This window comes from Halomonas salsilacus (genome assembly GCF_051216275.1).
Classification (GTDB): Bacteria; Pseudomonadota; Gammaproteobacteria; order Pseudomonadales; family Halomonadaceae; genus Halomonas.
The window spans coordinates 1-57,671 of record NZ_JBPKAQ010000003.1 but is presented as its reverse complement, the minus strand read 5'-3'; the positions used below and the strand labels follow the sequence as shown (position 1 = coordinate 57,671).

Annotated in this window: 51 protein-coding genes and 1 pseudogene (1 of these 52 running past the window's edge); 44 read left to right on the top strand and 8 right to left on the bottom strand. The window is 60.7% G+C overall.

Features of this window, described 5'->3' with window-relative positions:
- Window positions 1-2,125, bottom strand: the 5' portion of a protein-coding gene (gene mfd, locus ACR80S_RS05790) for a transcription-repair coupling factor (protein WP_435402796.1). It extends 1,325 nt beyond the left edge of the window; only the first 2,125 of its 3,450 coding nucleotides appear in the window; it begins with the start codon at window positions 2,123-2,125; the stop codon falls past the left edge of the window.
- Between the two features lie 183 nt (window positions 2,126-2,308).
- Between mfd and ACR80S_RS05785 the strand changes: the two genes are divergently transcribed.
- The 13 genes from ACR80S_RS05785 (at window position 2,309) to ACR80S_RS05725 (ending at window position 18,823) form a co-directional block, all read left to right on the top strand.
- Window positions 2,309-3,772: a glyceraldehyde-3-phosphate dehydrogenase gene (locus ACR80S_RS05785; protein WP_435402795.1), complete on the top strand. Its 1,464-nt coding sequence runs from the start codon at window positions 2,309-2,311 to the stop codon at window positions 3,770-3,772.
- Window positions 3,773-4,066: 294 nt separating this feature from the next.
- Window positions 4,067-5,416: a Na(+)-translocating NADH-quinone reductase subunit A gene (locus ACR80S_RS05780; RefSeq protein ID WP_435402794.1), complete on the top strand. Its 1,350-nt coding sequence runs from the start codon at window positions 4,067-4,069 to the stop codon at window positions 5,414-5,416.
- 2 nt (window positions 5,417-5,418) lie between these two features.
- Window positions 5,419-6,642, top strand: a complete 1,224-nt coding sequence (locus ACR80S_RS05775; RefSeq protein ID WP_435400306.1) for an NADH:ubiquinone reductase (Na(+)-transporting) subunit B — start codon at window positions 5,419-5,421, stop codon at window positions 6,640-6,642.
- Window positions 6,642-7,457, top strand: coding sequence for a Na(+)-translocating NADH-quinone reductase subunit C (locus ACR80S_RS05770; RefSeq protein ID WP_435400305.1), 816 nt, complete (start codon window positions 6,642-6,644; stop codon window positions 7,455-7,457). The genes ACR80S_RS05775 and ACR80S_RS05770 overlap by 1 nt, the downstream gene beginning before the upstream one ends.
- 2 nt (window positions 7,458-7,459) lie before the next feature.
- Window positions 7,460-8,128 carry an NADH:ubiquinone reductase (Na(+)-transporting) subunit D gene (locus ACR80S_RS05765; RefSeq protein ID WP_435400304.1) on the top strand — a complete coding sequence of 223 codons (669 nt, stop codon included), beginning with the start codon at window positions 7,460-7,462 and terminating at the stop codon, window positions 8,126-8,128.
- Between the two features lies 1 nt (window position 8,129).
- On the top strand, window positions 8,130-8,747 hold the full coding sequence (gene nqrE, locus ACR80S_RS05760) for an NADH:ubiquinone reductase (Na(+)-transporting) subunit E (protein ID WP_435400303.1): 618 nt from the start codon (window positions 8,130-8,132) through the stop codon (window positions 8,745-8,747).
- Between the two features lie 72 nt (window positions 8,748-8,819).
- Window positions 8,820-10,052: an NADH:ubiquinone reductase (Na(+)-transporting) subunit F gene (gene nqrF / locus ACR80S_RS05755; protein WP_435402793.1), complete on the top strand. Its 1,233-nt coding sequence runs from the start codon at window positions 8,820-8,822 to the stop codon at window positions 10,050-10,052.
- Between the two features lie 35 nt (window positions 10,053-10,087).
- Window positions 10,088-10,807: an FAD:protein FMN transferase gene (locus ACR80S_RS05750; protein WP_435402792.1), complete on the top strand. Its 720-nt coding sequence runs from the start codon at window positions 10,088-10,090 to the stop codon at window positions 10,805-10,807.
- 27 nt (window positions 10,808-10,834) lie between these two features.
- Window positions 10,835-11,089, top strand: coding sequence for a (Na+)-NQR maturation NqrM (gene nqrM, locus ACR80S_RS05745; protein WP_435400300.1), 255 nt, complete (start codon window positions 10,835-10,837; stop codon window positions 11,087-11,089).
- A 125-nt stretch (window positions 11,090-11,214) separates the two neighbouring features.
- Entirely contained in the window at window positions 11,215-12,606 is a 1,392-nt protein-coding gene (sthA, locus tag ACR80S_RS05740) for a Si-specific NAD(P)(+) transhydrogenase (protein ID WP_435400299.1), read from the top strand.
- 270 nt (window positions 12,607-12,876) lie between these two features.
- A complete protein-coding gene (locus tag ACR80S_RS05735; protein ID WP_435402791.1) occupies window positions 12,877-16,332 on the top strand; it encodes a bifunctional diguanylate cyclase/phosphodiesterase in 3,456 nt (1,151 codons plus the stop codon).
- A gap of 167 nt (window positions 16,333-16,499) precedes the next feature.
- The gene (locus ACR80S_RS05730; RefSeq protein WP_435400297.1) at window positions 16,500-17,498 is read left to right on the top strand and encodes a hypothetical protein; all 999 of its coding nucleotides are present in this window, start codon (window positions 16,500-16,502) and stop codon (window positions 17,496-17,498) included.
- 104 nt (window positions 17,499-17,602) lie between these two features.
- A complete protein-coding gene (locus tag ACR80S_RS05725; protein ID WP_435402790.1) occupies window positions 17,603-18,823 on the top strand; it encodes an ATP-binding protein in 1,221 nt (406 codons plus the stop codon).
- A 153-nt stretch (window positions 18,824-18,976) separates the two neighbouring features.
- On the opposite strand, the gene ACR80S_RS05720 is transcribed toward ACR80S_RS05725, so the two are convergent.
- The 6 genes from ACR80S_RS05720 to ACR80S_RS05695 all read right to left on the bottom strand — a co-directional run bounded on the left by ACR80S_RS05720 (window position 18,977) and on the right by ACR80S_RS05695 (window position 27,084).
- Window positions 18,977-20,212, bottom strand: coding sequence for an ATP-grasp domain-containing protein (locus ACR80S_RS05720; RefSeq protein WP_435400295.1), 1,236 nt, complete (start codon window positions 20,210-20,212; stop codon window positions 18,977-18,979).
- Between the two features lie 106 nt (window positions 20,213-20,318).
- Window positions 20,319-22,415 (bottom strand): polysaccharide biosynthesis protein, encoded by a 2,097-nt coding sequence (locus ACR80S_RS05715; protein WP_435402789.1) that lies wholly within the window; start codon window positions 22,413-22,415, stop codon window positions 20,319-20,321.
- Window positions 22,416-23,028: 613 nt separating this feature from the next.
- Complete coding sequence (locus ACR80S_RS05710; protein WP_435402788.1) at window positions 23,029-25,212, bottom strand: YjbH domain-containing protein; 2,184 nt, start codon at window positions 25,210-25,212, stop codon at window positions 23,029-23,031.
- Window positions 25,212-26,003, bottom strand: coding sequence for a capsule biosynthesis GfcC family protein (locus tag ACR80S_RS05705; protein WP_435402787.1), 792 nt, complete (start codon window positions 26,001-26,003; stop codon window positions 25,212-25,214). Before ACR80S_RS05705 ends, ACR80S_RS05710 begins: the two co-directional genes overlap by 1 nt.
- A gap of 85 nt (window positions 26,004-26,088) precedes the next feature.
- Window positions 26,089-26,775 (bottom strand): hypothetical protein, encoded by a 687-nt coding sequence (locus tag ACR80S_RS05700; RefSeq protein ID WP_435402786.1) that lies wholly within the window; start codon window positions 26,773-26,775, stop codon window positions 26,089-26,091.
- A gap of 168 nt (window positions 26,776-26,943) precedes the next feature.
- Window positions 26,944-27,084, bottom strand: coding sequence for a hypothetical protein (locus tag ACR80S_RS05695; protein ID WP_435402785.1), 141 nt, complete (start codon window positions 27,082-27,084; stop codon window positions 26,944-26,946).
- 880 nt (window positions 27,085-27,964) lie between these two features.
- Between ACR80S_RS05695 and ACR80S_RS05690 the strand changes: the two genes are divergently transcribed.
- The 10 genes from ACR80S_RS05690 (at window position 27,965) to ACR80S_RS05645 (ending at window position 37,299) form a co-directional block, all read left to right on the top strand.
- Window positions 27,965-29,077 carry a polysaccharide export protein gene (locus ACR80S_RS05690; protein WP_435402784.1) on the top strand — a complete coding sequence of 371 codons (1,113 nt, stop codon included), beginning with the start codon at window positions 27,965-27,967 and terminating at the stop codon, window positions 29,075-29,077.
- A 3-nt stretch (window positions 29,078-29,080) separates the two neighbouring features.
- On the top strand, window positions 29,081-29,518 hold the full coding sequence (locus tag ACR80S_RS05685) for a low molecular weight protein-tyrosine-phosphatase (RefSeq protein ID WP_435400288.1): 438 nt from the start codon (window positions 29,081-29,083) through the stop codon (window positions 29,516-29,518).
- Between the two features lie 222 nt (window positions 29,519-29,740).
- On the top strand, window positions 29,741-31,969 hold the full coding sequence (locus ACR80S_RS05680; RefSeq protein WP_435402783.1) for a polysaccharide biosynthesis tyrosine autokinase: 2,229 nt from the start codon (window positions 29,741-29,743) through the stop codon (window positions 31,967-31,969).
- Window positions 31,970-32,060: 91 nt separating this feature from the next.
- Window positions 32,061-32,318 (top strand): type II toxin-antitoxin system RelB/DinJ family antitoxin, encoded by a 258-nt coding sequence (locus ACR80S_RS05675; RefSeq protein ID WP_435400286.1) that lies wholly within the window; start codon window positions 32,061-32,063, stop codon window positions 32,316-32,318.
- A complete protein-coding gene (locus ACR80S_RS05670; RefSeq protein WP_435400285.1) occupies window positions 32,318-32,590 on the top strand; it encodes a type II toxin-antitoxin system YafQ family toxin in 273 nt (90 codons plus the stop codon). Before ACR80S_RS05675 ends, ACR80S_RS05670 begins: the two co-directional genes overlap by 1 nt.
- A gap of 182 nt (window positions 32,591-32,772) precedes the next feature.
- Window positions 32,773-34,206: an MBL fold metallo-hydrolase RNA specificity domain-containing protein gene (locus ACR80S_RS05665; RefSeq protein ID WP_435400284.1), complete on the top strand. Its 1,434-nt coding sequence runs from the start codon at window positions 32,773-32,775 to the stop codon at window positions 34,204-34,206.
- Between the two features lie 71 nt (window positions 34,207-34,277).
- Window positions 34,278-34,514, top strand: a complete 237-nt coding sequence (locus ACR80S_RS05660) for a DUF4160 domain-containing protein (protein ID WP_435400283.1) — start codon at window positions 34,278-34,280, stop codon at window positions 34,512-34,514.
- Window positions 34,495-34,770 (top strand): DUF2442 domain-containing protein, encoded by a 276-nt coding sequence (locus ACR80S_RS05655; RefSeq protein WP_435400282.1) that lies wholly within the window; start codon window positions 34,495-34,497, stop codon window positions 34,768-34,770. The genes ACR80S_RS05660 and ACR80S_RS05655 overlap by 20 nt, the downstream gene beginning before the upstream one ends.
- A gap of 181 nt (window positions 34,771-34,951) precedes the next feature.
- Window positions 34,952-36,280, top strand: a complete 1,329-nt coding sequence (locus ACR80S_RS05650) for a UDP-glucose dehydrogenase family protein (protein WP_435402782.1) — start codon at window positions 34,952-34,954, stop codon at window positions 36,278-36,280.
- Window positions 36,277-37,299: an NAD-dependent epimerase gene (locus tag ACR80S_RS05645; protein ID WP_435402781.1), complete on the top strand. Its 1,023-nt coding sequence runs from the start codon at window positions 36,277-36,279 to the stop codon at window positions 37,297-37,299. The genes ACR80S_RS05650 and ACR80S_RS05645 overlap by 4 nt, the downstream gene beginning before the upstream one ends.
- A gap of 55 nt (window positions 37,300-37,354) precedes the next feature.
- Here ACR80S_RS05645 and ACR80S_RS05640 read toward each other — a convergent pair whose 3' ends face one another.
- Window positions 37,355-38,380, bottom strand: coding sequence for a site-specific integrase (locus ACR80S_RS05640; protein WP_435400279.1), 1,026 nt, complete (start codon window positions 38,378-38,380; stop codon window positions 37,355-37,357).
- A 72-nt stretch (window positions 38,381-38,452) separates the two neighbouring features.
- Here ACR80S_RS05640 and ACR80S_RS05635 point away from each other — a divergent pair, with 72 nt between their 5' ends.
- From ACR80S_RS05635 to ACR80S_RS05535, 21 genes and pseudogenes are all read left to right on the top strand, one after another.
- A complete protein-coding gene (locus tag ACR80S_RS05635) occupies window positions 38,453-39,460 on the top strand; it encodes an Rpn family recombination-promoting nuclease/putative transposase (protein ID WP_435402780.1) in 1,008 nt (335 codons plus the stop codon).
- 60 nt (window positions 39,461-39,520) lie between these two features.
- Window positions 39,521-40,189 (top strand): hypothetical protein, encoded by a 669-nt coding sequence (locus ACR80S_RS05630; RefSeq protein WP_435402779.1) that lies wholly within the window; start codon window positions 39,521-39,523, stop codon window positions 40,187-40,189.
- 3 nt (window positions 40,190-40,192) lie between these two features.
- Entirely contained in the window at window positions 40,193-40,492 is a 300-nt protein-coding gene (locus tag ACR80S_RS05625) for a nucleotidyltransferase domain-containing protein (RefSeq protein WP_435400276.1), read from the top strand.
- 6 nt (window positions 40,493-40,498) lie between these two features.
- The gene (locus ACR80S_RS05620) at window positions 40,499-40,810 is read left to right on the top strand and encodes a nucleotidyltransferase domain-containing protein (protein ID WP_435400275.1); all 312 of its coding nucleotides are present in this window, start codon (window positions 40,499-40,501) and stop codon (window positions 40,808-40,810) included.
- Window positions 40,800-41,273 (top strand): hypothetical protein, encoded by a 474-nt coding sequence (locus tag ACR80S_RS05615; RefSeq protein WP_435400274.1) that lies wholly within the window; start codon window positions 40,800-40,802, stop codon window positions 41,271-41,273. The genes ACR80S_RS05620 and ACR80S_RS05615 overlap by 11 nt, the downstream gene beginning before the upstream one ends.
- Before the next feature lie 169 nt (window positions 41,274-41,442).
- Window positions 41,443-41,855, top strand: a pseudogene (locus tag ACR80S_RS05610) (UDP binding domain-containing protein); the annotation flags it as partial.
- 197 nt (window positions 41,856-42,052) lie between these two features.
- Window positions 42,053-42,472, top strand: coding sequence for a DUF2384 domain-containing protein (locus tag ACR80S_RS05605; protein WP_435402778.1), 420 nt, complete (start codon window positions 42,053-42,055; stop codon window positions 42,470-42,472).
- On the top strand, window positions 42,469-42,987 hold the full coding sequence (locus ACR80S_RS05600; protein ID WP_435402777.1) for an RES family NAD+ phosphorylase: 519 nt from the start codon (window positions 42,469-42,471) through the stop codon (window positions 42,985-42,987). Before ACR80S_RS05605 ends, ACR80S_RS05600 begins: the two co-directional genes overlap by 4 nt.
- 74 nt (window positions 42,988-43,061) lie before the next feature.
- Window positions 43,062-44,084, top strand: coding sequence for an NAD-dependent epimerase (locus tag ACR80S_RS05595; protein ID WP_435402776.1), 1,023 nt, complete (start codon window positions 43,062-43,064; stop codon window positions 44,082-44,084).
- Window positions 44,085-44,333: 249 nt separating this feature from the next.
- Window positions 44,334-44,510, top strand: coding sequence for a hypothetical protein (locus tag ACR80S_RS05590; RefSeq protein WP_435402775.1), 177 nt, complete (start codon window positions 44,334-44,336; stop codon window positions 44,508-44,510).
- An 84-nt stretch (window positions 44,511-44,594) separates the two neighbouring features.
- Window positions 44,595-45,713, top strand: coding sequence for an ISAs1 family transposase (locus tag ACR80S_RS05585; RefSeq protein ID WP_435402774.1), 1,119 nt, complete (start codon window positions 44,595-44,597; stop codon window positions 45,711-45,713).
- A gap of 379 nt (window positions 45,714-46,092) precedes the next feature.
- On the top strand, window positions 46,093-47,382 hold the full coding sequence (locus tag ACR80S_RS05580) for an oligosaccharide flippase family protein (RefSeq protein WP_435402773.1): 1,290 nt from the start codon (window positions 46,093-46,095) through the stop codon (window positions 47,380-47,382).
- Window positions 47,379-47,927, top strand: a complete 549-nt coding sequence (locus tag ACR80S_RS05575; protein WP_435402772.1) for an acyltransferase — start codon at window positions 47,379-47,381, stop codon at window positions 47,925-47,927. Before ACR80S_RS05580 ends, ACR80S_RS05575 begins: the two co-directional genes overlap by 4 nt.
- A 241-nt stretch (window positions 47,928-48,168) precedes the next feature.
- Window positions 48,169-49,209 carry a hypothetical protein gene (locus tag ACR80S_RS05570; protein ID WP_435402771.1) on the top strand — a complete coding sequence of 347 codons (1,041 nt, stop codon included), beginning with the start codon at window positions 48,169-48,171 and terminating at the stop codon, window positions 49,207-49,209.
- Between the two features lie 141 nt (window positions 49,210-49,350).
- A complete protein-coding gene (gene tviB, locus ACR80S_RS05565; protein WP_435402770.1) occupies window positions 49,351-50,628 on the top strand; it encodes a Vi polysaccharide biosynthesis UDP-N-acetylglucosamine C-6 dehydrogenase TviB in 1,278 nt (425 codons plus the stop codon).
- 78 nt (window positions 50,629-50,706) lie between these two features.
- Window positions 50,707-51,933 carry a glycosyltransferase family 4 protein gene (locus ACR80S_RS05560; protein ID WP_435402769.1) on the top strand — a complete coding sequence of 409 codons (1,227 nt, stop codon included), beginning with the start codon at window positions 50,707-50,709 and terminating at the stop codon, window positions 51,931-51,933.
- A 54-nt stretch (window positions 51,934-51,987) separates the two neighbouring features.
- Window positions 51,988-52,596: a sugar transferase gene (locus ACR80S_RS05555; RefSeq protein ID WP_435402768.1), complete on the top strand. Its 609-nt coding sequence runs from the start codon at window positions 51,988-51,990 to the stop codon at window positions 52,594-52,596.
- The gene (locus ACR80S_RS05550) at window positions 52,580-53,227 is read left to right on the top strand and encodes an acetyltransferase (protein ID WP_435402767.1); all 648 of its coding nucleotides are present in this window, start codon (window positions 52,580-52,582) and stop codon (window positions 53,225-53,227) included. Before ACR80S_RS05555 ends, ACR80S_RS05550 begins: the two co-directional genes overlap by 17 nt.
- Complete coding sequence (locus tag ACR80S_RS05545) at window positions 53,227-54,540, top strand: DegT/DnrJ/EryC1/StrS family aminotransferase (protein WP_435402766.1); 1,314 nt, start codon at window positions 53,227-53,229, stop codon at window positions 54,538-54,540. Before ACR80S_RS05550 ends, ACR80S_RS05545 begins: the two co-directional genes overlap by 1 nt.
- Window positions 54,541-54,569: 29 nt before the next feature.
- The gene (locus ACR80S_RS05540; RefSeq protein WP_435402765.1) at window positions 54,570-55,334 is read left to right on the top strand and encodes an ElyC/SanA/YdcF family protein; all 765 of its coding nucleotides are present in this window, start codon (window positions 54,570-54,572) and stop codon (window positions 55,332-55,334) included.
- 195 nt (window positions 55,335-55,529) lie between these two features.
- Window positions 55,530-57,548, top strand: coding sequence for a polysaccharide biosynthesis protein (locus ACR80S_RS05535; protein ID WP_435402764.1), 2,019 nt, complete (start codon window positions 55,530-55,532; stop codon window positions 57,546-57,548).
- Window positions 57,549-57,671: the final 123 nt, after the last annotated feature.

Genomic DNA, 57,671 nt, shown 5'->3' with positions numbered 1-57,671 from the left:
CGATGACGATGTCCGCCTGGCCCGCCTCGATGCGGCCCATGGCGGCGGCCTGGCCCTTGCCCGCGGTGAAGCGAGAAACCAGCTCGATGGCCACCGCGGTATCGGCGAAGCGGTCGCGGAAGTTCTCGAAGTGCTGGCGGGCGAGCAGGGTGGTGGGCACCAGCACCACCACCTGGCGGCCGGAGTGCACCGCCAGGAAGGCGGCGCGCATCGCCACCTCGGTCTTGCCGAAGCCCACGTCGCCACACACTACCCGGTCCATGGGCCTGGGGGCGGTCATGTCCTCGATCACGGCATGGATGGCGGCGCGCTGGTCCGGGGTCTCCTCGAAGGGAAAGCCCGCGGCGAAGCGGGCGTACTCGGCGTCGGGAGGGGCGCAGGCGAAGCCCTCCCGGGCCTCGCGGCGGGCGTAGATGTCGAGCAGCTCGGCAGCGGTGTCGCGGATCTTCTCGGCGGCCTTCCGGCGGGCCTTCTCCCACTGGTCGGAACCGAGTCGATGCAGCGGGGCGAGTTCGTCATCGGCGCCGGCATAGCGCGATATCAGGTGCAGGCTCTCCACCGGCACGTAGAGTCGGGCGCCCTCGGCGTACTCCAGGGTCACGAACTCGGCGGCCTGGCCGCCGGCTTCCAGGGTCTCGAGCCCCGTGTAGCGGCCCACGCCGTGGCTCTGGTGGACCACGGGAGAGCCGGGGCGCAGCTCGGAGAGGTGGCGAATGGCCAGCTCGTCGGCGTCGGTGGCCTTCTCGCGGCGGCGGGTCTGACGCACCACCTCGCCGTAGAGCTCCGACTCGCTGATCACGGCGAGGTCGGGGTCGGTCAGCCACAGGCCGGCCTCGAGTTCGCCCTCGGTGATCGCCATGGTGCTGTCGACGGCGAGGAAGTCGGCGAAGTCCGCCACGTGGGGCAGGCTGAGACGCAGCGGCCCCAGGACCTCCTCCAGGGCCTCGCGGCGCCCGCGGGATTCTGCCACGAAGAGCACCCGGGAACGGGCGTGATCGGCAAGAAAGGCCGACAGCGCCGCCAGGGGCTCCTTGCTTCGGGCGTTGATGCCGACCTCGGGGGGCGCCTGGCTGGCGGGGGCGAGGGCGTGGCGATGCTCCACGTCCTCGGTCAATTCCACCCGGGGGTGGCGCCTGATGGCCCCGAACACCTCGGCCACCGGCACGAAGGCCCGGTGGGGGGGCAGGAGCGGTCGAGTGGGGTCGACGCCGAGGTTCCCGAAGCGACTCTCGATGGCCGCCCAGTGGTGCTCCGCGGCGCCGTGGACCTCGGGCAGCAGGGCGACCCGGGTGCCTTCTGCCAGGTGTTCGAAGAGTGTCGCGGTCTCCTCGAAGAACAGCGGCAGGTACTGTTCCAGGCCAGGCGAGGGGATGCCCTTGAGGGCATCCACGTAGAGCGGGCACTGGCGAGGGTCGACGTCGAACAGGGTCTCGAAGCCCTCGCGGAAGCAGGCGATGGCGCTGCGCGACAGCGAGTATTCGTGGGCCGGCAGCAGGTCGACGCGTTCGACCTTCTCCTGGCTGCGCTGGGTGTCCGGGTCGAAGCGGCGCAGGGTGTCGATCTCGTCGTCGAACAGGTCGATGCGCAGCGGCGCCTCCGTGCCCATGGGGAAGAGATCGATGATGGCGCCACGCAGGGCGTACTCGCCGGGTTCGAAGACGGTCTCCACCGCCCGGTAGCCGGCCCGGGAGAGCGCTTCGCGGAAGCGTTCACGATCGAGCCGCTGGCCCACCTCCAGGGTGAGCACTCGTCCGGCGATGTACGCCACCGGCGGCAGGCGCTGCATCAGGGTGTTGATGGGCACCAGTACGATGCCATGCTCGCCGTCCTGCAGACGGCGCAGGGTGCGCAGCCGCGCCGAGACGATGTCCTGGTGGGGGGAGAAGCTGTCGTAGGGCAGGGTTTCCCAGTCGGGGAAGGGGAGCACCGGCACCCGGCTGTAGAAGGCGAGTTCGCTCTCCAGGCGCAGCGCCTGGGCGGTGTCGGCGGTGATCACCAGCAGCGGGGCATCCTCGGCCAGGCGCGCCAGGGCCAGGGCGGCGGCGCTGCCATGGGGGGCCTGCCAGTAGAGGGTGTCGCGTACGCCTTCGGGGCGGGGCGGGTCCAGCGGCGAGAAATTGGGCATGGTCACGTCGGTCGGCTATCTTCCGAAACGCACATGATAGCAGATCCCGGCCGACCGCCGATTTGTCGTCACTCGGGCCTTTGTGTAATGCCGCTACAGGGGCTGCGACCATCCTGCGATTGACCCCGGGAGCGGGCTCCGGATAATGGCCGCGACCCTTCAACCCCACCAGTGAGGCCGCACGTGACTCAGCAACCCTCCGATACCGTCTTTCAGGAATGGCACGACAACCAGGCGCTTGCCGAGCAGTTGATCCCGATGATCGGTAGGCTCTACCGTCATAACAACGTGGTCACCACCCTCTACGGGCGGTCGCTCTTCAACCGCAGTGTGATCCGTATCTTGAAGGACCACCGCTACGTGCGGAAGGTCGAGGGAACCGAGCTCTCCGTGCAGGACACCTTCCCGCTGGTCCAGGCCATGGGCGAGCTCAACCTGGGCCCGGCCCATGTCGACGTGGGCAAGCTCGGCGTGGCCTTCAAGAAGCAGGGCGGCGGCGACGCCGTGGCCTTCCTGCGCGAGGAGCTGGCCGAGATCGTCGACAAGCACGACGCCAGCGGTAACAACGGCGAACCCAAGGACGTGGTGCTCTACGGCTTCGGGCGTATCGGCCGCATCCTGGCCCGGGTGCTGGTGGAGAAGGCCGGCGGCGGCAACCTGCTGCGCCTGAGTGCCATCGTCGTGCGCGGTCGCGGCGATATCGCCAAGGACCTCGAGAAGCGGGCCAGCCTGCTGCGCCGAGACTCCGTCCACGGTCCCTTCAACGGCACCATCAGCATCGACGTGGAAGCCCGCACCATCACCGCCAACGGTAACGTCATCCAGGTCATCTACGCCGATTCGCCCACCGAGGTTGACTACACCGCGTACGGCATCGACAACGCCGTGGTGGTGGACAATACCGGCATCTGGCGCGACGAGGCGGGCCTCGGCCAGCACCTGGCGTGCAAGGGTGTGGCCAAGGCGCTGCTCACCGCGCCGGGCAAGGGCGACATCAAGAACATCGTCTTCGGCATCAACCACGACGCCATCACCGAGGAAGACCGCATCCTCTCCGCGGCCTCGTGCACCACCAACGCCATCGTGCCGGTGCTCAAGGTGCTCAACGACGAGTTCGGCGTCGAGCATGGCCACGTGGAGACCGTACACAGCTACACCAACGATCAGAACCTGATCGACAACTACCACAAGGGTGACCGTCGCGGCCGCAGCGCACCGCTCAATATGGTGCTCACCGAGACCGGGGCCGCCAAGGCGGTGGCCAAGGCGCTGCCGGAGTTCGCCGGCAAGCTCACTGGCAACGCCATCCGCGTGCCGACCCCCAACGTCTCCATGGCGATCTTGAACCTGCGCCTGGAGAAGGATACCGACGCCGAGGCCCTCAACGACTTCCTGCGCCGCATGTCCCTGGACTCCCCGTTTCAGAAGCAGATCGACTACGTCGACTCCCCCGAGGTGGTCTCCACCGACTTCGTCGGCAACCGTCACGCCGGCATCGTCGACGCCAAGGCGACCATCGCCAACGGAAAGAACGCGGTCCTCTACGTTTGGTATGACAACGAGTTCGGCTACAGCTGCCAGGTGGTGCGCATCCTGCAGCACATGTCCAACGTGCACTTCCTCAAGCTGCCCCGCGCCAGCGCCTGAGGCGAGCCCACTGCCTGACCGAAACCCCCGCCGGAACCGCTCCGGCGGGGGTTTCTGCGTATGGTGGGGGTGGTGGCCGGCGGGCCTGCGACATTTTTTCCCTTGCCACAGGTCAGCTCCTGCGACCTTCGCTCAGGTAGTCATTGCTTCGCCTAGTCTTTATAATGCGAGAGATTTTTCGGGGTGGTTCGAGCCTGGCTCGGACCGGACTGGTAAACGTACCGACACGACAAGAATTCGAATCCATTCGAACCCCTTTCCTTCATCTATCCGATCCATCAACTGGGCGAGACTATGATCGAAGTCAAGAAAGGCCTGGATCTCCCCATCACGGGGGCGCCCGAGCAGCGCATCGAGGATGCGCGCCCGGTGCGTCACGTGGCGGTCCTGGGAACCGACTACGTCGGCATGAAGCCGACCATGGAGGTCAAGGAGGGAGACAAGGTAAAGCTGGGCCAGCTGCTCTTTACCGACAAGAAGATCGATGGCGTGCGCTTCACCGCGCCGGCCGCCGGCGAGGTGGTCGCCATCAACCGTGGCGAGAAGCGTCGCCTGCTCTCGGTGGTGATCAAGGTCGACGAGACTGAGGAAGCCGTCGAGTTCAAGGCCCACGGCCGTGACAAGCTCGAGGGGCTGGAGCGTCAGGTGGTGGTCGACCAGCTGGTCGACTCCGGCCTGTGGACCGCGCTGCGCACCCGACCCTACTCGCGCACCCCGGCCATCGACGGCAAGCCGGTCGATATCTTCGTCACCGCGGTGGATACCCATCCGCTGTGCCCGGATCCTGCCGAGATCATCAACGAACAGCCCGATGCCTTCGAGGATGGACTCAAGGTGCTGGCTCGCCTGACCGAGGGCAAGGTCTACCTGTGCACGGCACCGGCCGCCCGCATCCCCGGCGGTGACGTCAAGGGCGTTCAGGTCGAGGAGTTCGGTGGCCCGCACCCGGCCGGCCTCGTCGGCACCCACATCCACTTCCTGTCGCCCGTGGCCCTGCACAAGCGCGTGTGGCACATCGGCTACCAGGATGTCATCGCCTTCGGCAAGCTCTTCGCCGAGGGCAAGCTTGCGACGAGCCGCGTGGTGGCCGTGGGCGGTCCGCGCGTCGAGAAGCCGCGGCTACTGCGCACCCGCCTCGGTGCCAGTACCGAGGAACTGCTGGCCGGCGAGGTGGTCGACCCGGAGGGCACCCGCGTGATCTCCGGGTCGGTGTTCTCTGGTTCCGCCTGTGAAGGCAGCCTGCGCTACCTGGGTCGCTTCCATAACCAGGTCAGTCTGCTCGAGGAGGGCAACAAGCGATTCTTCCTGGGTTGGCTGTCGCCGGGCAAGGATCGTCACTCGGTGATGGGTATCTACCTGTCCGGGATCACCGGCCTCAAGGACTATGCGCCGACGACCTCCACCAACGGCTCTGAACGCGCCATGGTGCCGGTGGGTGCCTACGAGAATGTGATGCCGCTGGACATCCTGCCCACGCAGCTGTTGCGCTCGCTCATCGTGGGTGACATCGAGTCTGCCATGCAGCTCGGGTGTCTGGAACTGGATGAAGAGGACCTGGCCTTGTGCACCTACGCGTGCCCCGGCAAGTACGAATATGGCCCCATCCTGCGTGATAACCTCACCCTGATCGAGAAAGAGGCCTGATCATGCCAATTCGACAAACGCTCGATAGTCTCGAGCCACACTTCCACAAGGGTGGCAAGTTCGAGAAGTTCTACCCGCTCTATGAGGCGATAGATACCGTCTTTTACACGCCGCCCAGCGTGGCCAAGACCACCGCCCACGTGCGTGATGGGGTGGATCTCAAGCGCATCATGATCACCGTCTGGATGTGTACCTTCCCGGCGATGCTCTTCGGCATGTGGAATGCCGGCTGGCAGACCAATACCGCCATCGCCGACGGCTATGCCTCCATGGCCGGCTGGCGCGAGGCGATCATGATGACCCTGGCGGCGGGGCATGATCCTGGCAGCTTCTGGGCCAACTTCGTGCTCGGCGCGACCTACTTCCTGCCGATCTACCTGGTGACCTTCGTGGTCGGTGGCTTCTGGGAGGTGCTGTTCGCCATCAAGCGCGGCCACGAGGTCAACGAAGGCTTCTTCGTTACCTCTGTGCTCTATGCGCTGATTCTCCCGGCCACCATTCCGCTGTGGCAGGTGGCGCTGGGCATCACCTTCGGCATCGTGATTGGCAAGGAGATCTTCGGCGGTACCGGCAAGAACTTCCTCAACCCGGCACTGACCGGTCGTGCCTTCCTCTACTTCGCCTACCCGGCGCAGATTTCCGGCGACGCGGTGTGGGTGGCGGCCGACGGTTACTCCGGCGCGACCGCGCTCTCCATCGCCTTCCAGGACGGCATGGCCGCCCTGACCACCACCTTCAGCTGGTGGGACGCCTTCCTTGGCTTCATCCCCGGCTCCGTGGGTGAGACCTCGACCCTGGCGATCTTCATCGGCGCCGCGGTGTTGCTCTGGACGCGCATCGCCTCGTGGCGAATCATGCTCGGGGTGTTCCTCGGCATGGTGGCCACCAGCGCACTGTTCAACCTGATCGGCTCCGACACCAACCCGATGTTCGCCATGCCCTGGTACTGGCACCTGGTCGTCGGCGGCTTCGCCTTCGGCATGGTGTTCATGGCCACCGACCCGGTGTCTGCCTCCATGACCAACCAGGGTCGCCTGCTGTTTGGCGTACTGATCGGCATCATGACTGTGCTGATTCGCGTGGTGAACCCGGCCTTCCCCGAGGGGATCATGCTGGCGATCCTGTTCGCCAACCTGTTTGCGCCGCTCATCGACCACTTCTTTGTGCAGGCCAACATCAAGCGCCGGAAACAGCGCACCGGTGCACCGGCCGAGGAGACTGCCTGATGGCACAGAGCAACAACTCCATCAAGAAGATTCTGGGGGTGGCGTTCGCACTTTGCATCGTGTGTTCGGTCATCGTCTCCACCGCCGCGGTGGCGCTGCGTCCCATGCAGCAGCTCAACCAGGAACTCGACCGCAAGACCAACGTCCTGCGCGTCGCCAACCTCTACGAGAGCGGCATGGATGTCGAAGCGGCCTTCGGTGAGGTCACCGCGCGGGTGGTGGACATGCGTACCGGGGAGTACACCGACCAGTTTGATCCGGAGACCTTCGACCATTTCGAGGCACGGCGCGACCCCGCTACCGGGCGAGCTCTTTCCGGTGATCGCGATATCGCCGGCCTCTCTCGGGTCGAGAACTTTGTCACCGTATATCTCGTCGGTGATCCCGACGACCCCGAGCAAATCATCCTGCCCATTCGTGGCCAGGGCCTGTGGGGGCTGATGCGCGGCTACCTCGCTGTCGAGGGCGACGGCAACACCATCGTGGGCATCACCTACTACGAGCACAACGAGACCCCGGGCCTGGGTGCCGAGGTGAATAATCCGCGCTGGCAGGCCCAGTGGGAGGGCAAGGAAATTTTTGATGAGGAAGGTGACCTGACCCCGGCCATTCGTGTGGTCAAGGGCACAGGCAGCGGTGAGCATGAAATCGATGGCCTCTCCGGCGCGACCCTGACCAGCAACGGCGTCACCAATATGCTGCAGTTCTGGCTGAGCCCGGAAGGCTTCGGCGAGTACCTAGCCGAGTTCCGCAGCGGCGTCGATCAGGATGACGCCGTGGACACCGACGTCGAATTCGAAGCGGAAGGAGCCTGATCATGGCGGATGCAACTCCGAAAGGCGTCCTTACGGCGCCATTGTTCAAGAACAACCCCATCGCGCTGCAGGTGCTCGGCATCTGCTCCGCCCTGGCGGTAACGACCAGCATGAGCGTGTCGCTGGTCATGACTCTGGCGGTTATCGCCGTCTGTGCCTTCGCGAACCTGTTCGTGTCGCTGATCCGACACCACATCCCCTCGTCGATACGCATCATCGTACAGGTCACCATTATCGCCTCGCTGGTGATCGTGGTGGATCAGGTGCTCAAGGCGTTCGCCTACGAGATGTCCAAGCAGCTCTCGGTGTTCGTCGGCCTGATCATCACCAACTGCATCATCCTGGGGCGTGCCGAAGGCTTTGCCATGCAGAACGGGCCCAAGCTCGCCTTTCTGGACGGCATCGGCAACGGCATTGGCTACGGTTTCATATTGCTGACCGTGGGCTTCTTCCGTGAACTACTCGGCTCCGGCAGCGTCTTCGGCTTCACCGTGTTCGAGACCGTGCAGAACGGTGGCTGGTACGTACCTAACGGTCTGCTGCTGCTGCCGCCTTCCGCGTTCTTCATCATCGGCCTGATCATCTGGGTGCTGCGTGCCGTCAACCCGGAGCAGATCGAGGAGAACGAGTTCAAGATGAAGCACAACACCGAACCGAAGGAGGCGGTGTAACATGGAACACTATCTGAGCCTATTCGTTGCCTCGGTCTTCGTCGAGAACATGGCCCTGGCGTTCTTCCTGGGCATGTGTACTTTCCTGGCGCTCTCCAAGAAGGTTTCCGCGGCCTTCGGCCTCGGCATCGCGGTGATCGTGGTATTGACCATTACCGTACCGGTCAACAATCTGGTCCTGAATGTCCTGCTGAAAGAAGGGGCTCTGACCTGGACGGGGATCCCCGGTGCCGAGAACATCGATCTCTCCTTCCTGGGCCTGCTCAGCTACATTGGCGTCATCGCCGCCGTGGTACAGATCATCGAGATGTTCCTCGACAAGTACGTGCCTGTGCTCTACAACGCGCTGGGCGTGTTCCTGCCGCTGATTACCGTGAACTGCGCCATCCTCGGGGGCGTGCTTTTCATGGTCGAACGTAACTACAACTTCGGCGAGTCCGTGGTCTACGGCTTCGGCGCCGGCACCGGTTGGGCGCTGGCCATTACCGCCCTGGCGGGTATCCGCGAGAAGCTGAAGTACAGCGACGTTCCGGGCTCCCTGCAGGGCCTGGGCATCACCTTCATCACCGTGGGTCTGATGTCGCTGGGCTTCATGTCCTTTTCCGGCATCCAGCTCTGAGGCAGGTCGTGCTCTCCCGGCGGCAAGCTGTGCCGCCGGGGTCCAGATAACGTGAAGCAATAGGAAACCGACATGGTTGAAACAACCGTCATCTTGCTCGGTGTGGTCATGTTCACCCTGATCATCATCGGTCTGACCCTGGTGATCCTGGCCGCCCGCAGCAAGCTCGTCAGCAGTGGGGACGTGACCATCGAGGTCAACGGCGACCCCGAGCACACCCTGACTACCCAAGCCGGCGGCAAGCTGCTCAACACCCTGGCCGCTAACGGCATCTTCCTCTCCTCCGCCTGCGGCGGCGGCGGCTCCTGCGCCCAGTGCAAGTGCCGCGTGGAAGAGGGCGGTGGGGCGATCCTGCCAACCGAAGAGTCTCACTTCACGATGCGCGAGAAGAAGGACGGCTGGCGCCTCTCGTGTCAGGTGCCGGTGAAGCAGGACATGAAGGTCGAAGTGCCCGAGGAGGTCTTCGGCGTCAAGAAGTGGGAGTGCGAGGTTGTCTCGAACCCCAACGTCGCTACCTTCATCAAGGAACTCAACCTCAAGCTGCCCGAGGGTGAGAACGTCGACTTCCGCGCCGGCGGCTATGTGCAGCTGGTGGCGCCGCCCTACGACATCAAGTTCTCTGACTTCGATATCGACAAGGAGTACCAGGGCGACTGGGAGAAGTTCGATCTCTACAAGATCTCCCACAAGAACAACGAGGAAGTCATCCGTGCCTACTCCATGGCGAACTACCCGGAAGAAGTGGGCATCCTCAAGTTCAACATTCGTATCGCCACCCCGCCGCCCAACACCAACCATCCGCCGGGGCTGATGTCCACCTACGTCTTCAGCCTGAAGCCGGGTGACAAGGTCACGGTGATGGGGCCTTTCGGCGAGTTCTTCGCCAAGGACAGCGACGCCGAGATGGTCTTCGTCGGCGGCGGTGCCGGCATGGCGCCGATGCGCAGCCACATTTTCGACCAGCTCAAGCGCCTCAAGTCGTCGCGCAAGATCTCGTTCTGGTACGGCGCGCGCTCCTGGCGCGAGACCTTCTACAACGACGAGTACGACCAGCTGGCCGAGGAGTTCCCCAACTTCACTTGGCACCTGGCGCTCTCCGACGCGCAGCCCGAGGACAACTGGGATGGCCCCACCGGCTTCATCCATAACGTCCTCTACGAGAACTACCTCAAGGACCATCCGGCCCCCGAGGACTGCGAGTACTACATGTGCGGGCCGCCCATGATGAACGCCTCGGTGATCAAGCTGCTGCTGGATCTGGGCGTGGAACCCGAGAACATCCTGCTGGATGACTTCGGCGGATGATCTCCCTCGCCGCGAGGCGACACCCGGGGCTGGCCATGCGGCCAGCCCTCTTTCTATTCGCCCTGCTGATGCCGCTGGCCCTGCTGGTGGGCTGTCGTCAGCAGGGGGAATGGCACCAGTTCGAGGGTGTGGCCCTTGGCACCGGCTTCCACATCACGCTGAATGGCGACCTGGGCGAGGGTGAGAACGTTCTGGTCGAGGCCGCCATCCAGGGTGAACTGGCCAGTCTCGATAGTCAGATGAATGCGTACCAGAGCCTGCTGTCGGCATCACGCCTGCCGCATTCTGCTGAGCGACTGACGGGCGCCATCGATGTGACCCTGCGCGAGCACCTGCAGGCCGTGGCGGTGGATCGGCTGTTCCGGGTATTCGACGATTTCGGCATCGCCAACGCCATGGTCGAGCTCGGGGGGGTGCAGCGTGCCAGCGGGACATCCGAACGCCATCCCTGGCGCGTGCGTCTGCCGCGCAGTGGGATCGGGGAGTCACCGGAGCCCGTCCTGCGGCTGAAGGATGCCGCCCTGGTGACCCGCACCGTGCCTCGGCCTGCGGGTGACGACGTCGCGGCAACGGCGCTTGTCCTCTCGGTCAGCGCGGTGGCAGCCAGCGCCGAAGCGGCCGATCGCCTTGCCCGGGGGCTGCTCGACACCACCCCGGACGACACCCTGGAACACCCCGTACGCCTTGTTGTCCTTACTCAACAGGGCCTTGAATTACATATCGGATCCACCCTCGATCCGCTGCTCGAGCGGTGAGCCCGAGCGACAAGAAAGGAGAATGACATGACCATCTGGATTATCGCCTTTGCCTTCATGCTGCTGATCATGGCCGCCATGGCCGTCGGGGTGATCCTCGGTCGCAAGCCCATCGCCGGCTCCTGCGGTGGCCTCAACCAGCTCGGCCTCAAGGAGAGCTGTGAGGTATGCGGCGGCCAGGATCAGGTGTGCGAGGAGGAGAACCGCAAGCGCGGCAGTGTGCGCCGCCGCAGCGACGAGAGCCGTGGTGCCGACCTGGGCTACGACGCGACCCGGCGTTGAGCCGCTGAAGACCCCTCGAAAATCGCCTCTTTTAACGCCACACGCATTAAGGCCCTCCCCCTCAACCCTAGGTCCTGGACCCTAGGCCCTGGGCCCTTTTCGGTAACAAGGAGATCGAACGGCCAATGGCAGTCCATAACTACGACGTGGTGGTGATCGGTACCGGCCCGGCGGGGGAGAGCGCCGCCATCAACGCCGCCAAGCACGGCAAGCGTGTGGCGGTGGTAGAGAAACAGCCGCTGGTGGGCGGCAACTGCACCCACTGGGGGACGATTCCCTCCAAGGCGTTGCGTCACCAGGTCAAGCAGATCATGCAGTTCAACACCAACCGCATGTTCCGCGATATCGGTGAGCCGCGCTGGTTCTCCTTCCCCAAGGTGATGGAGCGCTCCCGGGCCACCATCGACCAGCAGGTGGCGATGCGTACCAACTTCTACGCGCGCAACCGTATCGATCTCTTCAGCGGCGTGGCGCGTTTCAAGGACGAGCACAGCCTGCTGGTGCGCGACAGCGACGAGGGCACGGATGAGCTGGTCGCCCAGAAGGTCGTCATCGCCACCGGCTCGCGTCCCTACCGCCCGGCGGATATCAACTTCCGCCACCCGCGCATCTACTGCTCGGACACCATTCTCAGCCTCAACCATACGCCTCGCACCCTGATCATCTTCGGCGCAGGGGTCATTGGCTGCGAATACGCCTCCATCTTCTCCGGGCTCGGCGTCAAGGTGGATCTCATCAACAACCGCGACAGCCTGCTCAGCTTCCTGGATGACGAGATCAGTGACGCGCTCTCCTATCACCTTCGCAAGCACGGTGTGCTGATCCGCCACAATGAAGAGTATGAGCGCGTCGAGGGTGACGAGTCGGGGGTCACCGTCCACCTACAATCAGGCAAGCGGCTGCGTGCCGACGCCTTCCTGTGGGCCAACGGACGTACCGGCAACACCGACCAGCTGGGCCTGGAGAACATTGGCCTGGAAGCCAACTCCCGCGGCCAGCTGACGGTCGATGAGCACTACCGCACGGCTCTCCCGCACATCTACGCCGCCGGCGACGTGATCGGCTGGCCGAGCCTCGCCAGCGCCGCCTATGACCAGGGCCTCAACGCTTCCAGCGAGATGGTAGATGACGACTTTCGCTACGTCACCGAGGTGCCAACGGGCATCTACACCATTCCCGAGATCAGCTCATTCGGGCGCAACGAGCGCGAGCTCACCGAGGCCAAGGTGCCCTACGAGGTGGCCCAGGCTTTCTTCAAGGATACTGCCCGCGCCCAGATCACCGGGGACACCGTGGGCATGCTCAAGATCCTCTTCGACCAGGACACCCTGGAGATTTACGGCATCCACTGCTTCGGTGACCAGGCCTCCGAGATCGTCCATATCGGTCAGGCGATCATGCATCAAAAAGGTGAAGCCAACTCGCTCAAGTACTTTGTCAATACGACTTTCAATTATCCCACAATGGCTGAGGCCTATAGGGTGGCGGCTCAAAATGGTCTCAATCGTGTTTTTTAGCCGGATATGAATTTTTGGAAAGTATTCATCGCTGTTGGCTGAAATCCCTGATATTTAGGCATTAATACCAGCTTATTAAAAGCTGGTATTTTTTTTGGTAACCATAAATGAATGCGATGGTTATGCATAATCTGGATGATCGCCACGATGACATTAACCTCCAGCTGAACGATAGTAGACCCTAGTCACGCATTTCTCACCGGTGGATGTTGTAAATGATCTCGCCCGGACGAGGTGTCGTCGTGGGCGAAATACAGGCGGAGGTAATCGTTGAACCTGACGCGAACTCGTGAGCTCGCAATGCAGGCGTATCTGCTGCTGGTAGTATGCGGTTGTGTCGTGCTTGGCATTCTGGGGGTTTTGAGCTCTGGTTTCGGCGTAGCCATTCACCTTGGCCTTCATCCCGGTATGGCGGTCATCGGTATTATCGCCTCATTGGGGATTGTGCTTGTCTGTCGAGGCTGGGATTGGCTCCGATACATGACCGCATGCCTGCTGATGATATGGCTGATTATCATCTATTCCCCTGACTGGCTTCCCGTCGCCTCGCTAGAGTGGTTTCGCTATCCCGTCAGGTACTTGTTGCTACCGGCAGCTTTGGCGTTCTCGCTCTTCTGGGGGCGAAACACACCACTGACACAGCGGCTCTGGCAGGTCACGGGGTGGCTACTGATCGGGGCCGGACTCCTCGTCCTGCTGCACCCCCTGCTGCCATTGAGCATGGTGCGGACCGCCTCGAACATGACGATGCCCGTGATCGAGAAGATTGGTTCCATCGCCCTGGGGCTTGCGATGTTGCTGGTGGATCGCGCCACGCAGAAACGTGCCGTGCTGGGGCGAATGTCGGAACTGGCCACCGTGATCGGTGTTATCGTCAGTTGCCTGGCGGGCTATCTAGTGACCTGGCAGTACGCCCAGGAGATCCCGCAGCGCCCCGCTAGTTGGCCACCCGGTATGGGGGGCGTGTCCTCTCCGCGGATCTCCGATCTGCTGCCGCTGAGCATTACCCTGGGCGGATGGCTGTTGACCTATTCTCTTGCCATCAGCCTGGCACTTACCCGGCATACCCTGGCTCATAGTCGTGATCTTGCCGCCACCCAGCTGCAGCTCAAACTGCAGAAGCAGATTCAGGCCATGATCGCCCGAGATGCTCCCATGCATGAGTCCCTGCAGGCCATCTGCCGTATGGTGCAGCATGAGGATGATCAGGCAGGCTGCTCGGTCATGCTCTATTACCCGCGCGACAATGCACTGATCCTGACCGCCAGTTCACGGTTGCCTCCCGCCTATTGCGAGGCGATGCAGCGCTTGTCGGTAGGACCGAACATTTGCGCCTGTGGCTCGGCGGCCTATTATCGTCGACTCGTTGTCACTGAGAACATCGACAAGGACCCCCGGTGGCATGGTTTCAGAAAGCCGGCCACCGAGGCGGGGCTGAAGGCCTGCTGGTCCTATCCGGTGGTCTCCATCGAAGGTCGTCTACTCGGCACCTTCGCGCTCTACTATCCGTATACGGCGACGCTGGATTCGGAACGTCTCGAACGCCTGGCCGCCGCCGCCGAGCTCGTGGCCCTCGCCGTCGAGCGGCATCAAGACAGGCAAGGGCTGAAGGAGAGTGAGCAGCGCTATCGTTCACTCTTCACCTACAATCCCGATGCCGTATTTTCGCTCGATCTGGAAGGCAGTTTTAACAGCATCAACGCGGCCTGCTGCGAGATCACCGGCTTTCATCCGGGAAGTATTATCGGCACTCACTTCAGCTCCTTCGTCGATAAGGAGGATAGTGATAATGTCAGGCATATTTTCGGCGAGTCCCTTGAGGGAAAGACGCGCCGTTACGAGATTCATGCCCATGATGTCTCAGGCAACGGCCTGGTTCTTGATGTTACGAACCTGCCGATTGTCATCAATAACGAGGTGACCGGCGTATTCGGCATCGCCAAGAACATCACCGAGGCGCGGCAACGTGATACCCAACTGCGTATCCTCCAGCGCAGTGTGGAGGCGAGCATCAATGGCATCATCATCGCCGATGCCACGAAGGAGGGGTTCCCTCTCTTTTACGTCAACTCCGCCTTCGAGAAAATGACGGGCTACCGCAGTGACGAGGTATTAGGCAGAAATTGTCGATTTCTGCAGGGTGAAAGGACCGATAAGGATGTGATCATCTTCATGGGGAATCGTCTGGCTGAGGGTCGTGAGGTTCACGTGACCCTGCGCAACTATCGCAAGGATGGTGCGGTATTCTGGAATGACTTATACATTTCCCCTGTCAAGGATGACAAGGATCGCATTACCCATTTTGTTGGCGTGATCAACGATATTTCCCGCCAGAAGGAACATGAAGAAAATCTGAACTATAATGCCAGCCACGATGTACTGACGGGGCTGGCCAATCGGGCGCTCTTCGAGGAGAGGCTCTCTTTCGCCCTGCACCGGGCAAGACGCAGGAGCACCTTGATATCGGTACTGTTTATCGACCTGGACGAATTCAAGCCCATCAATGACACCCTGGGTCACGACGTCGGTGACCAGCTGCTGGTAGAAGTAGCAAGGCGCATGTCGGATCAGATGCGGCCCGACGATTTACTCTCTCGCTTCGGTGGGGACGAATTCATCATCCTGCTCACGGAACTCGAACACGAAGAGGGCGCACTGCAGATCGCCAGACGGCTGCTGCCGATCATCTCGAGCCCCTACCACCTGGCAGGAAGAGAGCTCCATATCAGTGCCAGCATCGGCGTCGCCTGCAGCGACGGGATGAATCTCGACCAGCCGGGAGAGCTCGTGCAGCAAGCCGATATGGCCATGTACAAGGCAAAGCAGCAGGGTCGCAACACTTGTCAGCTGTACACGCCGGATATCAATGTCACCCTGACCCGTCGCATGACGCTGCGCAACGAGTTGCAGGAAGCCATCGACTGGTGGCAATTCGAGTTGCACTACCAGCCGCTGGTCAGGGTGGCAGATGGCGAGATCATAGGCGTCGAAGCCCTCCTTCGTTGGCAGCATCCTGAGCGGGGGCTGATCATGCCCGAGCAGTTTATCTCTGTGGCAGAGGAAACCGGTCAGATCGTCACGCTCAGCCAGTGGGTCCTTGAACAGGCCTGCCGTGACCTGGTGACGCTGGACCGGGCCGGGTGGACGACATGGCACGTTGCGGTCAATCTTTCCCCGTTGCAGTTCCGACGTAACGATTTCCTGTCGAACGTATTACGCATCTTGGCCGACCACGACCTGGCCAGCGATCGCCTGGAGGTCGAACTGACCGAAGGGGTGCTGATGCGTGACAGCTATAGCGCCATCGAGACCCTCAAGGGGCTGAAACGAATGGGCGTGATCATCTGCATCGATGACTTCGGTACGGGTTTCTCCAGCCTCAGCTACTTGCGCCACCTGCCTATCGAGCGTATCAAGATCGACCGCAGCTTCATCATGGAGGTGGACAGCAACCGCCACGATAGTGCCATTGTTCAAGGTATCATCAGCATCGCCCACCAACTGGGCCTGGAGGTGGTGGCGAAGGGCGTCGAACGCGAGGCGCAGCGCGACTGTCTCGTCGGCTTCGGTTGCGACATCCTGCAGGGGTACCTCATGGGCAAACCCCAACCGTTGCCGCTACTTCTGGCCACCCTGGAGGGTGCCACCCCAAGCCTCGAAGCCGCTGCGTCACAAGGTGATGCCTCCGCGGCCGGCTCTAATACCGGATCCTCCGAAAAGAACTAGAAAATTCATCTCCTGTCTCCAGAAAATTGAGGGAGACAGGCGTGCGTGATAGTGTAAAAATATGTGTACTTTTAATTCAAAACAGTAAATCAAGTAATCTGTTCCCGGCTTTTCATCGAATTGCATGGCGTAATTCGAGGCAAAATTCAAGACGGAATTGACGAGAAATGAATGAAATGGGTGGATATATTGAGTTTGATCTTCCTGTCAATCGTGGTCACCTCCACCCTGATGCACTGCGTCTAAACACGGCAGGGAATACGTTTCGCCTGATTCTTTCGCGTGGAGACATCCACCATGTCTACGTACCGAACTATATATGCGACAGCATGGTAACTCCGTTGCACGACATGCAGGTCAAGCACACCTTTTACAGCGTTAATGACCAGCTGGACCCGGAATTTTTTCCCGATATAAATGACGATGAGCGTCTGCTCTATGTCAATTATTTCGGGATAAAGGATGACACTGTTGCTCGGTTGGCGAAACGCTACGGCCATCGTCTGATTGTGGACAATTCACAAGCTCTGTTCAGTTCGCCGCTTCCCGATATTGACACGCTCTACTCCCCCAGAAAGTTTGTGGGCGTACCCGATGGTGCTTACTGGTATTCCCGCCAGGGTGAGAGAGAGAGTCTGCATGAAGGGCTGCCATTCGCAACTTCCTGGCAGGCACTATCGCATCTTGCCGGTCGACTGGAGGAGGGGGCCTCACTCCACTATTCCAGCTATGTAGCATACGAAAAAAGGCTAGATACAGCTCCCATTGAGCGGATGTCAAGGGTCAGTGAAATGATTCTCTGCGGGTTTGACTATGAGTCATATCGTGAGAGAAGAAGAGAGAACTTCTCCTACCTTGATGAGCGACTGGCCGCAATCAATGGCATGAGTTTTGATCTCACACCTTGCCAGGTACCGATGGTCTACCCACTCGTGATTTCCAGAACGTTGCGGAATAAGGAGTCAGTGAGTAATGAGGTGAGAGAATGCCTTCTTTCGAAAAAAATATACCTTCCGAGATATTGGTCGGATGTCACGGTTCGTCCTACGGCAAGCCTGCAAGAAAAGGCCTTGGTAGATGATCTGCTTCCACTACCCATCGATCAACGATACCGCCAGGAAGACATGAAGTTCATGGCGGATTGCGTGGAAGAAATCCTCGCTTGATGCACAATTTTATTTGAGAGAAGCGCCATACTACAAGTAGCTGCACCCTTGTCGCCAATGAAGCGTCCTGGTTGCCGAGGCGACATCTGGAAGGAGAGTTTATCATGAAGAAGATTCTGTTCCTGGGCGCAGCACAAGCTCAGCTACCCCCCATTCATTATGCCCTGGACCAAGGGTATTACGTGATCACCTGTGATTATCTGCCGGATAATCCCGGACACTTCTTTGCCGACGAATCACATGAGGTGTCCACTACCGACAAGGAAGCGGTACTGGAGCTTGCCAGGCGGCTGGAAGTTGACGCCGTCGTGGCCTATGCCTCCGACCCGGCGGCACCCACCGCCGCCTATGTCGCGGAGGTTCTGGGGTTGCCTGGCAATCCCTACGACTCGGTGGAGTTGCTCGCCAGAAAGGACAAGTTTAGGGAGTTTCTGGTGGAACACGGCTTCAACGCGCCCCGGTCATGCTCCTTCTACTCGATAGATGACGCTCGAGCATGGTTGGCAACGCTGCAGCTGCCGGTGTTCGTAAAGCCAGTCGATTCATCCGGCAACAAGGGGATCACCTGCCTGGAGAACCCTGCCGATCTCGATGACGCCTTCCTTTATGCGCTCCAGTTTTCCCGGGAGCAGAAGGTGGTGATCGAGGAGCGAATCGATCAGGTCGGCTTTCAGATCGACAGCGACGTCTTCATGTTCAATGGCGAGTTACGGTTCTGGCTATGGGCCGACGCCCATTTCGACCCCCTCTGCTCGCCGCCATTTCCCATCGCCAACAGCTACCCCACGACACTCGATCCTCGCATCGGTGAAAAGGCGGCCGCCGAACTCGAGCGCATCCTGGCGACCCTAGGGTTTCGTTCCGGTGCCTTCAACGTCGAATTTCTGGTCGATGCCCAGGGTGAGATCTGGTTCCTGGAGATCGGGCCACGTAACGGGGGTGACTTCATTCCCGACACCATCCTGCAGGCCACCGGTGTCGATCTTGTCAAGGCCACGGTCGATTCGGCGCTGGGGCTGGACTGCTCCTGGGTTAAGCGGGTTGAGCCCCGCGGTTTCTGGTCGAATTACGTGGTTCACTCGCTGGAGGCCGGCATCCTGGAAAGCATCAGTATCTCGGAAACGCTACGCGAGCGCCTGGTCTGCAAGGCAATCACGGTCCACGACGGGGATGAGGTGGATTGTGCCCGGGGGTCTCACAACACTTTGGGTGTGCTGGTCATTCGCTTCAAGAGCCTGGAGGAGATGCACAGCATGCTGGCCAATATGCACGATCACATCACGATACGGGTCACAAGCCAGCAAAAGGTGGCAGTCAACGGGTGACCCCCGGGACACGAAGAGCGGGGGCCAAGGGGCCCCCGAATAGTCGACTATTGAATGGCTCATGGCGCGCCAAGCAAAGTCGAGTCGGTCGATACGTGACTTATATCATTGGTCAGGTCTCGGTCTCAGGTCTCAGGTCTCAGGTCTCAGGTCTCAGGTCTTTGTCAGGGGCCTGGCGCTCACCGCTTCGGTCACTGGCCTCACCAGCACTTTGATATGATCATTGATGTTGTCGAGAATCTGCAGCATCTCGGGCTTGCTGTCGAACCTCAGGAGCATCGTGCCGATGACATGATGAGAGCCCGTCGCCGTCTCTACAAGGTCCCCCGGTTTGACCCAGAGCTCCTCTTCATAGACGCATCTGCGCAACGAATGGGATAGCCAGAGCGACTCGAAGGCCCCCGTCTCGAGGGAGTGCACCATGAAGTCGGACCAGTAGCCCTCCGGTTTGGCGGCCGGCAGGTCGTCACAGTCAGCGCCCAGCGCGGCTTCGACGGTGTAGGCGGTAAGGTCAACGCCGGTGGACAGGCGAATGGCGTCCGTGATGCGTCCACCCCCGTTTCTGGCTCCGACCTCCAGAAACCAGATCTCGTCATTGGCATCGACCAGAAATTCGATGTTGAAAGCCCCGATCTTCATGTCCAGGAGCTTGAGAATCTTCTCGAGCTCACGGCTGGCCTTGACGGCGACTGCTTTGGACAGGGCGCTGGGGAAACTGCTGGCCATCTGGAAGGGTGGGTCGCACGCCGTGTTGAAGTGCGAGTTACCCCAGATCCAGAATCGCAGCTTGCCATCCACCATGAAGACATCACTGTCGATCTGGTAACCCACCTTCTGAATCCTTTCCTCCACCACCACCACCTTGGCCTTGGAGTACAGAAGGGCATACTCGAAGGCGCATTCGAGCTGGTCGGCGTCCTTGAGCAGGGTGATGCCCTTGGAGCCTGAGGAGTCGACGGGCTTGACGTAGACGGGAAGGCGCAGTTCCGACAGCCATGCTCTGGCGGCCTGCAGGGCTTCAAAGGATGCCGAGCGGGGCGTGTTGAAGCCATGGGTTACCAGGAACTCGCGAAAGCGATCCTTCCGCGACAACACGTTTACCGACTCATAAGGGTTGCCTGGCAGGCCGAGCGACTCGGCGACATAGGCCGCGGTAGGGGCGGCGGGATCGGAGGCGTAGGCCACCAGGCCATCGACCTGGAGGGATTCGGCCAGCTTCCTGATGCCCTCCAGGTCGGTGGTTGAAACGTTGTAGCTTTCATGGGCGAGGGCGTGTCCAGGGTTATCCGGCAGGTAGTCGCAGGTGACGACATGGTAGCCACGCTCGAGGGCATATTCGATCGGGGGCAACTGTGTCGGTGCCGCGCCGAGGAAAAGGATTGTTTTCATCTTTGTAGTCCGTCCCAAATGGCTCAACCCCGGCGATGCCGGGGTTGGTTTCAGTATGTTGTGACGTGTGCCCGCCATCCGTTGGCTTCATGCTATGAGACGTCTGTCACAGGGACTGAATGGCCCGGCCATCAGACCAGGAAGGTGCTGCGGAAGTCTTGTCAGGATAGGACGATAATCGATCATCGCCCTCCTGCGGGTTGCCGCTGTGATGGAGCAGGCTGCCCCCGCGTTGTGTCGAGAGTGGCGAGATGTGCCTGATGTCAGCTGGTTCTCGGGCCAGGACACCCTGCGCCGCGATATTGTCCTGAACCAGACACCATTCCAGATCACAGATCGGACCGTTTGGCTGATAAGCAGTGGGGGCGCTGAGCAGTAGCTGACGAATCTGGGCGACATCACGTTTGTGGACTGCCTCGCGCAGGGCCGTCAGGTGAGCCTCGAGACGCCCCCATTCCCAATGAATCTCCTTCTCGCTGAGGATGCGGGGATGTTCGGTGGAAAGGGAGTCCTGGCCGACCAGGATTTCCTCGTAGAGCTTCTCGCCGGGGCGCAGGCCGGTATAGACGATATCGATGTCGCCGCTGCTGCCGTCCTCGGCACGCACCTCGAATCCCGAGAGCTTGATCATGCGCTGTGCCAGGGTGGCGATACGCACCGGCTCGCCCATGTCGAGGGCGAAGACATCCCCACCCTTGCCCATGGCACCGGCCTGCAGCACCAGTTCCGCCGCTTCCGGAATGGTCATGAAGAACCGTGTGATCTCGGGGTGGGTCACGGTAACTGGCCCGCCCTGGGCGATCTGCTGGCGGAATACCGGGATCACCGAGCCCGATGAGCCCAGCACGTTGCCGAAGCGCACCATGCAGAAACGTGTGTGTGTCTGAGTGGCGGACAGCGCCTGGCAGATCAGCTCGGCCATGCGCTTGGTGGTACCCATCACATTGGTGGGGCGTACCGCCTTGTCGGTGGAGATCAGCACGAAGGTGCCCACCCCTGCCGCCACGGCGGCCTTGGCGGTCTCCAGGGTGCCGAATACATTGTTGATCACCCCCTCTGAAACGTTGTACTCCACCATCGGCACATGCTTGTAGGCGGCGGCGTGATAGACGGTCTGTACGCCGAAGGTGCGCATCAGGCTCTCGAGCCGTTTGCCATTCTGGACGCTGCACAGCAGCGGCACGATCCGCTCTCTCGGCAGCTCCTCCTCCTTGGCGATCCTGGCCAGCTCCGACTCGATGCTGTAGAGGGCAAACTCGCTAACTTCCACCAGTAGCAGGCGGCTGGGGCGTAGTCGAATGATCTGGCGGCACAGCTCGGAACCGATGGAGCCACCGGCGCCGGTGACCATGACCACCTTGTCTCGGATATTGGCGTCCAGCAGTTCCTGACGCGCCGGCACCGGATCGCGACCTAGCAGGTCCTCGACGCTGACGTTGCGGATGTCCTCCAGTCGAGCGCGACCGCTGACGACATCCTCGACCGCGGGCACCGTCTGGATGGCGACATTCAGGCGTTCCAGAGATTCGAGGATCTGCCGGCGCCGTGAGCGAGTGGTGCTGGGCATCGCCAGCAGGATGCGCTCGGCATCGCTCTTCTCGATCAATCGGGGCAGCTCGGCAGGCTTGAAGACCTTGATGCCCTCCACCGTTGTCCCGTTCATCCCGCGCCAGTCGTCGACGAAGGCCACCGGCATGAACTCGGTGCCCTGGCGCAGCGAGGCCACCAGCTGGGAACCGGCAGAGCCCGCACCGTAGATGATGACCCGGATCTTGTCCTTCATGAGAATTCGCCGGTAGAGGCTGCGCATCAGGAAGCGAATCCCCCCCACCGAGAGCAGGACCAGAATGGCATGGATGACCAGTGGCGATAGGGTAAGGCTGATGTCAACGAAACGTGCCGCCAAGGCTAGCGTCAGGGTCGAGACGGCCGCGCCAATTCCCACCACCTTCAGGGTGTTCAGGGTCATGTAGCGAACCAGCGCCCGGTAGAGTCCAAGCCGCAGGAAGATGACCAGGGTGACCGGCACCGACACCGCCAGGAGGGTCCATGCCTGGGGTTGAAGGATGGGCGACAGGTTCTCCGCCTGGAGCACCAGCGCCATTAAGAAGCTGCCGGCCAGCAGCAGTGCATCGGTACTGAGTTGAAGGACACACTTAGACCGCCTGGGCAGACGCAACGCACGTTCCAGCATCTGTCTCATGAGCTATGACTCCCTTGATAACTCTGGATGACGTTCCAGTGAACGGCACGGCTGCGATCTGGCTATCTTGTCAAACATGACATGTGCTTCTTCCATGACAGAACCAGTCGACTCCCCAAGGAAACGATGCACATCCTTCAAATATTGCTGAATGTATCTTTATGTTATGAATTATACGAAAAAGGGTAGGGCAGGGTCGTGTGAATTGGAGCAAAGTGCGATATGAAATATGTAAATGGAATAGGCTGAGTTTACTAAACTTCTTGGATATAACTATTATTAATTAATAGCATAAGCATCATTCTTTGAGTGAAAATAGCCGGCCGGGCGACCCGTTGGTATGAGTCAAACTCAGTCGAGGGACAGTAAATTCGTTGACTCAGAGCCTGGCATTGTTACCCCCGGTCGTGGGGGTAAGCCTCTAGATGGTGCACCAGGAGGAGAGGAGGGTTCTGAAAAGACGCTGAGGTCTCTGATATGAACCGCCATCGGCGCCGCCGAAGCCGATGTCTTCAAACGATCTCCCCATACGATTTCCGCAAACCACGACGCCGAGCGGTAGGCCGCTCGGCGTCGTGGTTCAGACCATCATTATTTAGAAACGCATGGCGGGCTAGTCCCAGGTCGTGTCGTAATCGCGCCAGTAGTCGCCCAGGCGGCGCTCTTCGGTCAGGCCATAGAGCTGGTAACGGCGGGTCAGGGCGGCACCGCCGTCGCGGGTCAGCGGACGCCAGGCGATGGTCGCATGGTCGCGGCTGGAACGCGTAAAGAAAGCATCCAGCGGCAGTGACACATAGAGCCCCTTGTCGAAGCCCCCCTCGCCGAAGTCGTCATCGGCATCGGTCCAGGTCGCCCAGGCGCCCACGCGGGCACCGGAATCGAACTCGCGTGAGAGATCCAGGGTGGTGCCGAGGTCACCGGCCAGGTAACGGCCCACGCTAACCTTGGCCAGCACGTCCTCCAGGCCGGTTTCCACATAGGCGGTAAGATGCCCCGTCCAGGTGTCGTAGTCGCGAAGGTCGAAACCCTGGTCGAACTCGCGTTGACGCACCCAGTTGAGATCGGCCCCCAGGGCCACCGGGCTGTTGAAGGGGCGATAAAGCACCTCGCCGCCGGCACCGGCATACATCATTTCCAGCAGGCCGCCATAGCCCATGACGTACCAGTCATCGCCCCACTGGCCAGTGCGGGTGTACTGCAGGTTCTCGATCCCCAGGCTCGACTCCGCCAGGTAGTCGCCCAGGAAGGTGCGCACCCGCGGCAGCTCCGACTGGCCCCGGTACTCATACTTGTCGAGGTTGTCGGCCAGCGTCCAGGCCAGCTGGCCCGAGAACCAACCGTGGCGGTCGGTCTGCAGTTCGGCATCCGCTACCGCCATCAGGCGATAGAGGTAGCCGTCCGGCCCACCGAAGTTCTGGTCGAGTCGCGGCCCCAGGCCCCAGTCGAAGCGGCGGGGTGAACTCTCGTAGTGTGGCGAGCCGATCTCATCCAGCCGCGCATGGGCATAGATCCCGTGGCGATGGTCGGCCTCGTGCTCGCTGCTACGCGCCGCGGCCACGAAGGCATCGCGGTCGTGCACCGATTCACGCATCGACAGCCCACGGTTTTCCCATTGAAAGTGAAAGCTCTCGACGTCTTCACCGGCATTCGCGTGCAGGATGCGCCCGGCGCGACCCTCGCTCTGGGGCAGAGCGCGGAAGGCACCGGGTTCGGCCACCACCTGCAGGCGATCCCCTTGCTGGCCGATGCGGGTCACCCGCATGCCGGCATTGGTCTCCAGCTCGGCGGCAACCCGGGCCCAGCTCTCCTGTGGCGGGGCGTTGAGTTCGGCGGGAGGCGGGTCGCGCTTCACCTGGTGCAGCCCCGCCAGGTCGATGTTGTAGGTCAGGCCCGCCATGGCGGTATCGCCGCGCTGCCAGCCGGCGCGCAGCTCGAGGTTGTCACTCAGGGCCAGGCGCGCGCCGACGTTGACGCGTGTTTCCTGAGTCTGGTCGTTGTCCTGGGGCTCGTTTGCGTAATCGTTGCCTTCATATTCCAGCTGCAGGACCAGCGGATCCCAGGGGGTCTGGTACTCGATCCCACCGAACAGCGCCATCGGCCCCCGGAACAGCTGATCCACGGCGAACTCACCGCCCTGGTCGCCGCCGGCCCGCCCCGGCCGCTCATCGAAGCGCCCGGCGACCCAACCCAGGGGGGAGTCGACGTCGCCGGCATTGCCCAGATAGCCCCAACCCAGCCCCAGGCTGATATCCACGTCGTACCAGCGTTTGCTGGCCACCAGATACTCGGCGCCGAACAGCGTGGTGCCGCCCACGTCACGGAAGCCTACGGCCAGCTGCGGCCAGTAACGGGTCTCCTCCAGCAGGCGCACCTTCACGTCGGCGCCCTTGTCGAGGTTGTTGCGATCGCCACCCGAGGCGGCGAATTCGCGGTTCTCCACCTCCACATAGCGAAAGCCGCCCTCCAGCCAGCTCACCGGCTGGAAGAAGACGTTGTAGCGCCGATAGGGCTGGGTACGGCTGGCGCTGATCGACATGCTGCCCTCCGGCGCCATGCGCGCGGTGGGGGTCTGCATCAGGCCCACGCCGCCGAAATCGCTCTGCCCGGCGCCCAGCTGGCCCGCCAGCCGAGGCGAGCTTTCGAGGCCAGCGGCGCCGGCGGGTGGGGCCAACCCGGCCATGACCAGGCTGGCGAGGCCCACCGCCAATGCGAGCGGCAGCCGGGTGGGCGACATAGAGCGAACGGCGGGCGACGGCAGGCCGCCCGTCCCGGCGGGGGCGGGGGATGAGTGGCGCATCAGGGCATCCTGGTGATAGTGCAGGCGTCTCCGGGCAGGCGCGTAGCGATCAGCGCCGGCAGCCGGGTGTTGATCAGGGCGGCTTCCTGGGTGGTGCCGGGGAAGGGCGAGGCGGCGCGCAGGCCCTGTTCCACGGGGAGCAGCAGCAGCACCCGGCTGCCGGGCACCAGGCGTGTTGGCTGGTGGTTCCAGGCGGCCACGCCGCGGCGGGTGAGGGCACCATCGGGGCTGATTACCACCGCATGGTCAGCGTCCCGTGCCGCGGCGGGGGAGAGCGCCGCCAGCGCCGCCTCCAGGGTCAGGTCCGGCACCCAGTCGAACCGCGTCACGCCATCCAGGCTCCACACCTCGACCCAGCCCGGCCGCTCGCAAACGCCGAAATGCACCAGCTTCGCGAGCGGCGGGTCGTGGCGCAGGTTGGCCCCCAGCCAGGGCAGATCCATGCGCCCCGGGGTGCGGGCCGCCTCGTCCTGCCACTCGGCGAGCGTGTCCCGCCAGGTCGCCAGCCCCCCGGCGCGGGCCGCGTCGCCGGCCACCCGGGCGCTCACTCGTAGGGTATCGAGCTCGGCGATCAGCCGCCGCCGGCGCTCGGTAAGCCCCGCAGCGGTATCCTGGCGCAGGGCGAAGGCATGCTGCCAGGGCACCGCCGCCGGGTTGGCCTGCTGCCACGCCAGCCACGCCGCCGTCAGGGTGGGGCCCTCGTCGGCCAGCCCGATCGTAGCGACTGACAGGCCCAGCGCACAGGCCAGGGCCCTGGCAGACCTGCCGAGTGTCCTTGTTATCGAAAGCATCCTCTTCCCCTATCCATCTTCCTCGGCCCTACTCCTGGGTCTGCGGCCCTTATTCCTGGGCCCTTTACCCCTCGGCCCTCGGCCCCTACCACCAAGCCCGTGCCACCTGCCACGAGATCCGCGGCCCACCGGGCCAGGGGCGGGTCTCCACCGCCCAGAGTCTCAGCGTTTCGGCATCGCGCCACAATATATCCCGAGTGCGACTACCGTCTTCCCACTCCAGGAGCTGAAGACAGTGCTGCACGGTGCGTGGCCCCATCGGCAGCTCACGGGACTCGGGCGATTCACACCTCAGCTCGCCGCGGGCCGCCAGCTGGCGGGGCAGGCCATCGGCGTCTTCCCAGCGCCGCTCGAGCCGGAACGGGCCGGGCCGAAGCGATTGCCAGGGCACGTAGTCAGGGGGCGCCGGCTCGGCCTCGCCCGGTATGGTCAAGGGCAGATAATGGCTCTCCAGCAGGTTGCTGGGCAGGCCGGCCGTGGCCTGCAGCCCATCCTGATAGAGCACCAGCATGCCCTGGTTGCCGGTGGGCCAGTAGGTGGCCGGCCCCGCCACCGCGCCGAGCACCACCAGCCCGCGGCGGTCGCCGGCGTCGAGGGAGAGGCTGGCATAGGGCAGTGATTCGGCGCGCTCGCCGTCAGTTTCACCGCCCGGCACCCAGCCCATCAGGGCGTCACCCATGGGCGAGTAGCCGCCGCTGGCGCAGCCGTTCAGAAACAGCAAGGCCCCGGCCACCAGGCCGAGGCGATGCCCGCGTCGCGAAGGTGTCGTCATGCCGACCGCCGGATCAGTTGGTGCCCGGGGTAGTCCCCGGCCCGGTGCCGGGGCCGGTGCCAGAACCCGAACCAGAGCCCGAACTGGCGCTGACGGCCACGGCGAGGCCCACCGCGGCCGCCGCGGCGATGCCGCCCAGGGCGACGGTGGAGAGCCCGGTGGCAGCACTCAGCCCCGCGATCCCGCCGCCGGTACCGGCACCGGCACCCGCACCCGCACTCGCGGGAGCACCTGCACCGGCGGGAGCACCCGCCCCGGCAGGAGCACCCGCACCCGCAGGAGCACCTGCACCGGCGGGAGCACCCGCACCGGCAGGAGCACCGCTCTGGGCGGCCGGGGCGGGCGTGGTGCCCGGCGCCTGCTGGGCCAGGGCCAGCGGAGAGGCCAACAGGCCGGCGATGGCCAGCAGAGCGAACGGCTTGTTCAACATGATCAAATCCCTCTTCTTTATGGTGTGGGCGTAAGGCGCCCGGTGGGCGCCTGCCGTTGGCGAGCTCGTCACACGATGTATTCGGTTCGGCGAGCGCCTGGTAATCGTCACCTCAGCCGAGTAGGCCGTCTGACCGATCTTGGTAAACCTTCGCCGTGTCACCCGGCCCCCACGGGCCGGGTAACACGGTGTTGGCCGCATGTTACGCAATGTGGGTGGTCGTGACGAATGCTAACGGCGGTGCGATGAGTATGGTATGGCAATTAGCGCCCAAGCTTCACCAGATTCTCTGTAAGAGATAGTGGACAAAGTCATCTTGAAGGCTGATACGACCTAGCACTCACCGAATCGATTGTGTAGTATGGCGCCGCTTTGCTGCACTGCGCTAATTAAATTTATCGCAATATTATCAGTGGTTTGAAGCCAGCGCGCTCACTTGGTAGTCCTGCCTGAAGATAGGTGGCTAGCGGCTCGCCGTTGATACAGACCATGTCGGCCTCAGGGATGCGCCATCACACCCTGGGGCGGTAGCGTGTCTGGACGAAAAGGATGAGCAGCAAGCTGTTGGAGTAGTGGGGGTATTCAGTCTTCGAGTATGGGCATTTTAGGCGACTCCCACCGGGGTATGTTGTGCCATACTTACTTTGGCTTACATATTGTAACTTTGTAGTACATGATGCGGCGTTTCGTCAGGCCACGCAGCCGGCAAGCTCCCGTCGGTTCCCCACACTATCAGCAACAAAACAGAGGCAGTGTCGCATGCGCCCAACACGTTCCCTACGCCCGCTGGTAACCTTGGCCGGTGCCGCCTTGATCGCTGGATGCTCTCTCGCCCCCGGCGCTCACATGGATTACAGCGGCGAAGTCGCCCCCATCGATGACCTCGTCGATATCCAACCGATCACCCCCGGGTTGATCTCCACCTTTCGTCAGGTCGAACCCCGGGCACGCTCCATGAGCCCCGACCTGCGAACGCAGCTCAACGATTGGGAATACATCGTCGGGCCGGGCGATGTGCTCAGCGTCATCGTCTACGACCACCCGGAGCTGACCATTCCCGCCGGCGCCGAGCGCAGTGCGGAAGATGCCGGCAACGAGGTGCGCTCCGATGGCACCATCTTCTATCCCTATATCGGGCAGGTTCAGGTAGGTGGCCGCACCCTCGCCGAGATTCGCAGCATCCTCGCCAGACGGCTCTCCAACTTCCTGACCGACCCCCAGGTCGATGTGCGCATCGCCGCCTTCCGCTCGCAGAAAGTCTACGTCAGCGGCTCGGTGGAGAACCCGGGCACCCAGCCGATCACCTCGATACCGCTGACCGTGGCCGACGCCATCAGCCAGGCGGGCGGGGCGACGGACGGTGCCAACTGGCACAGCGTGATCCTGACCCGCGATGGCCGTGAAGAGCGGATCTCGCTCTTTTCGCTGCTGCGTGAGGGCGACCAGACCCAGAACCGCATGCTGATTGACGGTGACGTGCTGCATATCCCCGATTCCAGCAACCAGGGCGTGGCGGTCATGGGGCAGGTGCAGGTGCCTGGCAACGTGGGCCTGGGCAACGAGCGCATCTCGCTCACCGAGGCCATCTCTCGGGCCGGGGGTATCAACGAAGAATCTGCCGCGCCTTCCGGTATCTTCGTGATCCGCGGCACCCAGCCGGGCAGCGAGAAGCTGGCCACCGTCTACCAGCTGGACGTTCGCAACGCCGCAGCCTTCGCCATGGGCAACCACTTCACGCTGGAGCCGCAAGACGTGATCTACGTCACCACCGCGCCGATAGCCCGTTGGAACCGCGTGATCAGCCTGCTGCTGCCTTCGGTAGGCCTGCCGGGGACAGTGGCCGACAGCGCCACCGACGTGCGAGATCTCTAAGCGATGTTCCAGCGTATCCTGATCGTCTGTACCGGCAACATCTGCCGCAGCCCGGTCGCCGCCGCCATGCTTAAGCGGCGGCTGCCGGAGCGCGATGTCACCTCGGCGGGCCTGGGTGCCCTGGTCGGCCACGGCGTAGCGCCCCAGGCGCGCGCCCTGGCCGAAGCTGATGGTCTCGAAGTCGCCGACCATGAGGCCCGTCAGCTCACTCAGGAGATGCTCGTCGGTCATGACCTGGTGCTGGTGATGAGCGAAGGTCAGCGCCGTGCCGTGAGCGATATCGCCCCGGAAGCCCTGGGCAAGACGCTTTTGCTCGGCCGCTGGCTGGAGGAGGGCAAGGGCGCCAGTATTCCCGACCCCTACCGCAAGAGCGATGAAGTGTTTGCTCACGTTCATCGGCTGCTGAAGGAAGCCACCGAGGCCTGGGCTGGCAAGTTGTAAGGGCCGAGGGCCGAGGGCCGAGGGCTAAGGGCCCAGGAGCAAGGGCCTAGGGCCCTGGGCCAAGGGGCAAGGATCAAGGAATCCCTTGCCCCTTTCCCGTCCGCCCGCTTCCAGCGTTCAGGTCCTCGAATTTCATTGCCATAAGCTGGCCACCCTCAGCTCTTAGCCCTCGGCCCTCGGCCCTCGGCCCTTTACCCCCTACATCCCTCTCAAAGTACCCCCATGACTGATACCTCTACCGCACCCCAGCGTTCGGCTCCGTCTCCCGTGGACGATGAAATCGATCTCGGACGCCTGTTCGGCCTGCTGCTGGATCACAAGTGGCTGATCCTGCTGATTACCACTCTGTTCGCCGTGGCCGGCATCGTCTACGCGCTGCTGGCCACGCCGATCTACCAGGCCGATGCCCTGGTGCAGGTGGAACGCCGCTCTTCGATCAGCCCGCTGGGCGATCTCGGTGACGTCTTCGGCCAGGAGACGGAATCCAGCACCTCGGCCGAGGTCGAGATCCTCAAGTCGCGCATGGTGCTGGGGCAGGTGGTCGATCGCGTCGGTCTCGACACCCGGGTCACGCCGCACAGCCTGCCGATCATCGGCGGCTTCGTGCAGCGTCGCGGCATCGAGCGCCCCAGCTGGTTCGATGGGCGCCCTGCGGTATGGGGCAACGAACACCTGGCGCTGGGCCGGCTGGAGGTCGCTGATAACCTGCGCGGCATGCCGCTGATCGTGGAGGCCGAGGAGGGCGGACGCTACCGCCTGTCCCTCGAGGGCGAGACACGCGAGACGCTGGGCGAAGGGCGCGTCGGGGAACTCTCCAGCTTCCGCAACGGCGATATCGAACTGCGCGTGGCGGAACTTCAGGCACCCGCCGGGGCCATGTTCACTCTGGTCCAGCATCAACGGCTGGACGCGATCCGACAGCTAGGCAGCCGCCTGAACGTGGCGGAAGTGGGCGGCGGGCGCAATGCCAGCACCGGCATGTTGCGCCTGACCCTCACCGGCGCCGACCGTGGCGAGACGGCTCGCTCGCTCAACGCCGTGGCCCAGACCTTCCTCACCCAGAACGTCGAGCGCCAATCGGCGGAAGCCGAGCAGAGCCTGGCCTTCCTGGAAGAGCAGGCCCCCGAGTTGCGCGGCCAGCTGGCCACCGCCGAGGAGAGCCTCAACCAGTACCGGGTCGAGCAGGACAGCGTCGACCTGAGCTCCGAGGCCCAGGCCGTCATCCAGCAGTTCATCGAGCTGGAGAACCGCCTCAACGAGCTCGAGTTCCAGGAGGCCGAGCTGGCCCAGCGCTATACCCCGAGCCACCCCACCTACCAGTCGCTGCTGCGCCAGAAGCGCCATCTGCAGGCCGAGCGTGACGATCTCAACGCCCGGGTCAGCCAGCTGCCCGCCGCCCAGCAGGAAGTGGTGCGACGCACCCGCGACGTGGAAGTGACCCAGGCGATCTACGTCAACGTGCTCAACAAGATGCAGGAGCTGCAGGTCGCCCGGGCCGGCACCATCGGCAATGTGCGCATCATCGATGAAGCCGCCGGGTCACGCTTTCCCATCGAACCCAAGAAGCCCCTGATCGTGGTGCTGGCCACCCTGCTGGGCGGCATGCTCGCGGTGGGCATCGTGCTGGTGCGCGGCCTGCTGCGCCGCGGCGTGGAATCGCCCGAGCAGATCGAGGATACCGGCCTGCCGGTCTACGCCACCGTGCCGCTCTCCGATGAGCAGAAGAAGCTGGTGCGCCGAGTGAAGCACCGCCGCGATCGCCATGCCAGCGAGGTGGTCAGCGGCGTGCTGGCCGTGCGCGCCCCGGCCGACACCGCCGTGGAGGCACTGCGCAACCTGCGCACCAGCCTGCACTTCGCCATGATGGACGCGGGCGACAACCGCCTGATGATTACCGGCCCCAGCCCCGGCATCGGCAAGAGCTTCGCTACCGTCAACCTCGGCGCCATCTGCGCCCAGGCCGGCCAGCGGGTGCTGGTGGTGGATGCCGACATGCGCAAGGGCCACGTGCACCACGCCTTCGGACACGGCAGCGACGGCGGGCTCTCCGAGCTGCTCTCCGGCCGCAGCACCACCGACGAGGCGATACGCACCACCGATATCGACGGGCTGGACTATGTGGCCCGCGGCAGCGCGCCGCCCAACCCCTCGGAGCTGCTGATGACCGCCACCTTCAGCGAGTTCCTGGAGGAAGCCAGCCGCCGCTACGACCTGGTGATCATCGACACCCCGCCGGTACTCGCCGTGACCGACGCCGCCCTGGTCGGCGCCCAGTGCGGCACCACCCTGATGGTAGTGCGCTTCCAGCTCAACCCGCTCAAGGAGCTGAGGATCGCCAACCGCCGCCTGGAAAACGCCGGCGTCACGGTGAAGGGCGCCATCCTCAACGCCATGGAACGCAAGGCCGCCACCGCTTACGGGTATGGGTATTACAACTATTCGTATAAGTGAGGCCCTCGGCCCTTTTGACCCCGGGCATGTGACGTGTCCCCGCGATGTGGCTATAATGTAGCTACAACGTGATTACAGAAGGAGATGTGTCATGAGTGCTGATTCTGTAGTTCGGGCGCGCATCGATAGCGAAACCAAGGAGCGGGCTACCGCCGCTCTGGAAGCCATGGGCCTATCCGTGTCCGATGCCATCCGCCTGTTGATGTTCCGCATCGCGGATGAACAGCGCCTTCCGTTTGCGGTCCAGGCACCAAACGCGACCACCGCCAAGGCTATGGCCGAGCTGGATGCCGGCAAGGGCAAGCGGTTCGATAGCGCTGATGAGCTGTACCAAGACCTAGAGATTTGATGCTTACTCCCGTTCGGTCCAGCCAGTTCAAACGGGACGTGAAAAAAGTCCAGAAGCGCGGCAAGGATATGACCAAGCTGCGGACCCTGCTCGACTTGCTGATCAAGCAGGCTTCCTTGCCAGATGCCTACCAGGATCACTCGTTGCACGGGAACTGGAAAGGCTATCGAGATGCCCATATAGAACCCGATTGGTTGTTACTGTATTGCGTGGTGGATGATGAGCTGTACCTCGCGCGGACGGGTAGCCACGCCGATCTGTTTCGCGACTAATCGGGTTCCCCACGGCCCTCGGCCCTTAGCCCTCGGCCCTCGGCCCTTAGCCCTCGGTCCTTAGCCCTTAGCCCTCGGCCCTTACACCCCTCGGCCCTCACCCCTCGGCCCTCAGTCCTCGGCCCTCGGCCCTCAGCCCTCGGCCCTCAGCCCTAGGCCCTTAGCCCTACGGATGAACAAGCATGGACGCTTACCCTGACGCTCCTCCTGACGCTCTCCCAACAATCAGCCACCACGGCGGCGCCGATGGCGTGACCGGCAGCTGCCACCGCCTGCAGCTGGCTGAGGACCGCGCCCTGCTGGTCGATTGCGGGCTCTTCCAGGGCGAAGACGCCGATACCACCCTGTCGACCCTCGAGCAGCATAAGGTCACCTTCCCAGTGGACGACGTGCTGGCGCTGGTCGTCACCCACGTGCATATCGATCATATCGGCCGGCTGCCCTACCTGCTGGCCGCCGGCTACCGGGGGCCGATCCTCTGCTCGGTGCCCTCGGCCCGGCTGCTGCCATTGGTGATCGAAGACGCCCTGAAGATCGGCTTCACCCGCGACCGCACGCTGATCGAACGCTTCCTGGCGGAGGTGCAGGAACGCCTGGTGCCGCTGGCCTATCAGCAGTGGCACACCCTGGTCGATGACGAGCGCCACCGGGTGCGAGTGCGCCTGCAGCGCGCCGGGCATATCCTCGGCTCGGCGTATGTCGAGGTCGACCACCTCGACCACGCCACCGGCGCGGGCCAGCGCACCGTGTTCAGCGGCGACCTGGGCGCGCCGCACTCGCCGCTGCTGCCGGCCCCCGAGCCGCCAGAGCACGCCGATGTGCTGGTGCTGGAAAGCACCTACGGCGACCGCTGCCACGAGGACCGCACCACCCGCCAGGCGCGGCTCAAGGCCGCCATCGACCGCGCGCTGGAGAACCAGGGCACCGTGGTCATCCCGGCCTTCAGCATCGGCCGCACCCAGGAACTGCTCTACGAACTGGAAGGGCTGATCCACGACGCCGAGGACCCGCGCTGGCAGGCCCTGGAGATCATCGTCGATTCACCCCTGGCGGCGCGCTTCACCGAGGTCTACCGCGAGCTCAAGCCCTGGTGGGACGCCGAGGCCCACCAGCGCCTGCAGAGCGGCCGCCACCCGCTGGCTTTCGATAACCTCTACACCGTGGACAGCCACGCCGAACACCAGGCCACCGTGGACTACCTGGCGCGCACCGGCCGCCCCGCGGTGGTGATCGCCGCCAGCGGCATGGTCGCCGGCGGCCGGGTGGTCAACTACCTGAAGCGCATGATCTGCGATGCCCGCCACGCCGTGCTGTTTATCGGCTACCAGGCCGCCGGCACCCCGGGGCGCGATATCCAACGCTACGGCCCCCGCGGCGGCTGGGTGCAGCTCGACGGCGAACGCTTCGACATCCGCGCCCGGGTCGACACCATCGGCGGCTACTCCGCCCACGCCGATCAAGCCGACCTGCTTCGCTTCCTGCAGGGCATGACCCGCCCACCCCGGGAGGTACGCCTGGTGCACGGCGACCGCGACGCCAAGCAGGCCCTGCAAACCGAGATCGACCGCTGGGCCCGCGAAGCGGGGCACGAGATAAGGGTCACCCAAGCGCTATAATAGAGAGTGTTTCTGGGGAGTAGCGGTACGACCCTTCGGCTTCAGAACGTGAACTGCAAGGATGACGGGTTATGCCCACTGTAATGCGAGTAGGTGGCTTCAGGTTCTATTTTTATAGTCATGAGCCCGGGGAGCCCCCGCACGTCCACGTAGATTACGGTAGCGCGACAGCCAAGGTGTGGTTGCATGACGCCGGGATCGCTCGAAACATTGGTTTTTCAGCTAAAGAGTTGGGAAAGATTCAGCGTATAGTAAGAGAACATAACCTGATCTTGCAGGAGGCTTGGAATGCATTCTTTGGTCCATGAAAATGACCTCAGAGTTATGAGTGTCAATATTGATGACTCAAGGCTGACTGTCGAGCTGATGGATGGCCGTGCCATTTCGGTCCCGCTTGCCTGGTACCCTCGCCTGGCGAATGCCACCCCTAAGCAGCGTCAACATTGGGAGCTTGCCGGAGCGGGATATGGCATTCACTGGCCCGAACTGGATGAAGACCTGAGCACCGAGGGCTTGCTGCTAGGAGCAAGAGCCCCGGCACCGGCTGGCGATTCTCAGCCCTAGGCCCTAGGCCCTTACTCGTGGGCCCTCGGCCCTAGGCCCTCAGCCCTCAGCCCTTAGCCCTTAGCCCTTAGCCCTTAGCCCTCGGCCCTTAGCCCTTACTCCTGGCCCCTAGGCCCCTAGGCCCTTAGCCCTCGGCCCTTACACCCCTCGGCCCTTACCCCCCCCTCACGGAGGAGAATCAATGAACGTCACCGTCTTCGGCACCGGCTACGTTGGCCTGGTACAAGGCACCATCCTGGCCGATGTGGGTCACCACGTGATCTGCGTGGATGTGGACGCCGACAAGATCGAACGGCTCAACCAGGGCCATATCCCCATCTTTGAGCCCGGCTTGGAAACCCTGGTGAAGGAGAACACCGCCGCCGGGCGGCTCCAGTTCACCACCGACGCCGCCGCGGGTGTGGCCCATGGCGACGTGCAGTTCATCGCCGTGGGCACCCCGCCGGACGAAGACGGCAGCGCCGATCTGCAGTACGTGCTGGCTGTTGCCGGCACCATCGCCGAGCACATGACGGCCCATCGCATCGTCGTGGATAAATCCACCGTGCCGGTGGGCACCGCCGACCGGGTAACCGAGCACATCGCCCAGGTGCTGGAAGGGCGGGGCAGGGCGGACCTGACCTTCGACGTGGTCTCCAACCCGGAGTTTCTCAAGGAAGGCAGCGCGGTGGCCGATTGCCAGCGCCCCGACCGCATCATCATCGGCACCGAGAGTGAAGAGAGCATCGACGTGCTGCGCGAGCTCTACGCGCCCTTCAACCGCAACCATGACAAGGTCATCGTCATGGACGTGCGCAGCGCCGAGCTGACCAAGTACGCCGCCAACTGCATGCTGGCCACCAAGATCAGCTTCATGAACGAGATGGCCAACCTGGCCGAACGCCTGGGTGCCGATATCGAAGCGGTGCGCCAGGGCATCGGCTCCGACCCGCGCATCGGCTACCACTTCATCTACCCCGGCATTGGCTACGGCGGCTCCTGCTTCCCCAAGGACGTGCAGGCGCTGATCCACACCGCCGACAGCATCGATTTCGACGCCAAGGTGCTCAAGGCCGTGGAGGCCCGCAACTTCGAGCAGAAGACCACTCTGTTCCAGAAGATCCACCAGCATTACGGCGGCGAGCTGGCCGGCAAGACCTTCGCCCTGTGGGGGCTATCTTTCAAGCCCAACACCGACGACATGCGCGACGCCCCCAGCCGCGTGTTGATGGAAGCGCTGTGGAACGCTGGCGCCAGGGTGCAGGCCTATGACCCCGAAGCCATGGAAGAGACCCAGCGGCTCTTCGGTCACCGCGACGACCTGAGCCTGTGCGGCACCAAGGAAGCCGCGCTGCGCGGCGCCGACGCCCTGGTGATCGTGACCGAGTGGCAGAGCTTCCGCGCCCCGGATTTCGCGCTGATCAAGGAACGACTGGCCGATGCCACCCTGTTCGACGGCCGCAACATGTTCGAGCCGGCGCGCATGCGCCAGAAAGGCTTCACCTATTACTCCGTAGGACGACAATCATGACGACCCTGGTGACCGGCAACGCCGGCTTTATCGGCTTCCACGTAGCGAAGCGCCTGCTCGAACGCGGCGACAGCGTGGTGGGCTTCGACGTGGTCAACGACTACTACGACCCCACCATCAAGGAAGCGCGCCTGGCGATCCTCGACGAGACCGCCGAGCGTACTGGCAGCACCTACACCTTCGTTCGCGCCAACCTGGCCGACCTGGCGACGGTGAACGAGGCCTTCGCCGAGCACAAGCCCAAGCGGGTGATCCACCTGGCCGCCCAGGCCGGTGTACGCTACTCGCTGGAGAACCCCCACGCCTATGTGGAAAGCAACCTGGTGGCCTTCACGAACATCCTGGAGGCCTGCCGGCACCACCAGGTGGAGCACCTGACCTACGCCAGCACCAGCAGCGTCTACGGCGCCAACACCAAGATGCCGTTCTCCGAACACGAGGGCGTCGACCACCCGCTGCAGTTCTACGCCGCCACCAAGAAGGCCAACGAGTTGATGGCGCACAGCTACAGCCATCTGTACCGCTTGCCCACCACCGGGCTGCGCTTCTTCACCGTCTACGGCCCCTGGGGCCGCCCGGACATGGCACTGTTCCTGTTCACCAGGAAGACCCTGGCCGGCGAGCCCATCCCGGTGTTCAACCATGGCCACCACACCCGCGACTTCACCTATATAGACGACATCGTGGAAGGGGTGATCCGCGCCAGTGACGCCATCGCCCAGCCCAATCCCGAGTGGAACAGCGACAGCCCGGACCCGGCCACCAGCAACGCCCCGTACCGGCTCTACAACATCGGCAACAACAATCCGGTGAAGCTCAGCGCCTATATCGAAGCCATCGAAGAGGCCCTGGGCAAGAAAGCGATCAAGGACCTGCTGCCCCTGCAGCCCGGCGATGTACCCGACACCTACGCCGACTCCAGCGAGCTCGAAAAGGCCGTGGGCTACAAGCCCGCCACCCCGGTGAAGCAGGGCGTGGCCAACTTCATCGCCTGGTACCGCGACTACTACAAGGTCTGAGCCACAAGCGCGGGAGGCCGTCATCGCCCGGCGCCAAGGGCCAGGCCCAGCAGCATCACCGCCAATAGAGCCAGGGCAGCGCTTCCTCTACCCCGGGGTAGAAATCCCCGGCGTGGCCCTCGAACGCATCGGTACGCCGGATATACCGCTCGAAGGTGCGCTGGTCGCGGTGACCGCTGACCCGCTTGATATCAACCGCCGCCTTGCCGCGACGGTGCGCCTCGGTGATGAAGCCGGCCCGAAAACTGTGCGGGGAGAAGCCGCGATCGGCCATGCCGGCCGCCTCCAGGTGATGCGCCAGACGCTGAGCCACCACGCAGCCGGTCAGCCGCCCGGCACCCAGCTTCCCGGACAGGCTGATGCTGCGAAACACCGCCCCGCGGCGGATGCCCGAGGCCGCCAGCCAGGCCTCCAGCAGCCGAACGGGGCAGTAGGGAAAACTGTCAGGCGCGCGGAGGATGGCCTTGGTCTCTTCGGCTCCCTCCTGGTTGGTCTTGCTGCGCCGCAGGCCCACCAGTATGCCCCGGGCTTCCCACTGGATATCCTCCAGGTAGAGCGCCACCACCTCGCTGCGCCGAAAGGCGCCGTGGAAGGAGAGGGCAAAGAGCGCGCTATCGCGCTTGCCACGCAGGTCAGTACGATCGATGTGATCCAGCAGGCGGTGCAGGTCCGCCAGCAGCAGCGGCGGCGCCTCCTTCTGGCGCGTACCGGCGTCCCGGCGAATGCCGCGCATCACCGCCCGCACCGGCATGCTCCTCACCGGCGACGGCAGGTTCATGTAGCGGTGCCACATGTGCAGGGAGTTGAGATAGCGCTCCAAGGTCGCGGGCTTCTTGCCCAGGGCGCGCTGATCGGCGATAAAGTTGGCGATATCGAACTCATCCGCCGGCAGCAGGCCGCCCGCACGCTGGTAGACGCGCAGATCGGCCCGCATGCCGCGAATGGTGTTCTTCGATACGCTGTTGGCGATATGGCGTCGCGCCCGAGCCGACAGGCGCTTCACCACCTGGGGAAGGCGTTCGAACTCCACCACCGCCTCATCGGGCTCGATCAGCTGCCCGTTGCGAATATCACGGCTCATGGCACCCCCGCTCCTGTCGAGCTGGACTATACTGGATAGATAGCCAGTATAGACGCCGAGGGGGCAACCGCCATGGCCCAACATCACGACACCGGATACCGGGAGCTTTTCAGCCATCCCGAATTTGTACAGCAGCTTATCGAAGGTTTTGCGCCGGCTGAGATCGCTGAGCTCATGGATTTCTCGACTCTCAAGAAGCATAACGGCCACTACATCACGCCGCTGTTCGAGGAAAAGATCGAAGACGTGGTGTGGTCGGTCGAGGTAACCTGGCAGGGATTGACGCAGCGGGTGTTTCTCTACATTCTTCTGGAATTTCAATCGTCTGTAGATCGCACGATGCCGATTCGTCTGTTGCACTATGCTGCCTGTTTCTACAGCGAGCTATTGAAAGAGAAGACCATCACACCTAGCCAAGGCCTGCCGCCGGTGTTTCCGGTGGTGGTCTACAACGGCTCACGCCGCTGGACGGCACCTCAGGATGTCTACGAGATGGTGCAGCCAGAACCGCCGGCCTTCCTGCGGGTCTATCAGCCGCACCTGCGCTACTATCTGGTCGACGAGGGTCGCTATACTGATGAGGAGTTGGCCGAGCGCCCCACGCCGCTTAGCGGCGTGTTCGGCATCGAGAACGCCACGGGGGACCGGCAGGCGCTGCAGCGCGCGGTAGATCGCATCGTGGCCATCATCCAGGCCGATCCGAACAAGCGGCGTACCGACGAGATCGTGACCCGTTGGCTGAAGCGACATCTTCAGTGGCTGGGTACTGGGTTCAACCTGGATCGGCTCAACAGCGTGGTGGAGGATAAAGAGATGTTGGCAGAAAACCTCGAGAATTGGGCGAAGAAAGAACGTCAGCAAGCCTGGCAGCAAGGCCATCAGCAAGGCCATCAGGAAGGCCATCAGGAAGGCCATCAGGAAGGCCATCAGGAAGGCATATCTTTGGGAGAGCAAAAGGCCCGGCGCGAAACCGCCTGCAACCTGATTAAGACGACCAAGTTGGACGACGCCACCATCGCCCACGCCACCGGTCTACCGCAGGCCGAAATCGCCGCTTTGCGGCATGAGCTAGAGCGCTGACTGAATTATTCTAAATCTTTCCACGTTGCCCAGGCTTTCTGCGTAAGAAGGGGGCGCTGAATGTCAGATCAATTCCCAACAATAATTCAGAAGGTCATGCATGAACCAATCAGGTTTCAGCATAGGGAATGGCTGATAGGATGGCTGCAAGGAAGATTAGGAGCTGCTAGGAAACTGGCAGTAGCGCAACTGAAAGCCGGCACTTGGGGTGAAAAAGAGATTGCTCAGGTGTGTGGGTTGCCGTTGGCAGAGGTGCAGGCGCTGCGTGACAATCCTGACATCAGTGGGGAGCTATCTGAACAGTCAGCAGATAGATTGGAAAAATGGGCAGAAAAAATCTGGCGAGAGGGTGCGCGCCATCTCCTGAGAAAAACACTGGTTGATCGATTTGGTTGTTTGTCTGAGTGGGCCATCAGGAAGTTAGACATTGCGAGCGATTTACAGATTTCGCAATGGCTTTATGAGATGCTTTTTGCCGAGACGATGGAGGACCTGCTTGAAGATGAATACGAATATGCACCGACTCGTAAAACCCTCATGGAACAATGGATAGATAGCGGCATCAAGCAGGGGGTAAGACGTGCTCTCCGAAGGCAGATATATGTAAAGTTTGGAGAGCTTCCCGCCTGGGTCGATGAGCGCCTGAAGCAAGCCAGTGACGAACAGCTGGATACCTGGGTAGCCAGAATCCTCATCGCCACCACACTCGATGAGGTCTTCAACCACTGAGCTATGCGTCTGAATCAGCACGAAATCGATACCATCAAGAGAGCTACGGCCGAGATTTTCGGCAAAGAGGCCGATGTCCGGCTCTTCGGCTCGCGCGTTGACGACGCTGCCAGGGGCGGCGAAATCGACCTGATGGTCACGGTCACCCAGCCCGTCGATAACCCGGCCTGGGACTGTGCGCGCCTCGAAGGGGCTATCATCATGAAGCTCGGCGAGCAGAAGATCGATGTTCTGCTGGAGGCTCCCGGGTTGAAGCGTTTTCCGATCCACGAGACCGCCAGGGAAAAGGGCACGCTGCTGTGAGGGAAAATGCGTCTATCTCAGCCTGACATTGATGCCATCAAGGCAGTGGTTACCGAAAACTGTGGCGAAAGGGCCGTTGTCCGGCTCTTCGGCTCACGCCTCGATGACGCCGCCAAGGGCGGCGATATCGACCTCATGGTGGAGCTCGATGAAGCGGTTGAGCATCCAGCGCGACTGTCGGCCTGGCTCAGCGTCAAGGTCATGCGCGCCACGCAGGGCCGCAAGGTGGATGTAATACTGGCGGCACCTAACCTCGAAGAACTGCCGATTCATCGTATCGCTCGGGAACAGGGAGTCATACTGTCTCATGACGAATAATCATCAAGAGCGCCTTGCCTTTCTGCACCGGGTAGTCAGCAAGGAAGTTCAGCACCTTCAGTTTTCCTCGGCTCGCGTGTTTGATCAGCCACTGGATGTCGACCGAGCAGCAACGCTCGCCAATGATGAAGCTTTCGCTGAAAGGGTCGAGGCGTTTGCAAGCCGTTTCTGCCGACTGCAAGACACCGTTGGAGATAAGCTTCTTCCTGTATGGCTGCAGGCGCTTGGGGAAAAGCGGGGTGCGGTAGTCGATAACCTCGACAAGGCAGAGAAGCTGGGAATGCTGGAGTCCGCTGATCGCTGGTTGGCAATCCGCCAGATTCGTAATCAGATGATCCATGAGTATATCGAGTCTGCCCAGTTATTGGCCGATGCATTGAATGAGGCTCACGACTACCAGGAAACAATCATTAGTTTTGCCAACGCAATGTTGACCGATGTCCAAAAGCGTGGGTTGATCTAATTTTCTGAGTCTGACTCGATTGGCAGCCTTAATTATCGTCAGCTTTCTTCAAAATCAACAGCTTATCGAGATCGATATTGCAGATCTACATCGCGACTTTGCAATTTTGCAGTTCATACGGCGAAATGCCATTTTCTGCAAAAGTGCAGGATTAAGGCTCAGCCAGGCGCTGCGCAGCGCCGAACTGACCAAGTACGCCGCCAACTGCATGCTGGCCACGAGGATCAGCTTCATGAACGGGATGGCCAACCTGGCCGAGCGCCTGGGCGCAGATATCGGAGCTGCGCCAGGGCATCGGCTCCGACCCGCGCATCGGCTACCACTTCATCTACCCCGGCATTAGTTACGGCGGCTCTTCGCCACCGCGACGACCTGAGCCTGTGCGGCACCAAGGAAGCCGCGCTGCGCGGTGCCGACGCCCTGGTGATCGTGACCGAGTGGCAGAGCTTCCGCGCCCCGGATCTCGCGCTGATCAAGGAACGACTGGCCGACGCCACCCTGTTCGACGGCCGCAACATGTTCGAGCCGGCGCGCATGCGCCAGAAAGGATTCACCTATTACTCCGTAGGACGCCAAACATGACGACCCTGGTGACCGGCAACGCCGGCTTCCCCACCACCCCGGTAAACTTAGGAGTACGGGCAGAGGGCTGATCTCGGGGGCAAGGAGCGCATGGACGCCTCTGCACCGGGAGGCTATGATGCTTATATGTTGCAATAATGCAGCAGTCAATTGCCTGACGCATCAGGCCGATCTTGCTTGGAGGGAGGTTCAACGCCATGAGTGCCGAGGCCCTGATCGATCCGGATGAGTACCAGGCACCCGAGACTTACGAGCGGTTCGTTCAGGATCTGCAGAAGTCCGCCACGGCGGCGGGCAAGCCGATCATCGACCCCCGGTTGTTTGCCCGCGCCTTGAGCATGGATCTGCAGGCCCTTGCCTCCGATGCCCATGTGCATCGGGTCACGCTGTCGCGTGCACAGGGGAGCGAGAAGCTTCAGGGCTTCCTGCGCGAAGCGTTGCAGGTGTTGCGTGCCGCCACGGATATCAACGGAGACTTCCGTGTTGCCCTGTTCTGGTTTCGCAATGTCCCTATCGATGCCTTCGATTATCTGACACCGGAACGACTGGTCAGCGAGGGGCGAACCAGGGATCTTGTTCGCTATGTTCAATCATTGAAAGCCGGCGCCGTAGGGTGAAGTTTCGGTTGCAACTAGAAGGCTCAGCCTACCGCGTGCATGTTCCTCGGTGGGCCTATGCCCCAACCAGTGGAGCCGGGGCCGCCGAGCATGGCGGCCGCCTGAACCGGCCTGGCCTGTCCGCGCTTTATCTCGCGCTCGATACGACGACCGCTCTGGAAGAATATCGCCAACTTTCCGTTTTGATGCCTCCAGGGCTGCTGGTGAGCTATGAACTTCAGATTGGGAAGGTGGTGGATTTCAGCGAAGGCTATACCCAGTCCTGGGACCCTCTCTGGCTGGAACTGACCTGCGACTGGCGTCGGATGTTGTTCCACGAGCATATCGAGCCGCCCAGCTGGCTGTTGGCCGATGTCGCTCTGGAGGCCGGCGCAGTCGGTATCCTGTTTCCATCGCTGGTCAATCCGGGTGGTAAGAATCTGGTGCTTTATACAGAAGCATTGGGATCCAACGATCGACTGGTGGCCCATGATCCTGCTGGTGACCTGCCCAGAAACCAGCGGTCGTGGGAATAGCCACAGAGCAACATGTTCGAGCCGGCGCGCATGCGCCAGAAAGGATTCACCTATTACTCCGTAGGACGGCAATCATGACGACCCTGGTTACCGGCAACGCCGGCTTCATCGGCTTCCACGTGGCGAAGCGCCTTCTCGAACGCGGCGACAGCGTGGTGGGCTTCGACGTGGTCAACGACTACTACGACCCCACCATCAAGGAAGCGCGCCTGGCGATCCTCGAAGAGACCGCCGCGCGTACCGGAAGCGCTTACACCTTTCTGCGCGCCAACCTGGCCGACCTGGCGGCGGTGAACGAGGCCTTCGCCGAGCACCGGCCCGAGCGGGTGATCCACCTGGCCGCCCAGGCCGGGGTGCGCTACTCGCTGGAGAACCCCCACGCCTATGTGGAAAGCAACCTGGTGGCCTTCACGAACATTCTGGAGGCCTGCCGGCACCACAAGGTGGAGCACCTGACCTACGCCAGTACCAGCAGCGTCTACGGCGCCAACACCAAGATGCCGTTCTCCGAACACGAGGGCGTTGACCACCCGCTGCAGTTCTATGCTGCCACCAAGAAGGCCAACGAGCTGATGGCCCACAGCTACAGCCACCTGTACCGGCTGGCAACCACCGGGCTGCGCTTCTTTACTGTGTACGGCCCCTGGGGCCGGCCGGACATGGCCCTGTTCCTGTTCACCAAGAAGACCCTGGCCGGCGAACCGATCCCGGTGTTTAACCACGGCCACCACACCCGCGACTTCACCTATATCGACGACATCGTGGAAGGGGTGATCCGCGCCAGCGATGCCATCGCCCAGCCCAACCCCGAGTGGAACAGCGACTACCCGGACCCGGCCACCAGCAACGCCCCCTACCGGCTTTACAACATCGGCAACAACAACCCGGTGAAGCTCAGCGCCTATATCGAAGCCATCGAAGACGCCCTGGGCAAGAAGGCGATCAAGGACCTGCTGCCCCTGCAGCCCGGCGACGTACCCGACACCTACGCCGACTCCAGCGAACTCGAGAAGGCCGTGGGCTACAAGCCCGCCACCCCGGTAAAAGAAGGCGTTGCCAACTTTATCGACTGGTATCGCAACTTCTATCGGGTCTGATTGCCTGGCCTCCTGATACCGGGTACCGGCAATCCCATCAAACTTTTTCTTTAAGGAACAACCCTTGTCAGCATGGGGAGTTTCATACCCTTGCGCTACTATAAGCGCCCTTAGCTGACTGGCAAGGGTTGCATTCGACCGTCAGCAACTTGCTCTTTCGCAAGGGCCAGGGAAGCCGCCTGTCAATCCCCGGGCAGTATCGTGCCTTTTCGAGCTACTGGTTCGGCTTCAAGAGAAGAAATCCCCCACGTGATCGGTAAAAGCATCGTCATGGCGGATATAGCGCTTGAAGGTACGCTGATTGCGGTGCCCGCCGATGCGCTTGATGGCGACGTCCTGCTTCCCCTGGCGGTGCGTCTCGGTGATAAAGCCGGCATGGAAGCTATGCGGAGTGAAGCCGCAAGCGGCCACAGGGAAAACGCATGAAAAACCGCGCTACGACGGCCTTCGTGGCGCTTTACCAGTAGGAGCTAATGTGGTCAGCTAACGGCTTTTGCTCATGGATGACTCATGCTGACACCGTCTCTTATGCACCATTTATCGATCGTTCCCGACTTCCGTCAGGCGTGGAAAGTGCAGCATCAGCTGTCGGATATCCTGTTCCTGACGGTCTGTGCGGTGATCTGTGGTGCCGAGGGTTGGGACGAAATCGAAGACTTTGGCCACGCCAAGCTCGATTTTCTGCGCCAGTACGGTGATTTTGAGGCTGGCGTGCCCAGTCATGACACCTTGGCCAGGGTCATGGCCCTGGTGAATGCCGAGCAGCTGCAAAGCGCGTTTGCCGAGTGGATGAAGGCCTGCCATGACGTCACGGCTGGTGCGGTGGTGGCGATTGATGGCAAGACGCTGCGTGGCTCGTACTGCCGAGGCAAGGGCAAAGGTGCGATCCACATGGTCAGCGCTTTCAGCGCGGCGAATGGGGTGGTGCTGGGCCAGGTCAAGACGGCGGAGAAATCCAACGAGATAACGGCGATTCCCGAGCTGCTTAAGCTGCTGAACCTCCAAGGCTGCCTGGTGACCATTGATGCCATGGGGTGTCAGAAGAAAATCGCCACACAGGTGCTGCAGAAGGGTGCTGATTACTTGCTATCGGTGAAGGACAACCAGCCGGCCTTAGCCGACGCCTTTGAGGCTGCGTTTCCCATGGCCAAAGTAGCCAGCTTCAAGGGTGACGCCTATGTCACGGATGAGAAGAACCGCGGGCGGCAAGAGACGCGCTACCACATCGTCAGCGAAATCACCGATGAATTTCAGGAGATTAGCTACGAATGGCCTGGGATGAAAACGGTGGGTGTTGTAATGAGCTTTCGCCAGGAAGGCGAGGGTGCACCTGAGGCGCCGATGATCCGTTACTACATCAGCTCTGCCGATCTGAGCGCCAAGAAGCTCGCCGAAGCGGCCCGCCAGGATTGGCATGTGGAGAATAAGCTCCACTGGTCGCTTGATGTGGCGCTCCGCGAAGATGCCTGCAAGATTCACCGTGGTCAGGCCGCTGAAAACCTCGCCAGGGTCCGACATATCGCGCTGAATTACCTGAAAGGGGAGAAGCGGTTCAAGGGCGGAATCCGACGGAAGCAGAAGAAAGCTGCGCTGGATGAGACCTATCTGGCGGACATTCTCGCGGTGTAGGGCTTTTCATGCGTTTTCCCTGCAAGCGGCCATGTTGGCCGCCGCCAGATGCCGCATCAGGCGCCTATAAAAGACGCTGTCGGTGAGGCGACCGGCGCCCACCTTGCCCCAGGCCGATGCTGCGAAAGGCCGCTCCTCACAGATACCGGAAGCCGCCAGCCACGCCTCCAGCAGCCGCACTGGGCAGCGTGGGACCAACGAGAATACCAATGGCACGATACGGCAGTACTGAAGGTACGTGACTTGCGCCAAGTCACCGATGCGGAGATGCGCAAGATGATCAATAAGCTGAATTACAGACATCCTCCGAAAATGGCGCAGCTATGAGACTCCGACACAGCTTTTCTGGAGGGAATGCTCAGGTGCCCTGGGACCGCAGATGCTGCGCTTATTGCTTAAATTCAGGAATGAAATAGAAGAGGTTTTAAGAATAATTAAAATGAAATATATTTCCAAGCACAACTTTACAAACGTCGTGAGTCTTTATGCCCTTCAGGGCATTAATATTTTGTATCCCCTTCTGATTATTCCCTTTTTAGTTTCAGGTCTTGGGGTTGAGGGTGCTGGTGTTTTTATGCTTCACCAGTCTTTAATTATGGTTGCATTTTCCTTTGTCAGCTTTGGTTTTGACTTTACTGCAAGCAGGTCAATAGCTAAATCCGTAAGTTGCAAGGAGGCAGTTGATAAGGTCTTCAGCAGTACTCTTTTTGCTAAAGGGCTTTTAGCCGCTGTTATGTTGTTGTTGGCAATAATTGTATCAGTTTCTAACTCAGTCGATTTCTGGCTTTTGCTATCATTTTTCCCTATGATTATTGGTGGCGTGTTATTCCCTATCTGGTATTTTCAAGCTATCGAAAAAATGAGGCTCGTGGCTATTTTTCATGCTACATCTAAGTTGCTCGGGCTAGTAGCTTTGTTTGTTTTTATTTCATCGGGGGAGCATTTGCATTTGGCAGCTTTCCTAGTTGGCATGACGTACTTATTTTCTGCTTTTTTATCATGGTTTGCAATCCTCAAGGAAAAAAAAGTAAGGCTTGTAAAAGTTGGTTTAAAAGATGCTCTTATGGCTATAAAAGTTGGAAGGGGTATAGCTATAAATTCAATTTCTAATGGGCTGTACGCCAACCTTGGATTGGCATTGCTTGGTGGCTTTTCCCAAGTACCAGATAAAGTGCTTGCTCAAGCTGGGTTGGGGGCGAAGCTAAGGAATAGCATGCCGAGTCTCAATCAACCTTTGAATCAAGTTATATATATAAAATCCACAAAAAACTATTCGAAAAATGGAAAGCTCCCTAGCTGGATTTTTGTTGCTATAGCGCTTCAGGTGGTTGTTATATCATTTGCTACACTTCTTTTCTTATATTATTCAGATTTCATATCCGGTTGGTTTCTAGGTGTCTTGGATGAAAGTCGCATTGTTGCTCTTTTTATATTAGCAGGGGGAGTGGGTGTCGTGAAAATGACAGTGTTATATCAGATTGCCGCTGCTTCTGGCGGAGACAGTCTCCTCGCTAAGATTGGGGTTGCGCAGGTGCTTGTTTTTGCGTGCGTGTTTTTCTCTCTTACATTATTCATACCACCTTCTTTCGCTGTTGCATTGTCTTACTTATTTACAGATATTATGTCTTTGATTGTGTTGTTTTTTCGAATATTGAGGGGGAGATCATGAAATCAGTTATTATCAATTCGGTTGCTATTTTATTTAAGTTTATTCCACCTGCTGTCAGGTGGCTTTTGTGGGATTTAATCAAGCCATTTAGTCAAAAGATTTTTTTGCTGATCAGGTACGGCATTGCGAAGAATGAGCTTTCGGCATGTGGTGAAAACGTATACTTCGGATCCAATGTTATTATTAAAAATGCCAAAGGGATAGCAATAGGTAATAATGTAAGTGTTCATGATGGTTGTTATTTGGATGGTTATGGAGGTATTGAGATTGGTTCAAATGTATCTATAGCTCATGCCACTTCAATTTTAAGCTCAAATCATACATGGCATGATGATAAAACTCCAATAAAGTATAATAAAGCAGAGAAATCAGGTGTTTTTATAAGTGATGATGTTTGGATTGGCTGTGGTGTTAGACTACTTGCTGGGGCAAAGATAGGGGAGAGGTGTGTGATTGCAGCAGGTTCAGTTGTCACTGCGAAAGAGATTGATGCTGGGGCACTGTGGGGTGGCGTTCCTGCTAAACAGATAAAGAACATAAAATGATGGCTAACAGCTTTTCTTTAGAAGTAGTTCTCCATAGAGAAACTGCTTCATCAATATTGAGGGATGTGTTTCCCTACCCCATCATTTTAGTTTGGTATAAGTCGTGCTACTGATTTTTTTTGTCTGCTTATTTATTTTTTTCTCTTTTTTCGTGTGTGTGCTCACTTCACGCTACGAGTTGTTATACGTTTCCCTTCTTAGTGTAATGTTAAAGTTAGCCTTGTGTGTTCTAGGTGTCTATTTGGCTCTGCCATTCTCAGGAGTGGATGCTGTTAATTTCGAAAGATTTGCTTGGGAGTGGTCGCAATCATCACTTTCTGATATAGTTACAAACATTGATGTTTCACGCTCTTACTTAATCAGCTCTATTACTGCAATTTTCTACCATTTTATGGGGCGTGATATTGTTATACCGGTTTTTATTAACGGCATCCTCGGTGTATTAATATTTTATTTTTCTTTGGTTCTGGCAAAGGAGGTTTGGGGGAGAAGTGGATTTAATAAATTGTTTGCAGTGATTGTGGCTCTTCACCCAGTCCTGAATATTCACTCTGCTGTTGTATTGAGAGAAAATTATATTACAATATTTGTGATTGCAGCCTCTATTTATTTAGCCAAGTTTGCGAAAAATTCAAGTGTTTATTCTGCTGCTTGCTTTTTTGTTTTGGTTCTGATTTCTTCATTTTTTCACGGCGGTATAATCCTATATGCTGCTGGTCTGCCACTCTTCATGATTTTTGGAAGTTCGAAAATAAAAGGCGTCACCAAGATTTTAGCTGGCGTTGCATTTGCCGCGGTTTTTGCAGTGATTATCACCACAATGGATTTTGGAAAGCTCTCTGACATCCAGCAGGGTAAGCTCAGCGTTGAGTACCTTGCACAGCTTGAGGCGAATCGACAGCAAGCTAATACAGCTTACCTAGTTGGCATGACGCCATCAGGTATTCATGATGTAGTCTGGCAGGCACCTATCAAATCATTTTTCTTGTTGGCAAAACCATTTCCTTGGGATGTGAGGAGCTTCGGACATGCGTTGTTACTGCTGGATGCCATGCTGTGGTGGTTAATAATCTTCCTTATTTGGAAGCATCGTGCAGCTATTAAGTCTAACCCCGCTGCCTTCGCTATCCTGATATCCTGCTTAATTACCATCGTGGCCTTTGCATATGGAACGAGTAACTTTGGGACTGGTATTCGTCACCGTACCAAGTTTGTTGTCATGGCGCTCGCACTGGTATCGCCATTTTTGCCGAGAGTTCGCTTTTCATTAACCTCTCGCTGAATTGTTATAAATTTTTTTAGGTTGGTCGTTTTCAAGTTCCATGCGCAACGCTATTTATTGCCGATGAACCAACCTTCGCTTTGCTAGCAAGGCTCATTCATATTAATCTTGTATTACCTTCCACTGTTAAGGAGTTGGTCAGTGTTTGAGGTTGAAAATGTGCGCCTAGGGGTAATCGGCCTAGGCTATGTCGGGCTGCCCCTGGCGGTGGAGTTCGGCAAAAAGATGCCTACAGTGGGCTTCGATATCAATTCACGGCGCATCGGTGAATTGCGTGACGGAATCGATCATACCTTGGAAGTGGAGCCCGAACTGCTCGGCGAGGCGAACCAGCTGAGTTTTTCAAGCGACCTGGATGAGTTGCGGGACTGCAACGTCTATATCATTACGGTGCCCACGCCTATCGATTCGAGCCGCCGGCCGGATCTGACGCCGCTGATCAAGGCTAGCGAAACCCTAGGCCAGGTGGTGGCCAAGGGCGATGTGGTGATCTACGAGTCCACCGTCTACCCCGGTGCCACGGAAGAGGATTGCATTCCCGTAATCGAGCGGATCTCGGGACTGGTGTACAACCGTGACTTTTTCGCCGGCTATAGCCCGGAGCGCATCAACCCGGGCGACAAGGAACACCGGGTCACCACCATCAGGAAGGTGACTTCAGGCTCCACACCAGAGATCGCGGAGTTCGTCGATGCGCTCTACCATCGGGTGATCACCGCCGGTACCCACAAGGCTAGTTCTATCGCCGTAGCCGAAGCCGCCAAGGTAATCGAGAACACCCAGCGCGATATCAACATCGCCCTGATCAACGAGCTGGCGGTGATCTTCAACCGCCTGGGGATCGACACCGAAGAAGTGCTGGAGGCTGCCGGCACCAAGTGGAATTTCCTGCCGTTCCGCCCGGGCCTGGTGGGCGGCCACTGCATCGGCGTGGACCCCTACTACCTGACTCACAAGGCCGAGCAGGTGGGCTACCACCCCGAGATGATCCTCGCTGGCCGGCGCATCAACGACAACATGGGCGCCTATGTGGCCAGCCAGCTGATCAAGCAGATGATCAAGCGGCGCATTCACGTGGAAGGCGCGCGGGTGCTGGTAATGGGCCTGACCTTCAAGGAGAACTGCCCGGATCTGCGCAACACCCGGGTAGTGGATATCCTCGCCGAGCTGGCCGACTACGGCGTGGCGGTGGATGTGTTCGACCCCCAGGTGAACAAGGCCGAAGCCGAGCAGGAGTACGGCATCAGCCCGGTGGAGGCCCCCGAGGCCGGCGCCTACGACGCCATCATCCTCGCGGTTGCTCATCGTGAGTTCCGCGAGCTAGGCGTGGAGGGCATTCGCGCCTGGGGCAAGCCCGAGCACGTGCTGTATGACCTGAAGTATGTGCTGCCCAAGCGGGATGTCGATCTTCGCCTTTGAAGCTGGCTTTGAAGTCCAAGTAGGTGTACCTGCTGATACGCTACTTACCGATATGCCCTGTACCTTCGAAGGATTATTATGACTCCTTTAGATACCAAGCCTCTGATACGCCGAATCGTGGTGGTGGCGGGTCTTTCTCGCTCCCTGGTCAATTTTCGTGGACCGCTAGTGCGTGCACTGCGTCAAGCAGGTTTAGAAGTTCATGCCGTTGCGCCGGAATTGCAGGACGATCAAGTTGTGGTCGAAAAGCTTCAGGGGTGGGGGGTAATCACACATAGCATTTCAATGCAGCGTACTGGGTTAAATCCATTTCATGACTTAATGGCGATGCGTGATTTGTATCGATTATTTCGTGAAGTGAAGCCAGATGCGGTATTGGGATACACTATAAAACCAGTGATTTACGGCACACTTTCAGCGTGGCTGGCGCGAGTTCCAAATCGCTTTGCCTTGATCACAGGTCTTGGCTATGCGTTTACAGGTCGTTCAACTGGCAAACGTGCTTACGTTCAGAAACTGGTTCGTCATCTTTATTCCCAGGCGTTGAGTAAAACCCACCTTGTGTTCTTTCAGAACCCGGATGATCAAGCGCTGTTCCATGAAATGGGCCTGCTCTCTGGTTCGGTGGTATCTAAGGTGGTGAATGGCTCAGGTATCGATACAGCACATTTTCAGACATCACCGGCGCCGTCCTCATCTACAGTATTTCTGCTGATCGCACGCCTGTTAGGTGACAAGGGAGTGCGCGAATATGTTCAGGCGGCCAAGGCCGTCCGAAAAACTCACCCGCAGGCAGAGTTTAGGCTAGTAGGTGATATCGATGATAATCCCGATTCGATACATCAAGAAGAACTAGACACTTGGATAGCCTCAGGCGATGTGAATTATCTGGGGTGGCTCGATGATGTGCGTCCAGCCATTTATGATGCAAGTGTTTATGTGCTGCCGAGTTATCGGGAAGGTACTCCACGCACCGTGCTGGAAGCCATGGCAATTGGCCGTCCGATCATCACAACCGATGCGCCCGGCTGCCGGGAAACTGTTGTCGACGGTGAAAATGGATACTTGGTACCCATTAAGGCTGTGGATGAACTCTCCCAAGCCATGCTTCGCCTTATAGACGAACCAAGTTTGATTCCCCGTATGGGGCAGCGATCACGTGAAATCGCTGAAGACAAGTATGACGTGCACAAGGTTAACGAAGTAATGCTGAAGTCGATGGGGATAGATAACTTAAACACGAACAACCAGTGTATTCAGAACGAAGCATCAAACGCTAACCGAACTACTGAAGTTGTAGAGTGATTTTTCCTACAGCAACTCAGTCAATTTTCACCAACTCTGATGGCTGTCATTGGAATGTTAAAACGCTTATTTGATTTTTCTGCTTCTTTCTTCGGTTTATTACTTTTGTCACCTGTTATTCTAGTGCTGGCTATCTTGATCCTTTTGAAATTAGGTTCACCAGTTTTCTTTCGTCAAACACGCCCTGGGCTTGATGGAAAGCCCTTCGAGATGATCAAGTTTCGCAGCATGTTGGATGCCTATGATGAACATGGCCAGCCGCTTCCCAATGAACAACGCATGACACGGTTTGGTCAACTACTTAGGTCTAGCAGCCTTGATGAGTTGCCGGAGTTATGGAACGTACTGAAAGGTGATATGAGCTTGGTGGGGCCTAGACCGCTATTGATGGAGTATCTTCCGCTTTATTCGGAGCAACAGGCTCGCCGCCATGAGGTCCGTCCCGGAGTGACTGGCTGGGCGCAGGTTAACGGTCGAAACGCCATTTCGTGGGAAGAAAAATTTAATTACGACATCTGGTATGTTGAAAATAAGTCTTTTCTTCTCGATTTGAAAATCCTATTCATGACATTAAGAAAAGTGTTTGTTCGTGAAGGCATAAATACCAGTGAAGGTGTCACAATGCCCAAGTATAAAGGGGAAGGGAATGGCGAACGCTCGTGAACTCGTCATCATCGGGGCTAGCGGTTTTGGAAAGGAGGTTGCCTGGTTAGCTAGGCGCCTTGGGATAACCGTTAAAGGGTTTCTTGATGATGACCCTGTCTTGAAGAGTGAAAAGTTTTACACGTACCCAGTTTTGGGAAGTGTTGCATCGTGGCCTGAATATGCTGCTTCAAATTTCATCATTGCTATTGCGTCACCCCGAATCCGAAAAAAAATTGTTACTGAAATGCGCCATGATGGTTCGCCGCAGTTTGCGACTTTAGTCGATCCGCAGGCGTCTGTGGAACTTGAGTTTACTCAGCTGGGGCAAGGAACCGTGATTTGTGCGGGTTCCGTGATCACCGCCGCCGTCTCCATTGGTGAGCACTGCATCGTAAATAAACTGTGCAGTGTTGGTCATGATGTGGTTGTGGAAGCGTTCTCCACAATAGCACCTAAGGTAATGTTAAGCGGATTTGTCCATCTTCATCAGGGTTCAGAAGTAGGTGCTGCCTCAGCCATTCGGCAAAATGTACGTGTCGGCAGGGGGGCAATGGTGGGGATGGGAAGTATTGTTTTGAAAGATGTGCCCGACAATACCCTTGTAGTTGGCAGCCCTGCTCGCCACTTGAAAAATATAGAGGCCTTGTAATGCTTAACGGACCCTTTTCCCCCTGGCCTTGCTTCACCGAGGAAGAGGCCGAGGCGGTACAGCGCGTGCTGGCTTCCAATCAGGTGAACTACTGGACTGGCCAGGAAGGCCGGGAGTTCGAACGCGAGTTTGCGCGTTTCGCCGAGTGCGAACATGCCATCGCCGTTTCCAACGGCACCACGGCGCTGGACCTTGCCCTGAAGGGGCTGGGCATCGGCGAAGGGGAGGGCCGGGGCCGCGACGAGGTGATCGTGACCTCCCGCACTTTCCTGGCCTCGGCCTCGAGCATTGCGACCGCTGGCGCGGTGCCGGTCTTCGCCGATGTCGATCGTGACACCCAGAACATCACCGCGGCCACGGTGGCGGTGAAGATCACCCCGCGCACCAAGGCCATTCTGGCCGTTCACTTGGCCGGTTGGCCCTGCGAGATGGATGCACTGATGGCCCTGGCCGAGCGCCACGGCCTCTACGTGATCGAGGATTGCGCCCAGGCCCATGGTGCCCGTTACCACGGCTGGAGTGTCGGGGGCCTGGGCCATGTGGGCTGCTGGTCGTTCTGCCAGGACAAGATCATGTCCACCGGCGGGGAAGGGGGCATGGTGACCACCCGGAACCGTGAGCTGTGGAAGCGCATGTGGGCCTACAAGGACCACGGCAAGAGCTGGGAGGCGGTCTACGAGCGAGAGCATGCGCCCGGTTTCCGCTGGCTGCACGAGAGCTTCGGCACCAACTGGCGGCTCACCGAGATGCAGGCGGCCATTGGGCGCATCCAGCTTGGGCGCATGCACGAGTGGGCCGCCACACGCCGTGCCAATGCCCAGCGCATCTGGCAGGCGGCCAGCGAGAGCCCGGCCCTGCGGGTACCCAAGGTGCCCGAGCATATCGAGCATGCGGCCTACAAGTGCTATGTGTTCGTCGATCCGGATCGGCTGCAGGAGGGCTGGAACCGCGACCGCATCCTGAGCGAGATCGTCGCCCGTGGCGTACCCTGCTTCTCCGGTTCCTGTTCTGAGGTGTATCGCGAGAAGGCCTTCGAGGGCACCGGCTGGCGCCCGAAGAACCCGATGCTGGTGGCCCGCGAGCTGGGTGAGACCAGCCTGATGTTCCTGTGCCACCCCACGCTGACCGAGGCCGAGATTGCCAAAACATGCCAGGTGCTTCTCGAGGTGATGGCCGAGTGCACAGAACGGCGTGTCACCAGCTATCGCCGGCTCGGCACGTCCTCGTCCCAGCCGGTGCCGTTCTTGCCGCGCCAGCTGAGCGAGCAGGATGCGGTGAAAACGCCTGACACCCGAGATTCCGACGATGAGTGAGGTGTTGGCACGTGACATAGGTGCCGGCCATGTATGAGGCGCTGAAATCGCTGGCCGCTGGGCTGCTGATGCCCATGCCGGTGCTCGGCGTGCTGCTGGTGCTGGGCCTGGGGCTCTCGGTGGTGGGTTGGCGCCGGCCGGGGCAGACGCTGATCGGCATGGCCATCGTACTGCTGGGCCTGGCCAGCTGGGCGCCGGTGGCCGATCGCCTGCTCGGCCCGCTGGAGGCGCGCTACCCGGCGGTGATCGAGTGGCCCGACGATGAGAGCCTCCAGGGGGTTTTGGTGCTGGGAGCCGACTGGGATCCCGAGCGCCCCTGGTCGATCACCGCACAGCTCAGCGATGCCTCGGTGCCGCGGCTGATGGAAGGCGTGCGGCTGTGGCGGCTGCGGCCCGAGCTGCCGCTGCTGGTGAGCGGGGGGAGCCGCGATGCCACCCGGCCGCCGGTGGCCCTCGGCTACGCCCAGGCCGCCGAAGCGCTGGGGGTGCCAGACGAACGCATCGTTGCCCTGGATACGCCCACCGATACCGGCCAGGAGGCCGCGGCGGTGCGCGAGGCACTGGGGGAGGGCGCCCGGGTGCTGCTGGTGACCTCGGCCTCGCATATGCCCCGCGCCATGCGCCACTTCGAGGCCGCGGGCCTGGCGCCGCTGGCCGCGCCGACCCACTACCTGGCCAATCGTGGGGATGGGGTGGGCCTTCGGTATCTGGTGCCCTCCGCCAGTGAGCTGCGCAAGACTGAGCGGGCCTTCTACGAATGGATGGGGCAGCTGGCACTGCGCTGGGAGCGTTAACCACACTGGACTGTAGGCGATTTCCTACATCCCCTGTCATTCAACACTGTCATAATTGCCTCGAAACGGTAATCGGGTTTTTTTAACCTGCATTTTACTCTGGCTCAGTCTCACTCTGGCTCAGTCTCGATCGTGTTTGGCGGTAAGCATCGCCCTCTAAGGGATGAGAGGTACCTCGCTGTGTTGATCAAATTGATGAGACCCCTGTTCGGTCTGCCACGCAGGCGCAAGCGCCTGATACAGCTGGTGGCCGACGTGGCGCTGATCATCGTCAGCTTTTCCTTGGCGATGCTGCTGCGGTTGGATAGCTGGGCCTTCGCCAGTGACCCCAAGGTGTGGACGGTGCTGCCGGTGATGATCCCGGTGAGCCTGTTCATCTTCATGCGCCTGGGCTTCTACCGGGCGGTGATCCGCTACATGAGCATGAAGGCCGTGAAGGCGGTGCTGGCGGGGGTGCTTGCCTCGGCATTGACGCTGGTGGTGGTGAACTACCTGTTCGAGCTGCCGGTGCCGCGCTCGGTGCCGTTCATCTACGCCATGCTGGCACTGCTGACCATCGGCGGGGTGCGCTTCGCCCTGCGGGCGGTCTATCTCAAGGGGCAGATGCGCCACAAGACGAGGGTGGTGGTCTACGGGGCCGGTGCCGCGGGCCGCCAGCTGGTGGTGTCGCTGCGCCATGGGCAGGAGCACGAGCCGGTCGCCTTCATCGACGACGCCCCCCATCTGCACGATGCCTATATCCAGGGGGTCAAGGTCTATCCCCCCGCCGAGATCCCGCGACTGATTGAGGATTACGGCATCAACAAGGTGCTGCTCGCCATTCCCAGCGCGAGCCGGGCGCGCCGGCGGGAGATCCTGACCGCGCTGGAGCCGCTGGCGGTGCCGGTGCAGAGCATCCCCGGCATGGCCGATATGGTCTCGGGCAAGGCCCAGGTGACCGAGATCCGCGACGTGGCGGTGGAGGATCTGCTCGGGCGCGACCCCATTCCGCCCACCGAATCGCTGATGGGCGCTACCCTCACCGGCAAGGTGGTGATGGTGACCGGCGCGGGCGGCTCGATCGGTAGCGAGCTGTGCCGGCAGATCCTGCTGCAGGCGCCGAAGCAGTTGCTGCTGCTCGAGATCTCCGAGTTCTCGCTTTACCGCATCGAGCAGGAGCTGATTCAGGAGGCCGCCCGCCATGGGCTGGGCGTGCCGGTGAAGGCGCTGCTGGGGTCGGTGCAGCATCGCCGCCGCCTGGAAGAGGTGATGACCCGCTTCGGCGTACAGACGGTCTACCACGCCGCCGCCTACAAGCATGTGCCGATGGTCGAGCACAACGTGGTGGAGGGGCTGCGCAACAACGTGATGGGCACCCTGTCCTGCGCCGAGGCGGCGATTGCCAGTGCGGTGGAGAGCTTCGTGCTGGTCTCCACGGACAAGGCAGTTCGCCCGACCAACGTGATGGGGGCGAGCAAGCGCCTGGCCGAGCTGGTGTGCCAGGCGCTGGGCGAACGCCAGGCAGAGACGCGCTTCTCGATGGTGCGCTTCGGCAATGTGCTGGGCTCCAGCGGCTCGGTGGTCCCGCTGTTCCGCCGCCAGATCGAGCAGGGCGGGCCGATCACCGTGACCCACCGCGACATCACCCGCTACTTCATGACCATTCCCGAGGCGGCGCAGCTGGTGATTCAGGCCGGGGCCATGGCCCGCGGCGGCGATGTGTTCGTGCTGGACATGGGCGAACCGGTGAAGATCGCCGAGCTGGCGGCGCACATGGTGCGCCTCTCGGGCCTGGAGCCGAGCCTGGACCGGGACGACGGCAAGGGGGATATCGATATCGTCTTCACCGGCCTGCGCCCGGGCGAGAAGCTTTACGAGGAGCTTTTGATCGGCGAGCGCGTGGAGCAGACCCGGCACCCGCGGATCATGACCGCCAGCGAAGTGATGCTGCCCTGGCCGGAGATGCGTCGGCTGCTGGATGCCCTGCTGAATGCCTGCGAACGCTTCGACTACCCCGCCATTCGCGAGCTGCTGCTCTCGGCCCCCATCAGCTACGCCCCCCAGGGCGAGATCGTCGACCTGATGTGGGCAGTGCAGCGCGACGCCGACCAGCCGACGACCAGCGAGGCCATGCCCACCCTGGAGCTGGACCTGGAAAGGCCGGCGACACGCAGCCGCCAGCCCGCGCATGACGCCAGCCGGAAGCCCGAACGGGTATGGGAAGGCGTCGGCTGAGCACGCCCAGGCGATACGTAAACGGTCCACTAACCCCATCTGTTCCGGCCTGAATCAGGCCGGTAGAGTATCTTTCCAGCGCCAGGGCAGCAGCGTGTAGAGGTCGTCATCCTCGCCAAGCGT

Coding starts and splice junctions, on each gene's coding strand:
- ACR80S_RS05550 (WP_435402767.1), top strand. CDS start 52,580: ATGGCGAACGCTCGTGAACTCGTCATCATCGGGGCTAGCGGTTTTGGA.
- ACR80S_RS05720 (WP_435400295.1), bottom strand. CDS start 20,212: ATGAAAACAATCCTTTTCCTCGGCGCGGCACCGACACAGTTGCCCCCG.
- ACR80S_RS05555 (WP_435402768.1), top strand. CDS start 51,988: ATGTTAAAACGCTTATTTGATTTTTCTGCTTCTTTCTTCGGTTTATTA.
- ACR80S_RS05615 (WP_435400274.1), top strand. CDS start 40,800: ATGACGAATAATCATCAAGAGCGCCTTGCCTTTCTGCACCGGGTAGTC.
- ACR80S_RS05620 (WP_435400275.1), top strand. CDS start 40,499: ATGCGTCTATCTCAGCCTGACATTGATGCCATCAAGGCAGTGGTTACC.
- ACR80S_RS05710 (WP_435402788.1), bottom strand. CDS start 25,212: ATGCGCCACTCATCCCCCGCCCCCGCCGGGACGGGCGGCCTGCCGTCG.
- ACR80S_RS05595 (WP_435402776.1), top strand. CDS start 43,062: ATGACGACCCTGGTTACCGGCAACGCCGGCTTCATCGGCTTCCACGTG.
- ACR80S_RS05635 (WP_435402780.1), top strand. CDS start 38,453: ATGGCCCAACATCACGACACCGGATACCGGGAGCTTTTCAGCCATCCC.
- ACR80S_RS05675 (WP_435400286.1), top strand. CDS start 32,061: ATGAGTGCTGATTCTGTAGTTCGGGCGCGCATCGATAGCGAAACCAAG.
- ACR80S_RS05560 (WP_435402769.1), top strand. CDS start 50,707: ATGACTCCTTTAGATACCAAGCCTCTGATACGCCGAATCGTGGTGGTG.
- ACR80S_RS05770 (WP_435400305.1), top strand. CDS start 6,642: ATGGCACAGAGCAACAACTCCATCAAGAAGATTCTGGGGGTGGCGTTC.
- ACR80S_RS05685 (WP_435400288.1), top strand. CDS start 29,081: ATGTTCCAGCGTATCCTGATCGTCTGTACCGGCAACATCTGCCGCAGC.
- ACR80S_RS05705 (WP_435402787.1), bottom strand. CDS start 26,003: ATGCTTTCGATAACAAGGACACTCGGCAGGTCTGCCAGGGCCCTGGCC.
- ACR80S_RS05700 (WP_435402786.1), bottom strand. CDS start 26,775: ATGACGACACCTTCGCGACGCGGGCATCGCCTCGGCCTGGTGGCCGGG.
- nqrE (WP_435400303.1), top strand. CDS start 8,130: ATGGAACACTATCTGAGCCTATTCGTTGCCTCGGTCTTCGTCGAGAAC.
- ACR80S_RS05645 (WP_435402781.1), top strand. CDS start 36,277: ATGACGACCCTGGTGACCGGCAACGCCGGCTTTATCGGCTTCCACGTA.
- ACR80S_RS05660 (WP_435400283.1), top strand. CDS start 34,278: ATGCCCACTGTAATGCGAGTAGGTGGCTTCAGGTTCTATTTTTATAGT.
- ACR80S_RS05690 (WP_435402784.1), top strand. CDS start 27,965: ATGCGCCCAACACGTTCCCTACGCCCGCTGGTAACCTTGGCCGGTGCC.
- ACR80S_RS05575 (WP_435402772.1), top strand. CDS start 47,379: ATGAAATCAGTTATTATCAATTCGGTTGCTATTTTATTTAAGTTTATT.
- nqrM (WP_435400300.1), top strand. CDS start 10,835: ATGACCATCTGGATTATCGCCTTTGCCTTCATGCTGCTGATCATGGCC.
- ACR80S_RS05650 (WP_435402782.1), top strand. CDS start 34,952: ATGAACGTCACCGTCTTCGGCACCGGCTACGTTGGCCTGGTACAAGGC.
- ACR80S_RS05605 (WP_435402778.1), top strand. CDS start 42,053: ATGAGTGCCGAGGCCCTGATCGATCCGGATGAGTACCAGGCACCCGAG.
- ACR80S_RS05715 (WP_435402789.1), bottom strand. CDS start 22,415: ATGAGACAGATGCTGGAACGTGCGTTGCGTCTGCCCAGGCGGTCTAAG.
- ACR80S_RS05730 (WP_435400297.1), top strand. CDS start 16,500: ATGAATGAAATGGGTGGATATATTGAGTTTGATCTTCCTGTCAATCGT.
- ACR80S_RS05780 (WP_435402794.1), top strand. CDS start 4,067: ATGATCGAAGTCAAGAAAGGCCTGGATCTCCCCATCACGGGGGCGCCC.
- ACR80S_RS05545 (WP_435402766.1), top strand. CDS start 53,227: ATGCTTAACGGACCCTTTTCCCCCTGGCCTTGCTTCACCGAGGAAGAG.
- ACR80S_RS05535 (WP_435402764.1), top strand. CDS start 55,530: ATGAGACCCCTGTTCGGTCTGCCACGCAGGCGCAAGCGCCTGATACAG.
- ACR80S_RS05765 (WP_435400304.1), top strand. CDS start 7,460: ATGGCGGATGCAACTCCGAAAGGCGTCCTTACGGCGCCATTGTTCAAG.
- ACR80S_RS05775 (WP_435400306.1), top strand. CDS start 5,419: ATGCCAATTCGACAAACGCTCGATAGTCTCGAGCCACACTTCCACAAG.
- sthA (WP_435400299.1), top strand. CDS start 11,215: ATGGCAGTCCATAACTACGACGTGGTGGTGATCGGTACCGGCCCGGCG.
- ACR80S_RS05750 (WP_435402792.1), top strand. CDS start 10,088: ATGCGGCCAGCCCTCTTTCTATTCGCCCTGCTGATGCCGCTGGCCCTG.
- ACR80S_RS05540 (WP_435402765.1), top strand. CDS start 54,570: ATGTATGAGGCGCTGAAATCGCTGGCCGCTGGGCTGCTGATGCCCATG.
- ACR80S_RS05725 (WP_435402790.1), top strand. CDS start 17,603: ATGAAGAAGATTCTGTTCCTGGGCGCAGCACAAGCTCAGCTACCCCCC.
- ACR80S_RS05625 (WP_435400276.1), top strand. CDS start 40,193: ATGCGTCTGAATCAGCACGAAATCGATACCATCAAGAGAGCTACGGCC.
- ACR80S_RS05640 (WP_435400279.1), bottom strand. CDS start 38,380: ATGAGCCGTGATATTCGCAACGGGCAGCTGATCGAGCCCGATGAGGCG.
- ACR80S_RS05670 (WP_435400285.1), top strand. CDS start 32,318: ATGCTTACTCCCGTTCGGTCCAGCCAGTTCAAACGGGACGTGAAAAAA.
- ACR80S_RS05585 (WP_435402774.1), top strand. CDS start 44,595: ATGCTGACACCGTCTCTTATGCACCATTTATCGATCGTTCCCGACTTC.
- ACR80S_RS05665 (WP_435400284.1), top strand. CDS start 32,773: ATGGACGCTTACCCTGACGCTCCTCCTGACGCTCTCCCAACAATCAGC.
- ACR80S_RS05630 (WP_435402779.1), top strand. CDS start 39,521: ATGTCAGATCAATTCCCAACAATAATTCAGAAGGTCATGCATGAACCA.
- ACR80S_RS05580 (WP_435402773.1), top strand. CDS start 46,093: ATGCTGCGCTTATTGCTTAAATTCAGGAATGAAATAGAAGAGGTTTTA.
- nqrF (WP_435402793.1), top strand. CDS start 8,820: ATGGTTGAAACAACCGTCATCTTGCTCGGTGTGGTCATGTTCACCCTG.
- ACR80S_RS05655 (WP_435400282.1), top strand. CDS start 34,495: ATGCATTCTTTGGTCCATGAAAATGACCTCAGAGTTATGAGTGTCAAT.
- ACR80S_RS05680 (WP_435402783.1), top strand. CDS start 29,741: ATGACTGATACCTCTACCGCACCCCAGCGTTCGGCTCCGTCTCCCGTG.